This window comes from Pseudomonas putida W15Oct28 (assembly GCF_000708715.2).
Taxonomy (GTDB): Bacteria; Pseudomonadota; Gammaproteobacteria; order Pseudomonadales; family Pseudomonadaceae; genus Aquipseudomonas; species Aquipseudomonas putida_R.
In genome coordinates this window covers 1-55,683 of record NZ_JENB01000013.1, presented here as the reverse complement: position 1 = coordinate 55,683, position 55,683 = coordinate 1, and the positions used below count along the sequence as shown (strand labels likewise).

At 63.6% G+C, this 55,683-nt stretch carries 55 protein-coding genes and 2 pseudogenes; 38 read left to right on the top strand and 19 right to left on the bottom strand.

Features of this window, described 5'->3' with window-relative positions:
- The first annotated feature begins 6 nt into the window (after positions 1-6).
- The 8 genes from AK81_RS11305 to AK81_RS11270 are packed head-to-tail and all read left to right on the top strand — an operon-like array spanning position 7 to position 6,040.
- Positions 7-1,200, top strand: coding sequence for a PepSY-associated TM helix domain-containing protein (locus AK81_RS11305; RefSeq protein ID WP_043199098.1), 1,194 nt, complete (start codon positions 7-9; stop codon positions 1,198-1,200).
- Entirely contained in the window at positions 1,197-1,736 is a 540-nt protein-coding gene (locus AK81_RS11300) for a hypothetical protein (RefSeq protein ID WP_043199097.1), read from the top strand. The genes AK81_RS11305 and AK81_RS11300 overlap by 4 nt, the downstream gene beginning before the upstream one ends.
- Positions 1,733-2,053 (top strand): hypothetical protein, encoded by a 321-nt coding sequence (locus AK81_RS11295; protein WP_016499099.1) that lies wholly within the window; start codon positions 1,733-1,735, stop codon positions 2,051-2,053. The genes AK81_RS11300 and AK81_RS11295 overlap by 4 nt, the downstream gene beginning before the upstream one ends.
- Positions 2,050-2,619 (top strand): DUF6162 family protein, encoded by a 570-nt coding sequence (locus tag AK81_RS11290; protein ID WP_043199095.1) that lies wholly within the window; start codon positions 2,050-2,052, stop codon positions 2,617-2,619. The genes AK81_RS11295 and AK81_RS11290 overlap by 4 nt, the downstream gene beginning before the upstream one ends.
- Positions 2,620-2,635: 16 nt before the next feature.
- The gene (locus AK81_RS11285; protein WP_043199092.1) at positions 2,636-3,538 is read left to right on the top strand and encodes a metal ABC transporter substrate-binding protein; all 903 of its coding nucleotides are present in this window, start codon (positions 2,636-2,638) and stop codon (positions 3,536-3,538) included.
- The gene (locus AK81_RS11280) at positions 3,535-4,284 is read left to right on the top strand and encodes a metal ABC transporter ATP-binding protein (protein WP_043199091.1); all 750 of its coding nucleotides are present in this window, start codon (positions 3,535-3,537) and stop codon (positions 4,282-4,284) included. Before AK81_RS11285 ends, AK81_RS11280 begins: the two co-directional genes overlap by 4 nt.
- A complete protein-coding gene (locus tag AK81_RS11275) occupies positions 4,281-5,180 on the top strand; it encodes a metal ABC transporter permease (protein ID WP_043199089.1) in 900 nt (299 codons plus the stop codon). Before AK81_RS11280 ends, AK81_RS11275 begins: the two co-directional genes overlap by 4 nt.
- Positions 5,177-6,040 (top strand): metal ABC transporter substrate-binding protein, encoded by an 864-nt coding sequence (locus AK81_RS11270; RefSeq protein WP_043199088.1) that lies wholly within the window; start codon positions 5,177-5,179, stop codon positions 6,038-6,040. Before AK81_RS11275 ends, AK81_RS11270 begins: the two co-directional genes overlap by 4 nt.
- Positions 6,041-6,201: 161 nt before the next feature.
- On the opposite strand, the gene AK81_RS11265 is transcribed toward AK81_RS11270, so the two are convergent.
- The 5 genes from AK81_RS11265 to AK81_RS11245 form a co-directional block, all read right to left on the bottom strand.
- Positions 6,202-7,254, bottom strand: a complete 1,053-nt coding sequence (locus AK81_RS11265; protein WP_043199086.1) for a DUF1615 domain-containing protein — start codon at positions 7,252-7,254, stop codon at positions 6,202-6,204.
- 26 nt (positions 7,255-7,280) lie between these two features.
- Entirely contained in the window at positions 7,281-7,832 is a 552-nt protein-coding gene (locus AK81_RS11260; protein WP_043199084.1) for a hydrolase, read from the bottom strand.
- Between the two features lie 57 nt (positions 7,833-7,889).
- The gene (locus AK81_RS11255) at positions 7,890-8,609 is read right to left on the bottom strand and encodes a thioesterase II family protein (RefSeq protein WP_043199083.1); all 720 of its coding nucleotides are present in this window, start codon (positions 8,607-8,609) and stop codon (positions 7,890-7,892) included.
- On the bottom strand, positions 8,606-8,827 hold the full coding sequence (locus AK81_RS11250) for an MbtH family protein (protein ID WP_016499090.1): 222 nt from the start codon (positions 8,825-8,827) through the stop codon (positions 8,606-8,608). Before AK81_RS11250 ends, AK81_RS11255 begins: the two co-directional genes overlap by 4 nt.
- A 258-nt stretch (positions 8,828-9,085) precedes the next feature.
- Entirely contained in the window at positions 9,086-9,487 is a 402-nt protein-coding gene (locus AK81_RS11245; RefSeq protein WP_043199082.1) for a hypothetical protein, read from the bottom strand.
- A 266-nt stretch (positions 9,488-9,753) separates the two neighbouring features.
- Between AK81_RS11245 and purU the strand changes: the two genes are divergently transcribed.
- From purU to AK81_RS11185, 12 genes are all read left to right on the top strand, one after another.
- The gene (gene purU / locus AK81_RS11240) at positions 9,754-10,620 is read left to right on the top strand and encodes a formyltetrahydrofolate deformylase (protein WP_043199081.1); all 867 of its coding nucleotides are present in this window, start codon (positions 9,754-9,756) and stop codon (positions 10,618-10,620) included.
- Entirely contained in the window at positions 10,617-11,528 is a 912-nt protein-coding gene (gene folD / locus AK81_RS11235; RefSeq protein WP_043199080.1) for a bifunctional methylenetetrahydrofolate dehydrogenase/methenyltetrahydrofolate cyclohydrolase FolD, read from the top strand. Before purU ends, folD begins: the two co-directional genes overlap by 4 nt.
- The gene (locus tag AK81_RS11230; RefSeq protein WP_016499086.1) at positions 11,510-12,751 is read left to right on the top strand and encodes an FAD-dependent oxidoreductase; all 1,242 of its coding nucleotides are present in this window, start codon (positions 11,510-11,512) and stop codon (positions 12,749-12,751) included. Before folD ends, AK81_RS11230 begins: the two co-directional genes overlap by 19 nt.
- A gap of 12 nt (positions 12,752-12,763) precedes the next feature.
- Positions 12,764-13,069: a sarcosine oxidase subunit delta gene (locus tag AK81_RS11225; RefSeq protein ID WP_028613225.1), complete on the top strand. Its 306-nt coding sequence runs from the start codon at positions 12,764-12,766 to the stop codon at positions 13,067-13,069.
- Positions 13,066-15,969 (top strand): FAD-dependent oxidoreductase, encoded by a 2,904-nt coding sequence (locus AK81_RS11220; RefSeq protein WP_043199078.1) that lies wholly within the window; start codon positions 13,066-13,068, stop codon positions 15,967-15,969. Before AK81_RS11225 ends, AK81_RS11220 begins: the two co-directional genes overlap by 4 nt.
- 3 nt (positions 15,970-15,972) lie before the next feature.
- Complete coding sequence (locus tag AK81_RS11215; protein WP_043199077.1) at positions 15,973-16,578, top strand: sarcosine oxidase; 606 nt, start codon at positions 15,973-15,975, stop codon at positions 16,576-16,578.
- 394 nt (positions 16,579-16,972) lie between these two features.
- Entirely contained in the window at positions 16,973-17,395 is a 423-nt protein-coding gene (locus tag AK81_RS11210) for a nuclear transport factor 2 family protein (protein WP_043199075.1), read from the top strand.
- Positions 17,392-18,144 carry an SDR family NAD(P)-dependent oxidoreductase gene (locus AK81_RS11205; RefSeq protein WP_043199073.1) on the top strand — a complete coding sequence of 251 codons (753 nt, stop codon included), beginning with the start codon at positions 17,392-17,394 and terminating at the stop codon, positions 18,142-18,144. Before AK81_RS11210 ends, AK81_RS11205 begins: the two co-directional genes overlap by 4 nt.
- Before the next feature lie 3 nt (positions 18,145-18,147).
- On the top strand, positions 18,148-19,395 hold the full coding sequence (locus AK81_RS11200; RefSeq protein WP_043199071.1) for an NAD(P)/FAD-dependent oxidoreductase: 1,248 nt from the start codon (positions 18,148-18,150) through the stop codon (positions 19,393-19,395).
- The gene (locus AK81_RS11195) at positions 19,392-20,204 is read left to right on the top strand and encodes a DUF1365 domain-containing protein (RefSeq protein ID WP_043199070.1); all 813 of its coding nucleotides are present in this window, start codon (positions 19,392-19,394) and stop codon (positions 20,202-20,204) included. Before AK81_RS11200 ends, AK81_RS11195 begins: the two co-directional genes overlap by 4 nt.
- Positions 20,179-21,438 (top strand): SAM-dependent methyltransferase, encoded by a 1,260-nt coding sequence (locus tag AK81_RS11190; RefSeq protein WP_043199068.1) that lies wholly within the window; start codon positions 20,179-20,181, stop codon positions 21,436-21,438. The genes AK81_RS11195 and AK81_RS11190 overlap by 26 nt, the downstream gene beginning before the upstream one ends.
- Positions 21,439-21,440: 2 nt before the next feature.
- Entirely contained in the window at positions 21,441-21,929 is a 489-nt protein-coding gene (locus tag AK81_RS11185) for a DUF2878 domain-containing protein (protein ID WP_043199067.1), read from the top strand.
- A gap of 7 nt (positions 21,930-21,936) precedes the next feature.
- On the opposite strand, the gene AK81_RS11180 is transcribed toward AK81_RS11185, so the two are convergent.
- Positions 21,937-22,821, bottom strand: a complete 885-nt coding sequence (locus AK81_RS11180; RefSeq protein WP_043199066.1) for a LysR family transcriptional regulator — start codon at positions 22,819-22,821, stop codon at positions 21,937-21,939.
- 146 nt (positions 22,822-22,967) lie between these two features.
- On the opposite strand from AK81_RS11180, the pseudogene AK81_RS11175 reads away from it, so the two are divergent.
- Positions 22,968-23,986: pseudogene (locus AK81_RS11175) on the top strand (alpha/beta hydrolase).
- Positions 23,987-24,040: 54 nt separating this feature from the next.
- Complete coding sequence (locus tag AK81_RS11170) at positions 24,041-24,763, top strand: pirin family protein (protein ID WP_043199065.1); 723 nt, start codon at positions 24,041-24,043, stop codon at positions 24,761-24,763.
- Between the two features lie 114 nt (positions 24,764-24,877).
- Here AK81_RS11170 and AK81_RS11165 read toward each other — a convergent pair whose 3' ends face one another.
- Positions 24,878-25,171 (bottom strand): DUF1330 domain-containing protein, encoded by a 294-nt coding sequence (locus AK81_RS11165; protein ID WP_023049469.1) that lies wholly within the window; start codon positions 25,169-25,171, stop codon positions 24,878-24,880.
- Between the two features lie 78 nt (positions 25,172-25,249).
- Between AK81_RS11165 and ribBA the strand changes: the two genes are divergently transcribed.
- Entirely contained in the window at positions 25,250-26,371 is a 1,122-nt protein-coding gene (ribBA, locus tag AK81_RS11160; protein ID WP_043199060.1) for a bifunctional 3,4-dihydroxy-2-butanone-4-phosphate synthase/GTP cyclohydrolase II, read from the top strand.
- 73 nt (positions 26,372-26,444) lie between these two features.
- On the opposite strand, the gene AK81_RS28150 is transcribed toward ribBA, so the two are convergent.
- The 3 genes and pseudogenes from AK81_RS28150 to AK81_RS28145 all read right to left on the bottom strand — a co-directional run bounded on the left by AK81_RS28150 (position 26,445) and on the right by AK81_RS28145 (position 29,806).
- A complete protein-coding gene (locus AK81_RS28150; RefSeq protein WP_081042050.1) occupies positions 26,445-26,900 on the bottom strand; it encodes a DUF3304 domain-containing protein in 456 nt (151 codons plus the stop codon).
- 100 nt (positions 26,901-27,000) lie between these two features.
- A complete protein-coding gene (locus tag AK81_RS11155; RefSeq protein ID WP_043199057.1) occupies positions 27,001-29,358 on the bottom strand; it encodes a T6SS phospholipase effector Tle1-like catalytic domain-containing protein in 2,358 nt (785 codons plus the stop codon).
- A pseudogene (locus AK81_RS28145) lies at positions 29,346-29,806 on the bottom strand (DUF3304 domain-containing protein). The gene AK81_RS11155 and the pseudogene AK81_RS28145 overlap by 13 nt, the downstream one beginning before the upstream one ends.
- Before the next feature lie 536 nt (positions 29,807-30,342).
- Between AK81_RS28145 and AK81_RS11150 the strand changes: the two are divergent.
- The 6 genes from AK81_RS11150 (at position 30,343) to AK81_RS11125 (ending at position 37,128) form a co-directional block, all read left to right on the top strand.
- A complete protein-coding gene (locus AK81_RS11150) occupies positions 30,343-31,368 on the top strand; it encodes an ABC transporter substrate-binding protein (protein WP_043199056.1) in 1,026 nt (341 codons plus the stop codon).
- Positions 31,365-32,282, top strand: coding sequence for an ABC transporter permease (locus AK81_RS11145; RefSeq protein ID WP_043199053.1), 918 nt, complete (start codon positions 31,365-31,367; stop codon positions 32,280-32,282). The genes AK81_RS11150 and AK81_RS11145 overlap by 4 nt, the downstream gene beginning before the upstream one ends.
- 6 nt (positions 32,283-32,288) lie before the next feature.
- On the top strand, positions 32,289-33,098 hold the full coding sequence (locus AK81_RS11140; protein ID WP_016499074.1) for an ABC transporter permease: 810 nt from the start codon (positions 32,289-32,291) through the stop codon (positions 33,096-33,098).
- Positions 33,099-33,117: 19 nt separating this feature from the next.
- Entirely contained in the window at positions 33,118-34,266 is a 1,149-nt protein-coding gene (locus AK81_RS11135; RefSeq protein WP_043199051.1) for an ABC transporter ATP-binding protein, read from the top strand.
- Positions 34,267-34,499: 233 nt separating this feature from the next.
- Positions 34,500-35,807 carry a substrate-binding domain-containing protein gene (locus AK81_RS11130; protein ID WP_043199049.1) on the top strand — a complete coding sequence of 436 codons (1,308 nt, stop codon included), beginning with the start codon at positions 34,500-34,502 and terminating at the stop codon, positions 35,805-35,807.
- 271 nt (positions 35,808-36,078) lie between these two features.
- Positions 36,079-37,128 (top strand): TerC family protein, encoded by a 1,050-nt coding sequence (locus AK81_RS11125; protein ID WP_043199048.1) that lies wholly within the window; start codon positions 36,079-36,081, stop codon positions 37,126-37,128.
- A 7-nt stretch (positions 37,129-37,135) separates the two neighbouring features.
- Here the strand turns inward: AK81_RS11125 and AK81_RS11120 are convergent, their stop codons facing one another.
- The 3 genes from AK81_RS11120 to AK81_RS11110 form a co-directional block, all read right to left on the bottom strand.
- On the bottom strand, positions 37,136-37,525 hold the full coding sequence (locus tag AK81_RS11120; RefSeq protein ID WP_043199046.1) for a hypothetical protein: 390 nt from the start codon (positions 37,523-37,525) through the stop codon (positions 37,136-37,138).
- A complete protein-coding gene (locus tag AK81_RS11115) occupies positions 37,518-38,918 on the bottom strand; it encodes a PAAR domain-containing protein (protein ID WP_043199044.1) in 1,401 nt (466 codons plus the stop codon). The genes AK81_RS11120 and AK81_RS11115 overlap by 8 nt, the downstream gene beginning before the upstream one ends.
- Before the next feature lie 434 nt (positions 38,919-39,352).
- Positions 39,353-40,582 (bottom strand): acyl-CoA dehydrogenase, encoded by a 1,230-nt coding sequence (locus AK81_RS11110; protein ID WP_043199043.1) that lies wholly within the window; start codon positions 40,580-40,582, stop codon positions 39,353-39,355.
- A 140-nt stretch (positions 40,583-40,722) separates the two neighbouring features.
- On the opposite strand from AK81_RS11110, the gene AK81_RS11105 reads away from it, so the two are divergent.
- Both AK81_RS11105 and AK81_RS11100 read left to right on the top strand, forming a co-directional pair.
- Positions 40,723-41,649 (top strand): LysR family transcriptional regulator, encoded by a 927-nt coding sequence (locus tag AK81_RS11105; protein ID WP_043199041.1) that lies wholly within the window; start codon positions 40,723-40,725, stop codon positions 41,647-41,649.
- A 195-nt stretch (positions 41,650-41,844) separates the two neighbouring features.
- Positions 41,845-42,999: a cysteine desulfurase family protein gene (locus AK81_RS11100; RefSeq protein WP_043199039.1), complete on the top strand. Its 1,155-nt coding sequence runs from the start codon at positions 41,845-41,847 to the stop codon at positions 42,997-42,999.
- Positions 43,000-43,127: 128 nt separating this feature from the next.
- Here AK81_RS11100 and AK81_RS11095 read toward each other — a convergent pair whose 3' ends face one another.
- From AK81_RS11095 to AK81_RS11080, 4 genes are all read right to left on the bottom strand, one after another.
- Positions 43,128-43,904, bottom strand: a complete 777-nt coding sequence (locus tag AK81_RS11095) for an SDR family oxidoreductase (RefSeq protein WP_043199036.1) — start codon at positions 43,902-43,904, stop codon at positions 43,128-43,130.
- A 162-nt stretch (positions 43,905-44,066) separates the two neighbouring features.
- Entirely contained in the window at positions 44,067-44,987 is a 921-nt protein-coding gene (locus AK81_RS11090; protein WP_043199034.1) for a LysR family transcriptional regulator, read from the bottom strand.
- Positions 44,988-45,208: 221 nt separating this feature from the next.
- Positions 45,209-45,931, bottom strand: coding sequence for a hypothetical protein (locus AK81_RS11085; RefSeq protein ID WP_043199033.1), 723 nt, complete (start codon positions 45,929-45,931; stop codon positions 45,209-45,211).
- Positions 45,932-46,010: 79 nt separating this feature from the next.
- Positions 46,011-46,310: a DUF3077 domain-containing protein gene (locus AK81_RS11080; RefSeq protein WP_043199031.1), complete on the bottom strand. Its 300-nt coding sequence runs from the start codon at positions 46,308-46,310 to the stop codon at positions 46,011-46,013.
- A gap of 198 nt (positions 46,311-46,508) precedes the next feature.
- Between AK81_RS11080 and AK81_RS11075 the strand changes: the two genes are divergently transcribed.
- Together AK81_RS11075 and AK81_RS11070 are read left to right on the top strand one after the other, a co-directional pair.
- Positions 46,509-47,132: a glutathione S-transferase family protein gene (locus AK81_RS11075; RefSeq protein ID WP_043199030.1), complete on the top strand. Its 624-nt coding sequence runs from the start codon at positions 46,509-46,511 to the stop codon at positions 47,130-47,132.
- Positions 47,133-47,153: 21 nt separating this feature from the next.
- Positions 47,154-47,594, top strand: a complete 441-nt coding sequence (locus AK81_RS11070) for a GNAT family N-acetyltransferase (RefSeq protein WP_043199027.1) — start codon at positions 47,154-47,156, stop codon at positions 47,592-47,594.
- 143 nt (positions 47,595-47,737) lie between these two features.
- Here the strand turns inward: AK81_RS11070 and AK81_RS11065 are convergent, their stop codons facing one another.
- A complete protein-coding gene (locus AK81_RS11065; RefSeq protein ID WP_043199026.1) occupies positions 47,738-48,913 on the bottom strand; it encodes an MFS transporter in 1,176 nt (391 codons plus the stop codon).
- Between the two features lie 94 nt (positions 48,914-49,007).
- Between AK81_RS11065 and AK81_RS11060 the strand changes: the two genes are divergently transcribed.
- A complete protein-coding gene (locus tag AK81_RS11060; RefSeq protein WP_043199024.1) occupies positions 49,008-49,919 on the top strand; it encodes a LysR family transcriptional regulator in 912 nt (303 codons plus the stop codon).
- A 106-nt stretch (positions 49,920-50,025) separates the two neighbouring features.
- Here AK81_RS11060 and AK81_RS11055 read toward each other — a convergent pair whose 3' ends face one another.
- On the bottom strand, positions 50,026-50,664 hold the full coding sequence (locus AK81_RS11055; RefSeq protein ID WP_043199022.1) for a TetR/AcrR family transcriptional regulator: 639 nt from the start codon (positions 50,662-50,664) through the stop codon (positions 50,026-50,028).
- Between the two features lie 130 nt (positions 50,665-50,794).
- On the opposite strand from AK81_RS11055, the gene AK81_RS11050 reads away from it, so the two are divergent.
- From AK81_RS11050 to AK81_RS11035, 4 genes are all read left to right on the top strand, one after another.
- Positions 50,795-52,477 carry an amidohydrolase gene (locus AK81_RS11050; RefSeq protein WP_043199020.1) on the top strand — a complete coding sequence of 561 codons (1,683 nt, stop codon included), beginning with the start codon at positions 50,795-50,797 and terminating at the stop codon, positions 52,475-52,477.
- A 14-nt stretch (positions 52,478-52,491) separates the two neighbouring features.
- Positions 52,492-53,643 carry an MFS transporter gene (locus AK81_RS11045; RefSeq protein ID WP_043199018.1) on the top strand — a complete coding sequence of 384 codons (1,152 nt, stop codon included), beginning with the start codon at positions 52,492-52,494 and terminating at the stop codon, positions 53,641-53,643.
- Positions 53,644-53,871: 228 nt separating this feature from the next.
- Positions 53,872-54,363 carry a DUF1543 domain-containing protein gene (locus AK81_RS11040; RefSeq protein ID WP_043199015.1) on the top strand — a complete coding sequence of 164 codons (492 nt, stop codon included), beginning with the start codon at positions 53,872-53,874 and terminating at the stop codon, positions 54,361-54,363.
- A 61-nt stretch (positions 54,364-54,424) separates the two neighbouring features.
- Positions 54,425-55,402 carry a D-2-hydroxyacid dehydrogenase family protein gene (locus tag AK81_RS11035; RefSeq protein WP_043199013.1) on the top strand — a complete coding sequence of 326 codons (978 nt, stop codon included), beginning with the start codon at positions 54,425-54,427 and terminating at the stop codon, positions 55,400-55,402.
- Positions 55,403-55,683: the final 281 nt, after the last annotated feature.

The following is a 55,683-nucleotide window of genomic DNA, read 5'->3' as shown; positions in this document are numbered from 1 at the left end:
CGTCTGATGGCCAAATCACCGAAAAAATCCAAATCCAGGCTGTGGTTCCTGGTCCATAGCTGGCTCGCCTTGCCGATCTGGTTCTTTGTCCTGATCGTTTGCTTCACCGGCATGCTCGCCGTGGTCAGCCAGGAAATCGTCTGGCTCGCCGACCCGGCCGTGCGCGCCAACAAGCCCGATGCCGACGTCGAACGCCTGAGTTTCCAGCAAGTGCTGGAAGCCTTGAACAAGGCCGAGCCGGACATGGTGGTAGAGCGCCTGAGCCAGCCAGATGGCTCGCACTTCGCGGTACAAGCCGGTGTCACCCTGCCAGACGGCTCCAGCCCGACCCTGTACGTAAACCCCTACACAGGGGCTATCCAGGGCAAGACCCCGGACTTCAACTTCGAAGCGTTCACCCGCGCCCTGCACGGCTGGTGGCTGGTGCCGTTCACCAACGGTTTCAGTTGGGGCTGGTACCTGGTGTCGTTGCTTGGCCTGCCGATGCTGGCTTCGCTGGTCACAGGCCTGGTGGTGTACAAGAAGTTCTGGAGGGGCTTTTTCAAACCGGTGCGCACCGGGCATGGCTCGCGGATTTTCTGGGGCGACCTGCACCGCCTCGCTGGGGTGTGGTCGATCTGGTTCATTGCGGTCATTTCCATCACCGGCATTTGGTTCCTGATCCAGGCGATACTGGTCGACAACCACATCACCATTTCCAGCCGGCCCCTCACTCCGGTGATCGCCCGAGAGGATGTGCCGCAAACGCCGGATGGCAGCCCCGCCCCGCGCATCGACCTGGATGAAGCCGCTCGCATTGCCGGCCTGACGATTCCAGGCCTGGAAATCAACTTCATTTCGTTGCCAGCTACCGCTTACAGTCAAGTTTCCATGAGCGGGCGCAGTTGGTATCCGCTGATGTCCCAGAGCGCTGCTATCAACCCTTACACGGGTAACGTAGACAGCCAGTTCCTGCTTAGCGACCGCTCAGCGCTGGATTTCGTCACCGAGTCCATGCGCCCGCTGCACACCGGCGACTTCGGCGGCTTGCCGATCAAGCTGGTGTGGTTCTTCTTCGGCCTGATCCTCACCCTGCTGGTATTCAGTGGCCTGCTGATCTGGACCAAACGCACCGCCCAGGCCACCGCCGCCGCCCTCAAGCGCAGCGAGCGGGCACCGCGTGCGGCACGTCGTGAAACTACCGTGGAGATGAACCCATGAGCCAGGCCCAAGCCCTGCCCGCCAGCCCGCTGAAGCAGCTATGGCTGAAGTGGCGTTTTCACCTGAACATTCTGCTGATCCTGATTCCACTGGGCTTCATGCCCAAATACTTCGCCGACGCCAAGTTTTTTCGCGGCGAGGCCGGCCTTGGCGCCAATGTGATCAGCAACATCCAGGTCGGTCCTTACAGCCTCGACCTGGCCGAAATGCGTGACGAGGCGCCACGCGCCGACGGCCCGGCCGGCTATTTCAAGTCGTTCAATGCATCGCTGTGCAAGGCCTGCATCAAGGACGTCAAGGCAGCCTACCTGCGCATCGGCAAGCCACGCAGCCTGCGCGCCGCCGGCACCATTTTCTTCGGCGCGCCCTACAACATGGGCACCTCGCTGCCCATCCCGCCCCGCACCAAACCCGACGCACAGATCTGGATCACCCTGGAAGGCTGGGACGGCAGCATGCACCAGGGGTCGGTCCCCCTGGCCAAAGCATCGCCAGCCACTGTGGCCTGGCTCGAAAAACAAGGAGGCAAGAAATGAAACAGCTGATGCGAACCCTCGCCCTGCCCTTGCTGGTGCTGGCCGCCGGCCCTGCGCTGGCGCACAACCCGATGTGCGAATGCGAAGAAACGGCCGGCGGCCAGGTCACGTGCACCGGCGGTTTCTCGGACGGCAGCGGTGCCCCGGGGGTAACCCTGGATGTGATCGGCTATGACGAACAGGTGCTGGTTGGCGGCAAGCTTGGCGATGACTCGACGCTCACCTTCAAGCGCCCGGACGGCGAGTTCTACGTGCTGTTCGATGCAGGCCCCGGGCACGTGGTTGAAGTCGACTACGCCGATATCGCCCAGCCATGAGCCGCGCCCAAGTGATTCGCCCGGCCGGCGCCGGGCACGAAACCCTGTACGTGCTTTTGATCAGCCTGCTGATCGTGGTGCTCGCCGCCAGCGTGGTGCTGCTGCGTGGCGAGCGCGAAGACGAACAGACCATCGCCAGCCACCAGATCGACGCCCGTCGCGACCTCACCGCCGCCGAGCAAGGCCTTTACACCGACCTGCGGGTGGCCTTCGACGAAATCCTGCTGTTGCGTGAAGAAAACGCTGCCGTGCCTGGCGTGCAGGCCCTGGCCGATGAAGGCCTGCCGCCCTTCGTGGTCGATGCCGGCAGCCAGAGCCGTGGCGGCCACCAATGGTCGTGGCTGGAGCCCGGCGCCTACCTGGGCCGCAGCCAGGCCCCTGAAATCGCCGGCAGCCTGCTGCTGATCCTGCCGGCCGACAGCACTGGCCAGGCCGATGTCTGGCTGCGCCGCGACAGTGCCGCCATGACGCCGGACGACCTCGGCCAGGCGGCCCTGATCGCCGCGGGCTGGCAGCAGGTAGTCAGCCACTACGACGCCGGGGTTACCCGCGAACACCGTCACTGAACCCAAGGACTTCCCCATGTTCCGCTCCGCCCTCGCCCTGCTCCTGGCCATTGCCCTGCCGACAATGGCCCTGGCCGATAACGGCAAGCCGCTGCGCATCGGCATCACCCTGCACCCTTACTACAGCTACGTGACCAACATCGTCGGCGACAAGGCCGAAGTGGTACCGCTGATTCCAGCGGGCTTCAACCCCCACGCTTATGAGCCACGGGCCGAGGACATCAAGCGCATCGGCACCCTGGATGTGGTGGTGCTGAACGGCGTAGGCCACGACGACTTCGCCGACCGCATGATCGCGGCCAGCGAAAAGCCGGGCATCAACACCATCGAAGCCAACCAGAACGTTCCGTTGCTGGCCGCCACCGGCATTGCCGCCCGCGGCGCGGGCAAGGTGGTCAACCCGCACACCTTCCTGTCGATCAGCACCACCATTGCCCAGGTCAACAACATCGCCCGCGAACTGGGCAAGCTCGACCCGGACAACGCCAAGCTCTACACGCAAAACGCCCGCGCCTATGCCAAACGCCTGCGTGCCCTGCGCGCCGAAGCCCTGGCCAAGGTCACCGAGGCGCCTAGCGCCACCTTCCGGGTTGCCACCATCCATGCCGCCTACGACTACCTGGTACGCGACTTCGGCCTGGAGGTGACCGCCGTGGTCGAGCCTGCCCATGGCATCGAGCCCAGCCCGGCCCAGCTGAAAAAGACCATCGACCAGCTCAAGGCCCTGGACGTGCGGGTGATCTTCTCGGAAATGGACTTCCCGTCGGCCTACGTCGAGACCATCCAGCGCGAATCTGGCGTGCGTCTGTACCCGCTGACGCACATCTCCTATGGCGAATACACCAAGGAAAAGTACGAAGTGGAAATGAAGCGCAACCTCGACACCGTGGTTCGCGCCATCCAGGAGAACCGCGCATGACCGCCGCCGCCAACCTGGTGACGGCCTTCGGGCCGCGCATCGAGTTCGCCGGCATCGACCTGACGCTGGGCCGCACACGCATCCTTGAACAGGTCGGTTTCAGCGTGGCCGCAGGCAGCGTGCACGCCATCGTCGGCCCCAACGGCGGCGGCAAGAGCTCGCTGATCAAGACCCTGCTCGGGCAGATGCCGCATCAGGGCCAGTTGACCCTGCATTGGCCAAGCGAACGCGAAGTGATCGGCTATGTGCCGCAGGCACTGGAGTTCGACCGCGGCCTGCCCATGACCGTGGACGATTTCATGGCCGCCATGTGCCAGCGCCGCCCGGCCTTTCTCGGCCTGTCGCGGCGTGTGCAACCGGCCATCGACGCGGCCCTGGCGCGGGTCGGCATGCTCGACAAGCGCAAGCGGCGCATGGGTGCGTTGTCCGGCGGCGAGCGCCAGCGCGTGCTGCTGGCCCAGGGCCTGATCCCCGAGCCGCAGTTGCTGGTGCTGGACGAACCCATGTCGGCGCTCGATGAAGCCGGTATCCAGGTGTTCGAGCAGTTGCTCAAGGGCTGGCGCCAGGCTGGCACCACCGTGCTGTGGATCGAGCACGACCTTGAAGCCGTGCTGCGCCTCGCTGACCGGGTAACCGGCCTGAGCCGCAAGGTACTGTTCGACGCCCCACCCGCCCAGGCCCTGACCCCGGAGCGCCTGCTCGGCCTGTTCTCCGTTCACCCGCGTAGCGAGAGCCTTGCCTCATGAGTTTTGAAGCATTTCGCCAACTGGTCCAGCAATGGGCTACCGCTGGTTACCTGCCCGAGGCACTGGCCTACGGTTTCGTGGTCAACGCCCTGCTGGCCGGCATGATGATCGGCCCGGTGCTGGGCGGCCTGGGCACCCTGGTGGTGGTCAAGCGCTTTGCCTTCTTCTCCGAGGCAGTTGGCCATGCCGCGCTGACCGGGGTGGCCATCGGCATCCTGCTGGGCGAGCCCTACACCGGCCCCTACGGCAGCCTGTTCGGCTACTGCCTGCTGTTCGGCATCTTGCTCAACTTCCTGCGCAACCGCACCGGGCTGTCGCCGGACACGCTGATCGGCGTGTTCCTGTCGGTGTCGCTGGCGCTGGGTGCCAGCCTGCTGCTGATGCTGGCAGGCAAGATCAACGTGCATATCCTCGAAAACGTGCTGTTCGGCTCGGTGCTCACCGTCAGCGGCCAGGACCTGGTGGTCCTGGGCATCGTCGCGGTGCTGGTGCTGGCCTTGGCGCTGCCGCTGTACAACCGCATCATGCTGGCCAGTTTCAACCCGCAGCTGGCGGCCGTACGCGGGGTGGCGGTAAAAACCCTGGACTACCTGTTCGTGGTGCTGGTGACCCTGGTGACCGTGGCCGCCGTGAAGGTGATCGGGGCCATTTTGGTCGGTGCGCTGCTGGTCATCCCCGCTGCCGCCGCACGCCTGGTCAGCCAGTCGCTCAAGGGCTTTTTCTTCCTGTCGGTGGTGATTGCCACCATCAGCACCCTGTTCGGCATCCTGCTGCCGATCGTTTTCGACCTGCCGGTGCCATCAGGCGCCGCGATCATCCTGGTCGCTGGCATCTGCTTTGCCCTGGCCGCCCTGGCCCGCGCCCTCGTCCCCCGCCTGCAAGGAAACCCGGCATGAACTTCAAACGCCTGACTCTGGCGCTGGCCCTGGCCGGCCTGCCGTCGCTGTCTTTTGCCACACAAGTGCTGACCACCCTGCCCGTCACCCACAGCCTGGCCAGCGCCCTGCTCGACGGCACTGCGGTACAGCTAAAGCGTGCGGCGCCGGCCAACCTGCCAGCCAGCCGCCAGCCGTCGTACTTCAGCGGGCGCGGTGGCGCCAGCCTGGAGAAAGCCGCACAGCAGGCCGACGCGGTGATCGGCGTGCGGTCGATCTGGCGTGACGACCCGCTGTACCCGATGGCCCGACGCACTAACATCCGCATCGTCGAAATCGATGCTGCGCGGCCGGTGGATGGCGCGCTGCCAGGCATTGCGGTCACGGGTGACGATGCCTACGGCGCCTACCCCTGGCTCAACCCGACCAACCTCGGGCGTATGGCCGATGTGGTGGCCAATGACCTGGAACGCCTGGCCCCGGAGGACAAAGCGAAGATCCAGGGCAACCTGGCGGGCCTCAAGCGCCAGTTGCTGGAGCTTTCGGCCAGCAGCCAGACACGCCTGGCCAAGGTCGACAACCTGACCGTGGTGAGCCTGTCCGAGCGGCTGGGTTACCTGGCCAGCGGGTTGAACCTGGACGTGGTGGAGCAGCCGCTGCCGGCCGAGTGGGATGCTGCCGCGCTCAAGGCGCTGGGAGAGAACCTGAAGGCGCAGGATGTGGCGTTGGTGCTGGACCATCGCCAGCCGGACGCGGCGGTAGCCGAAGTGATCAAGGCGGCCGGGGCGAAGTTGGTGGTGGTGGAGAGTGACCCTGAGGACGCGTTTGCAGGGTTGAAGGCCAGTGTTGACCAAGTGGTTGGGGCGTTGGGCGAAAGCTGATCGAGCAGGCCGATGCAGTCAATGTGGGAGCGGCCTTGCGTCGCGAAAGGGCCGCACAGCGGCCCCAGCAATTTTTGCATCAACGCAGAAACTTTGGGGCCGCTATGCGGCCCTTTCGCGACGCAAGGCCGCTCCCACAATGGATCGCGTCGCCTGACAGGTTAACGCTTCATGCACCGCTGGTAGCGCTCTTCCACCCGCCCTGCAAACCATGCCGTGGTCAGCTTGCGGGTGATCTTCGGGCTTTTAAGTTCGATACCCGGCAGTACCGCCCGTGGCACCGGTTTGCCGGCTTTGGCATCCGCCAGGGCAAACACTCCGCTGTACAGCTTGCTGTCCTCGAACGCCAGGCTGTCGCCCTCCTCCAGCTGGCTGCGAATCTGCGGGTTACGCAGCCCCAGCTTCACCCCCAGCTTTCTCGCGGCCTGCTCGGTGGTGCCCGGCATGATCGCCCCCGGCGCAATCAGGTCGCCGTCCAGGGCAAGCGGCACGCCGGTCGCCTTGCTCAATGCCGCCTGGAACGCCGCATTGCGGCTGGCGTACCAGCCTGCGTTGAAGTCGGCAAAACGGTACAGCTGGCGTTCGTAACTGGCCGGGTAGCCCAACAGGTGGGCAATACCGAAGTACATGCCGCCGCGCCGGGTGAACACTTCCTGGCGAATCGTGCCGTCATGGCTGTAGGGGTAAGCCTGTGCATGCTTTTCGGCGAAGTCGATGCTCACCTGCATCGGCCCGCCGGTGTGCACCGGGTTCAGCCCATCCAGCAAGGTCTTGCCCAGCGGTACGCGGGCAATGACCTCGTCGTACAGCTCGCTCAGTTGCTTCTCGCTGCGCACAGCCTGCAAGCGCTGCTGGTAGCTCTGGCCGTTGCCCGAAGGGGTTTTCAGAGCGCCGTCGACCAGCAGCCTGGGAATATGCAGGCGCGCGGCACGGCGGTCGATTTCCTCTCGGGCGATACGCCCCAGGTTGGGCACCTGCGGGTCGGCAGTGAAGGTGGATTCCTGCTCGGTCACCGCCAACACGGCGCACAGGTTGCTTTTGCTCGGTGCAATACGCTGGGCTTCGAAAGCCACTTGAATGTCCCTGGCCCAGCCCTCGCGGTCCTTGGCCTGCGCAGGCAGCAATCGCAGCAGCTGGGCGCGGACCTTGGCCGGGTCTGCTTCTGGTGCTTCTTCACGGCGCCCGGCACAACCTTGCAGCAGCGCCAGGGCCATCAACCCGGCAGCCAGTAACCGGCCGTTCAGGGCTGTTCACCGACCAGGTAGGTTTTGCTGATGTGGCGGAACAGCGGGTGGCCGGCACTGCCCATCAATTCGAACAACACCATTTCGCGGGTCACCACCTGCGCACCGGCAGCACGCATGCGCGCCAGGCCCGCCGCCTTGCTGGCCGGGGTGCGGCTGTCGCAGGCATCCTCGACCACGAACACCTGCTTGCCCAAGGCCAGCAGGCCAAGCACCGTCTGCAGCACGCAGACATGGGTTTCCATGCCACAAACGATCACCTGCTCACGCGCCATCAGGCTGGCCGGCAGGCACTCGGCGGCCACGCAGGAAAAATGGCTTTTTTCCACCACTTCGGCTGCCGGGGCTGCGGCCAGCAGTTCCGCCAAGGTGTGCCCCAGGCCCTTGGGATACTGCTCGGAAATCACCGTCGGCAACTCCAGCTCGGCAGTCGCTGCCAGCAACCAGCGGGCCCGCGCCCGAGTGCCCTCGGGGTCGCTCATGGCGCCGATAAGTTTTTCCTGGATGTCGACGACCAGCAGCGTGGCCTTGTGTGGATCGATCAGCATTGTCCGCCCCTTGCCTGGGAAAAGGCCTAGCCTCCCCCAGGCAAGCGGTGACGTCAATCAGGCAGAAAGCCGAAGCGGCTCCAGCGAAGCCGTCAGCGCGCCGAGCACGCGGTCCTCCTGCTCATGGATGAAGAAGTGGCCGCCCGGGAACATCTGCAGCGAGAATTCGCCGTGGGTTTCGTGGCGCCAGGCCTGCAATTGCTCGTCACTGGCCCGGTCGTCCACGCCGCCCAGCACGTGCAGCGGGCACTGTAAGGCCGGTCGCTGGCGGTAGGCGTAGGTGCCGCAAAGCAGAAAGTCCGCGCGCAGGGTCGGCAAGGTCAGGCTCATCAGCTCGGCGTTGGCCAGCACTTCTTCGGGCGTACCCTGAAGCTCGCGCAACTCGCTGATCAGCTCGGCATCGCTCTTGGGCTCACGCCAGTTCTTGCCGTCGTAGTCCTCACGCCGCGTGGGCGCCGCCGTGCCGCAGGCGAACAGCGCCAAGGGTGGCGGGCAGCCCAACGCCTGCAGTTCATGGGCCAGCTCGAAGGCCAGCAGCGCGCCCAGGCTGTGCCCAAGCAGCGCATAGGGGGCACTGGCCGCCAGGCGCTGCTCGCTGGCCAGTTGCCGGGCCAGGGCTTGCATGTCGGTGTGCAGCGGCTCGGCCATGCGTGCGCCACGACCAGGCAGCTCCACCGGGCGTACTTGCAGCCAGGCTGGCAGCTTGCGCCGCCAGCGGCTGTAGACCATGGCGCTGGCCCCGGAATACGGCAGGCACAGCAGGTTCAGTGCAGTCACTGGGTAGCGGCTTCGGCCATTTTCTGACGCAGGCTCAGCGGGCGCATGTCGGTCCACACCTCGTCGATGTAGGCCAGGCAGTCCTTTTTCAAACCACTCTTGCCCACGGCACGCCAGCCGTTGGGGATGGCCTTGTAATCCGGCCAGATCGAGTACTGCTCTTCGTGGTTGACCACTACCTGGAACTGGATATCGTCGCGGTCGAAAACGGAAGTCATTGCCTGTCTCCTTGAATGATGAGTGCCGCTGCACGCTTGGTGCAGGGGGGCTTTCAAGTAGACGTAGCACGCGTTGAAAAAATTAGTGGCGCCTGATCCGAGCCCTTGTAGGAGCGGCCTTGTGTCGCGATCGGGCGCGCAGCGGCCGCAATTCAGGCAACCGAGATTAGCCAGGAAAATGGGGACGCAGGTTTACGGCCGCTGCGCGCCCGATCGCGACACAAGGCCGCTCCTACAGAGACCGCGTGAATCTAGCCCTCAGGCGTCACGCAGCAGGTCGTGGGTATCGAGCAGGCGGAAGGCGACCTGCGGGTTGCGCTCCAGGCCGCGGCGGATCGCCGCCGGGATCGACTGCCGGGTCTTGCGGCACAGCCCTGGCTGGTCGTCCAGTTCGATGACGATGCCGCGCATGGTGCGCACTTCGTTGAAGCCGGGGGCAATGTGCACGCGGATGCCCAGGTTTTCGTACAGGCGTTGCTGCAGGCGTTGCAGGTCTTCCAGGTCCTTGAGGTTTTCCAGGCGTTCAAGCAGGCGCTTTTCTTCCTGTCGGGTCAGCAGGAGGATGCGCTGGGCCGCCTGCGGGTGGTCGACCAAGTGCTCCCGGCCGCAGTCGCAGGCACCAGGGGGGCAAGGTTGGCGTAGAGGGGGAGTGCTGGTCATTGGGCAAGCATAGCCAGTTTTTCGTCCAGTCTGCACCGGCCCTATCGCCGGCAAGCCAGCTCCCACAAAAAGCGTGACAAGCAGCAATAAACTTTCCTGTCAGGATAAAAAATTTCATAAACCCCTAGACCGTCACCCCTCATTTCGCCTATAAATCGCCTAAAGGAAATTTATATTCCTGCCAAGAAACACCCCTTCGCCTCCTCGCGAAGCCTCTTTTGCCCTTGTGCCCGACCTGCCCCACTCCATCACGAGGCCTATCCGACATGCACCCCGCTCCCGATCACTTCATCCTGCGCGTCAGTTGCCCGGCCGTGTCCGGCATCGTCGCTGCGGTGACCACCTACCTGGCCGAGCACGGTTGCTACATCAGCGAGATGGCGCAGTTCGACGACGAGGACAATGGGCGCTTCTTCATGCGCGCGGTGTTCCGCTTCAACACCGGTGTCAGCGGCGACACGCCGCAGCTGGAGGCTGGCTTTACCGACGTGGCCCAGCGCTTCGACATGCAGTGGAGCCTGCACAGCAGCGCCCGGCCGATGCGCGTGCTGCTGATGGTGAGCAAGTTCGACCACTGCCTGTCCGACCTGCTGTACCGCCATGCCAAGGGCGAGCTGGACATGCACATCACCGCCGTGGTCTCCAACCACCTGGACCTGCGCCCGATGGCCGAGCGCCAGGGCATTCGCTTCGTCTACCTGCCGGTGAGCAAAGACACCAAGGCCGAACAGGAAGCCGCGCTGCTGCGCATCGTCGAGGACACCGGCACCGAACTGGTGGTGCTGGCGCGCTACATGCAAATCCTCTCGGATGACCTGTGCCGCCAGCTGTCGGGGCGGGCGATCAACATCCATCACTCGTTCCTGCCCGGCTTCAAGGGGGCCAAGCCCTACCATCAGGCCTATCAGCGCGGGGTCAAGCTGATCGGCGCCACCGCCCACTATGTGACCAGCGACCTGGACGAAGGCCCGATCATCGAGCAGGAAGTGCAGCGCGTGGACCACGCCTACGCACCGGGCGACCTGGTGGCCATCGGCCGCGACACCGAGACCATCGCCCTGTCCCGCGCGGTGAAATACCACCTGGAACACCGGGTATTCCTCAACCACGACCGCACGGTGATCTTCAAATGAACGCCCTTCCCAGCGTCAAGCTGATCGACGGCAAGGCCACCGCCGCGCGGGTGCTGGCCGAGGTGCGCGAGCAAGTGCAGAAGCTGCGCCAGGGCGGCGTGCAACCAGGCCTGGCCGTGGTGCTGGTGGGCGCCGATGCCGCCAGCCAGGTATACGTGCGCAACAAGGTGCTGCGCGCCGAGGAGGTGGGCATCCGCTCGCTGGAGCATCGCTTGCCGGCCGACACCACTCAGGCCCACCTGCTGACCTTGATCGACCGCCTGAACCGCGACCCCGAAGTAAACGGCATCCTCGTGCAACTGCCATTGCCCGCACACATCGACCAGCACCCTGTATTGCAGGCCATCAGCCCGCTCAAGGACGTGGACGGGTTCCACAGCGAGAACGTCGGTGGCCTGGCCCAGGGCCGCGATGTGCTCACCCCGTGCACCCCCAGCGGTTGCATGCGCCTGCTGCGCGACGCCTGTGGCGAGCTGCGCGGCAAGCATGCGGTGGTGGTCGGCCGATCGAACATTGTCGGCAAGCCCATGGCTGCCCTGCTGCTGCAGGCCGACTGCACGGTGACCGTGGTGCATTCGCGCAGCCGCGACCTGCCGGCGCTGTGCCGCCAGGCCGACATCCTGGTGGCCGCAGTGGGCAAACCTCGGTTGATCGGTGCCGACTGGCTCAAGCCCGGCGCGGTGGTGATCGACGTCGGCATCAACCGCGTCGATGACGGCGGCCACAGCCGCCTGGTCGGCGATGTCGACTTCGCCGCTGCCCTGCCCCAGGTCGCCGGCATCACCCCGGTACCCGGCGGCGTCGGCCCGATGACCATTGCCTACCTGATGAAAAACACCCTGCTCGCCCTCGACCTGCAGCAGCAGGCCGCCCACCAGGAGCGCACCGCATGCCTTTCGCCCTGCTGAAATACGGCCTGAGTGCCGACTACCCGGTGGAGGTCGACCTGCCGCCACCGTGCGAACTCAAGCCACGCTATGACGTGGTGATCATTGGCGGCGGCGGCCACGGCCTGGCCATCGCCTACTACCTGGCCAAGTACCACGGCGTAACCAATGTCGCCGTGCTGGAAAAAGCCTACCTGGGCGGTGGCAACACCGCACGCAACACTGCGGTTATCCGCTCCAACTACCTCACCAGCGAGGGTGTGCGCTTTTACGCAGAATCGGTGCGCATGTTCCAGAACCTGTCGAACGAGTTCGACTTCAACATCATGTATTCCGAGCGCGGCCAGCTCACCCTGGCGCACACCGATGCCACCGTGCGCGCCTTCCGCCAGCGTGCCGAGGTCAACAAGCACTTCGGCGGGCGCACCGAAATGATCGACCGCCAACAGATTCGCGAACTGGTGCCCAGCCTCAACCTCGACCCTGGCCACCTGCCGGTGCTAGCCGGCCTGTGGCACATCGACGGCGCCACCGCACGCCACGACGCGGTAGCCTGGGGCTACGCCAAGCAAGCAGCCAAGCGCGGCGTGGAAATCCACCAGCTGACCGAAGTGCAGGACCTGCTGATTCGCAATGGCCGCATCGAAGCGGTCAAGACCAACCGTGGCACGGTGCAATGCGGCTGCGTGGTCCAGGCCGTGGCCGGCGCCAGTTCGCTGCTGATGGCCAAGGCCGGTATCCGTGCGCCAATCCACACCTACCCGCTGCAGGCCATGGTCACCCAGCCGTTCAAGCCGTTCCTCGATCCGCTGGTCAGCTCGTCAGCGCTGCACTGTTATGTGCAACAGACCAGCCGCGGCGAAATCGTCTTTGGCGGCGGCTCCGACCCTTACCCGCTGTACAACACGCGCTCCACCCTCGACCTCAAGGAAAGCCTGCTGGCCCACGCCATTGAGATGTTCCCGTTCATGGCCAACGCCAAGCTGATGCGCCAGTGGGCGGGGATGACCGACATGACCCCGGACTACAGCCCGATCATGGGGCTGTCGCCGGTGCACAACTACTACCTGGACGCCGGCTGGGGCACCTGGGGGTTCAAGGCGACGCCCATCTGCGGCAAGACCATGGCCGAGCTGGTCGCCAGCGGCGGCAAGGTGCCCGAAATGATCGCGCCCTTCGCCCTGGAGCGCTTCAGCCGCTTCCAGCAAGTCAACGAAATGGGCGCCACTGCGGCCAGCCACTAGGAAGCAACGACGATGAAGATCCTGACCTGCCCCTTGAACGGCCCGCGCAACATCAGCGAGTTCACCTACGGCGGCGAGTTCAAGCACATGCCCGACCCGGCCAGTTGCAGCGACGCCGAGTGGGCCGACTATGTGTTCAACAGCGACAACCTGGCCGGGGTGGTGACCGAGTGGTGGCTGCACAACGCTTCCAGCTACTGGTTTCTGGCCGAGCGCCACACGGTAAGCGACCAGGTGCTGCGCACCTTCGACCCGAAAGCACTGTTCGACCGCCGCGTCGACTTCACCCCCGCCGCCACCCCGGAGATCGCCGGATGAACAGCCACACTCGCCTCCCCGCGCCCATGGGCCTGCTGATCGACCGCGAGCGGCCCCTGCGCTTCCAGTTCGACGGCCAGGCCTGCCAGGGCTTTGCCGGTGACACCATTGCCAGCGCCCTGCTCGGTAACGGTCGCTGGCTGCTGTCGCGCTCGTTCAAATACCATCGCCCACGCGGCCCGCTGAGCATGGCCGGCCAGGACGCCAACACCCTGGTGCAGTTGCCTGAAGAACCCAACGTGCTGGCCGACCTGGAAGCCGCCCGCGATGGCCAGGTGATTGAGGGGCAGAACTTCAACGGCAGCCTGGAACATGACCGCGACGCCTACCTGGGAAAGTTCTCGCGCTTCATGCCGGTGGGCTTCTACTACCGCTCGTTCTACAAGCCCAAGGGCATGTGGAAAGTGTGGGAGCCGCTGATTCGCAAAAAGGCCGGCCTTGGCGTGCTCGACCTTGGCTTCAAGCCGCAGTACTACGACAAAGCCTATCTGTTCGTTGATGTGGCAGTCATCGGCGGCGGCCCCGCCGGCCTGCGCGCGGCGCTGGACGCGGCCAATGCCGGGGCCAAGGTGCTGCTGATCGAACAACAGCCGGTGCTGGGCGGCTCACTCACCTACGCCCGCTTCGACATCGCCGGCACCCGCGCCGCCAGCCTGCGTCAGGAGCTGCTGGCCGCCATCGAAAGCCACCCGAACATCCAGGTGCTGATGGAAGCCACCTGCAACGGCTGGTTCACCGACAACTACCTGCCGGTGATCCAGCACAAACGCTTGTACAAAGTACGCGCCAGCCGTTGCCTGGTGGCGGCCGGTTCGTTCGACCAGCCGGTGGTGTTCCGCAACAACGACCTGCCGGGGGTGATGCTGACCAGCGCCGCCCAGCGGCTGATGAAGCTGTACGCGGTAAAACCGGGCCAGCGCGCGGTGATCCTTACCGGCCACGATGACGGCTACCTGGCCGCCCTCGACCTGCAGGAGCAAGGCGTGGCCGTGGCCGCCGTGGTCGATATGCGCGCCGCGCCGGCCGATGCCGCACTGGGCGCCGAACTGAAGCGGCGCGATATCCCCGTGCACCTTGGCAGCACGGTGTACGAAGCGCTGCACGAAACAGGCATGCGCCATGTCAGCGGCGTGGACATTCGCCCGATCACCGGCCAGGGCAAGGTCGGCGCGCATGGCCTGCGCCTGGCCTGCGACTTGCTGTGCATGTCGGCGGGCTACATGCCGGTGTACCAGTTGCTGTGCCAGGCCGGTGGCAAGCTGGCCTATGACGTCAACCGTGACGAGTTCACCCTCAGCAACCTGCCGGCCGGGCTGGATATCGCAGGCTCGGTAAACGGCCGTCACGCGCTGGCCAATGTGCTGGCCGATGCCACGCGCGGGGCCGCCGAAGCAGTGGCGGCGCTGGGCCTGCAAGCGCCGTCGCAGCCGTTGTTCTGCGCCGAAGCCAAGGTCAATTTCCCCTGGCCGATCTTCCCGCACCCCAAAGGCAAGGATTTCGTCGATTTCGACGAAGACCTGCAAGTGCGCGACATCGTCAACGCCACCCGCAGTGGCTACCGTGACATCCAACTGGTCAAGCGCTTCTCCACGGTCGGCATGGGCCCGTCCCAGGGCCGCCACTCGGCGCTGCCCACCGCACGCCTGGTAGCCCACGCCACCGGCCGCAGCATCAGCGAGACCGGGGTGACCACTGCGCGCCCACCGTTCCAGGCAGAAAAGCTGGCGCATGTCGCCGGTCGCGCCTTCGACCCGTACCGGCAAACACCCATGCATCGCCGCCATCTGCAAGCCGGGGCGAAAATGATGCCTGCCGGTATCTGGCAACGCCCGGCCTACTACGGTAAGCCAGAGGAACGTGAGCGCTGCATGCAGGAAGAAGCCCGCCATGTGCGTGAAAAAGTTGGCCTGATCGACGTTTCTACCCTGGGCGGCCTGGACGTACGCGGCCCCGACGCCGCAGAACTGCTGGAGCGCGTGTACACCTTTGGCTTTGCCAAGCTGCCTGTCGGCCGCACCCGCTATGCGCTGATGACCAACGAACACGGCGTGGTGATCGACGACGGCGTCTGCGCACGCCTGGGCGAGCAACACTTCTATGTCAGCGCCACCACCAGCGGCGTCGACCGCATCTACCAACAGATGCTGAAGTGGAACGCGCAGTGGCGCCTGGACGTGGACATCAACAACGTCACCGCTGCCCTGGCCGCCGTCAACCTGGCCGGGCCACTGTCACGCCAGGTGCTGGCCAAGGTGTGCGATGACGTGGACCTGTCGGCAGAAGCGTTCCCTTACCTCGCCGTGCGCCAGGGCAAGGTGGCCGGCATCCCGGCACGCATCCTGCGGGTGGGTTTCGTCGGTGAACTGGGCTATGAAGTGCATGTGCCGGCGCGCCATGCCGAACGCCTGTGGGACGCCTTGATGCAAGCCGGTGCGGGCCTGGGTATTCGCCCGTTCGGTGTAGAGACCCAGCGCCTGCTGCGCCTGGAAAAAGGCCACGTGATCATCAGCCAGGACACCGACGGCATGACCCACCCGGCAGAGATCGACATGCAGTGGGCCATCGGCCGCAAGAAGCCGTTCTTCGTCGGCAAGCGTTCCATCGAAATCCTTGAGGCGCAGCCGCTAAAGCGCAAGCTGGTCGGTTTCACCCTGCCCAAGGGCAGCCCGCAACCCCTGGAAGGGCACCTGGTACTGGACGGCCCGGACATCAGCGGCAATGTCACCTCCTGCGAACACTCGCAAACCTTGGGGCAGATCATTGGCCTGGCCTATGCCGGCGCCCACCAGGCCACCCCCGGCATGCACATTCCGATCCGCGTGGAGGGCGGCGCGATGGTGCACGCCAAGGTGGTGCAACTGCCCTTCCACGATCCCGACAACCTGCGCCAGGAGCTCTGAGCCATGACCAGTTTGCAAGCCGAAGCGTTTATCCCTCGCAGCCCATGGGCCGAGTTGTTGTACACCTGTGCGTTGACCGACCTGACCGATGTGGCGCGGGTCGGGTTTCGCGGGGGCGACAGTGCCTCCTACCTGCAGCAGCGTGGCTACCGTTTGCCTCAGCAGCCGGACCAGGCCGTGCTTCAAGACGACGGCGGCTGGGTAGCGCGGTTGTCACAGACCGAGTACCTGTTGCTGGGCAGCCTGGCCGACGAGGGCGCACGTGTGGCTGCCGCGGAGGCCGAGTGGGTGCAGGATGCCCAGCGTAACTACCTGCTGCCGCGCCAGGACAGCCATGCCTGGTTGCAGCTGTCGGGGGTGCATGGCAGTGCGGTGATGGCCAAGTTGTGCGGGGTGGACTTGCGTGCCGAGGCGTTTCCGGTCGGGGCGGTGGCGCAGACTTCGGCGGCACGGATCAATGTGATTGTGGTGAATGTGGGCAGTGAAGAGCGGCCGGCGTTGCAGTTGCTGTTTGATCGGGCATCGCTGGCTTACTTGCGCGAAGCGATGCTGGATGCCATGGATGAGTTTGATGGCGGGTTGATTGGGCTGGGTGAGTTGATCGGTTGATAAGCAGTGCGGGCTGCGGGGGTTCGCCGCATGATTTTCAGCGCCTGGGGGATCGAGCGCCGCCCGCGCGGCGCTTCGCGGGGCAAGCCCGCTCCCACATTTGTTTCGGGCCAATTATTCCTGAGGCATTGGCGCGCGGCCCCTTGGCGCCTGTCTCAATATCGAGTCGGACAAACAAGGCGGACAGAGATGAACTCAAAGGAGTGACTGGCCCGAAACAAATGTGGGAGCGGGCTTGCCCCGCGAAGCGCCGCGCGGGCGGCGCTCGATCTCCCAGGCGCCAAAAATGCCCGGCCGAACGAACAAACTGTACAAAAAATTTCTTCTGTATAGATTTCCAGCGTGACCTGCACTATACCTTGTACAACAGATTCGTTTTGTACAGGTATTGTGCATGTCCAGCTACCTGCAATCCTTCGCCGAACGCTTTGCCACGCTCGATACGCACAACCTCGACCTGCTGACCGACCTGTACAGCGAGGACGTCGCATTTCGCGACCCTCTGCACCAGCTCACCGGCCTTCCCGCGCTGCGGGCTTATTTCGCCCAGTTGTACGCTAGGGTGCCCGAGTGCCATTACCGCTTCGAAGGCACCGACGAGCTGGAACCGGGCCACGGCTACATTCGCTGGACGTTGCACTATCGCCACCCCCAACTGGCCCGTGGGCAACTGATCAGCCTGCAGGGTTGCAGCCACCTGCGCTGGCATGAGCGGGTGTACTTTCACCAGGATTACTTCGACGCCGGCGCCCTGCTGTACGAGCATGTGCCGGTGATGGGCAGCGCCATTCGCTGGCTCAAAGGCAGGCTGGCATGAGCCGTTGCTGGCTGACCGGTGCCAGCAGCGGCATCGGTGCGGCGCTGGCGTTGCACTTGCTGGAGCAAGGCCACCAGGTGGCGTTGGGGGCACGCCGCGCAGACAAGCTGACGGCACTGGCCGAGCAGTTCCCGGGCCAGGTACTGCTGACCCTGGGCGATGTCGACCAGCCTGAGCAGGTGACGCAGATGGCCGGGCAGATCGAGCACGCCTGGGGCGCACTGGACCAGGTGATCCTCAATGCGGGCACCTGCGAGTACCTGGAACCGGGGCACTTCGACCCGGCCTTGGTCGAACGGGTGATGCGCACCAATCTGACCGGCACCAGCCTTTGCCTTGCGGCCGCACTGCCCTTGCTACGCCGTGGCCGGCAGCCACACCTGGTGGTCATGGGCAGTTCGGTTAGCTGGTTGGCGCTGCCGCGCGCCGGGGCCTATGGCGCGTCCAAGGCGGCATTGCGGTACCTGGTCGAATCCCTGCGCATCGACTTGGCTGGCGAAGGTATCGACGTCACCCTGGTCAGCCCCGGCTTCGTCGACACACCCCTCACCCGCCGCAACGACTTCCCGATGCCGCAACTGTGGAGCGCCGAACGCGCCGCCGCCCATATCATCGCGCGCCTGCCTCGCCGCCCGCTGGAAATCGCCTTCCCCGCCACCTTCACCCTGGTGCTGCGCCTGCTAGGCGCATTGCCGGCGCGCTGGCGCCTGAAGCTGGGCCGCCATCTGGCCCGCGAACAAAAGGGCTGACCCATGCGCATCGCTATCATCGGTACCGGTATCGCCGGCCTCACCTGTGCCCACCTGCTGTCACGTCGTCATGAAGTCACCGTGTTCGAGGCCGCGGACCGGGTTGGCGGGCATACCCATACCGTCGATGTGCAATGGCAGGGCCGGCACTACGCGGTTGATACCGGCTTCATCGTGTTCAACGACTGGACCTACCCGCATTTCATCCGCCTGCTCAAACACCTGGGCGTCGCCTGGCGGCCGACGCAGATGAGCTTTTCGGTGCACGACCCGCGTACGGGCTTCGAGTACAACGGTCACAACCTGGCCACCCTGTTCGCCCAACGACGCAACCTGTTGTCCCCTGGCTTCTGGGGGATGCTACGCGACGTACTGCGCTTCAACCGCCAGGCCCCGGCCGACCTGCAACAGCAGCGCATCGATGGCGCCACTACCCTTGGCCAGTACCTTAAGGCCCAAGGCTATGGGCGGCGCTTCATCGACCATTACATCGTGCCGATGGGCTCGGCGATCTGGTCGATGTCGCCAGCCGACATGCTGGGCTTCCCGTTGCAGTTCTTCGTGCGCTTCTGCCACAACCACGGCCTGCTGTCGGTCAACCATCGGCCGCAATGGCAAGTGATCGAGGGCGGTTCGCGCGCTTACCTCGCGCCATTGTGCCAACCCTTTGCCGAGCGCATCCGGCTGGGCTGTGCGGTGCAGCAGGTCAAGCGTGATGATCACGGCGTGGCGGTGGCCTGGGCAGGCGGCAGCGAGCGCTTCGACAAGGTGGTGTTTGCCTGCCACAGCGACCAGGCCCTGGCCCTGCTGGCAACGCCCAGCGAGCAGGAGCGCGCCATACTCGGTGCCATCCGCTACGCCAGCAACGATGTGGTGCTGCACACCGACACGCGCCTGCTGCCGCAGCGGCGCAAGGCCTGGGCCGCCTGGAACTACCGCCTGGGCGACGACCCGCAAGCGCCCGCCGCGCTCACCTACAACATGAACATCCTTCAGGGCCTCGAAGCGCCGACCACGTTTTGCGTAAGCCTCAACCAGGCAGGCCAGATTGACCCGGCATGCATACTCGCCCGCATCGACTACGCACACCCGCAGTACAGCCTTGCCGCCCTGGCGGCACAAGCCCGCCAGGGCGAATTGCAGGGGCCGTTGCACAGCTATTACTGCGGCGCCTATTGGGCCAACGGCTTTCATGAAGACGGCGTGCTCAGCGCACTGAACGTCGCCCGGCACTTTGGAGAACAGTTGTGAACAGCAGCCTGTGCCAGGGCTGGGTGAGCCACCGGCGCCTGAGCCCACGCCACCACGCGTTTCGCTACCGGGTTGGCATGTTCTACCTGGACCTGAACGAGCAACACCAACTGCTTGGCCTGTGCCGCTGGCTGGGGCCATCGCGGCTGGCGCCCTTGTGCTGGCGCGAAACCGACTACCTGCCGGCACTGACCCGTGAAGGCAAACCACTGGCCGAGGCCGCTCGGCTGTTGGTCGGCCAGGCGACGGGGCAGGTGCCCGAAGGCGCCGTGCACCTGCTTACCCAACCGCGCTGCTGGGGGCTGTCCTTCAACCCGGTAAGTGCCTACTTCTGCCATGACCGACAGGGCCAGCTCGCGGCCGTACTGCTGGAAGTGCGCAATACCCCATGGCGTGAACGCTTCCATTACGTGCTACCCGTGAACGGCGACCTGACCCGGTCATTTTCAGTGGCCAAGGCCTTCCATGTGTCGCCGTTCATGCCGCTGGACATGGAATACCGCCTGCGCTTCGCCCTCGATGCACAGCGGGTGCGCCTGCACATGGAGAACTGGCGCGCCGGGCACAAGGTGTTCGAAGCCGACCTGGCGCTGCAACGCCAGCCGCTGGACCGCGCTGCATTGCGGCGGCACATCCTGGCTTTTCCCTGGATGAGCCTGCGTACCCTCACCAGCATCTACTGGCAGGCCCTGCGCCTGCTGCTCAAGCGCACACCTGTGCACGACCATATCGCCAGCCAGCACGACCTGGCACTCGGCCAACCCGCCCGCGAGGAGCCCGACCATGCCCGAACCGACCCTGAGCGTTAGCAAATCGGCAAGCATTGCCCCGTTGCTCGGCGGCCTGGCCAGGCGCGCCGTACTCGCGCAGTTACGCCAGCTGCGCCATGGCAGCCTGCGCCTGATCAGCCATGGCGAGCAGTGGACCTTCGGCGACGTTGCCAGCCGGCTGTATGCGGAAGTGGAAATCGTTGACGACGCGGCCTGGGGCCTGGTCGCCGGCAATGGCTCGATTGGTGCCGGTGAAGGCTATATTCACGGTTACTGGCGCAGCCCGGACCTGGCTGCGGTCACCCGGCTGTTCGTGGCCAACCTGGATGTACTCGATGCCATGGAGGGCGGCCTGGCTCGCCTGGCGCGCCCTGCCCTGCGCCTGCTGCACCGCCTCAATCGCAACAGCCGGCGCGGTGCGCGGCGCAATATCCTGGCGCACTACGACTTGGGCAACGACCTGTTCGAGCGCCTGCTCGACCCCACCATGATGTACTCCGCCGCGCAGTTCGACAGCCCCGGGCAAACCCTGGAACAGGCCCAGACCAACAAGCTGCAACGCATCTGCCAAAAGCTCGAACTCACGCCCCATGACCACCTGCTGGAGATTGGCAGCGGCTGGGGCGGCCTGGCCATCCACGCCGCGCAGCAGCACGGCTGCCGGGTCACCACCACCACCCTTTCGGCGGCGCAGTACGCCCATACCCTGCAACGGGTCAAGGCCTTGGGCCTGGAACAGCGCATCACGGTGCTGCACCAGGACTATCGCGACCTGCACGGGCGCTTCGACAAGCTGGTGTCGATCGAAATGATCGAAGCCGTCGGCCACCGTTACCTGCCGACGTACTTCCGCCAGTGCGCGTCGCTGCTCAAGGACGACGGCCTGATGCTGGTGCAAGCCATTACCATCCGTGACCAGCGCTACGCCCAGGCCAGACGTTCGGTGGATTTCATCCAGCGGTATATTTTCCCCGGCGGCGCCTTGCCGTCGCTAAGCGTGCTGCTGGACACCGCCAGCCGCCAGACTGCGCTGAACCTGGTACACCTGGAAGATTTCGGCCAGGACTACGCACGCACGCTGCGCCATTGGCGCGACAACCTGCGCCTGGCGCGCGCGGAGCTGATGGGCCTGGGGTATGACGATACCTTTCAGCGCTTGTGGGAGTTCTACCTGTGCTACTGCCAGGGCGGTTTCGAAGAACGAACCATCGGCGTGGCGCAACTGCTGTGGGCCGGGCCGCAGGCGCGTCGGGCACCGCTGCTGGCCCCTTGAACATGGCGCGCAGCTGGCTGATCGGCAACGCACTGTGGCTGCAAGCTGGCTGGTGGGCCTGTGTGCTGGGCGCACACCTGCCCTGGCTGCTGCTGACTGCGACGGCTGGCCTGCTGGTACACCTGCGCCTCTGTCCACAACCCGTCAGCGAAATGCGCGTCCTGCTCTGCGTGACGATTGCCGGTTGTATGCTCGACAGCCTGTTGGGCATGCTGGGCGTGTTCCGCTTCGAACAATGGCCCCTGCCGCTCTGGCTAGCGTTGCTGTGGCTGGTACTGGCCAGTGGGCTGCGCCACAGCTTGGCGTGGGCCGGGCGACCGTTGTGGCGCGCCGCAGTGCTGGGCATGCTGGGCGGGCCGTTGGCCTATCTGGCCGGGGCCCGTGTGGCGGGCATCGATTTGCCATTGGGGGAGCTTTACACCGGGTTGATCCTGGCGCCGATCTGGGCGCTCGTCCTGCCGCTGGCATTGCGCTTCGCGGCAAGGTACTGAGGCCGGCCTACAACTGCACCAAGCGCTCGCGCAGAAAGTTCACAAACCCCTGCACCGGCCGCGCCACCTGTCGGTGCTGCGGATACACGGCTGATAACTGCAATGCAGGCGGCGTCCACTCTTCAAGCACATTCACCAGCCGCCCATCCGCCAACGCCTGCCCAACGATGAAGGTCGGCAGGTAGGTCACCCCCATACCGGCTATAGCCGCATCCCTGAGCAACTCGCCGTTGTTCGCACGCATGCGCCCCGTCACCTGTATCGCCTGCGCCTTGCCGCCCTGACGGAACTGCCACTGCACCTGTCGCGAATGGCCATAGGGCAGGCAGTCATGCCCTGCCAACTCCTCCGGTTTTAGTGGTACACCCCGCGCCTGCAGGTACGCCGGGCTCGCGCAATACACCCGCTCGACACTGGTAATACGCCGCGCGATCAGGCTGGAGTCCTCCAGCGCGCCAATCCGCAGAGCCAGGTCGTAGCCCTCGCCGATCAGGTCCACGGCGCGGTCACTGAGGTCCACCTCGACATCGACTTGCGGGTGCAATTGCAAAAACTCGGTCAGCAGGCAGCCCAGGTGCGACATGGCGAACGACAGCGGTGCGCTCAGCCGCAAGGTGCCGCGCAATGCCTGGGCCTGGCCGCTGATGTCGTGCTCCACCTGCTGCACTTCACCCAGCAGGCGCAGCGCCGACTGGTAGTAGTGCTGGCCCAGCGGCGTGGCGTCCAGGCGCCGGGTGGAGCGGTTGAGCAGGCGTACGCCCAGGCGCTCTTCGAGCTGCATCAGGCGCCGGCTGACCGATTGCTTGGACATGCCCAGGCGGTCGGCGGCGGCGGTGAAACTGCCGGCCTCCATGACCTGGGCAAAGATACGCATGTCTTCGTAGGGGTTCATTGTCTCGCTCATGGTGACAGTAAAACGCTTTATAGCGGCTTTTTCCCGCCAGTGCATCTGCCTAAGCTACGCACAAGTCGCAGCGATGGCCCAGCAGGCCAGGCAAGACGCCCACTACCAACACTTGCATGGAAAAGGATTTGCTCATGAACATTGTCCACAAACCCTTACCGCCTCCCTTCTGGCCCTGTCTGTTTCCAGCGCCTTCGCCGCAGGTAGCCCGGGTGTCGAGCAACACACCCAGGCGTTTCTCGAAGCCCTGGAACAAGGCGGCGGCAAGCCACTGGAACAACTCAGCCCGAAAGACGCCCGGGCAGTGCTGACGGGGGCCCAGGCTTCGGTCAAGGTCGACCTCTCGGGCATCGAGGTAAAGGAACGCACCATCCAGGCCAACGGCGAGTCGATCACGCTGCAAGTGGTACGCCCGGCCAACGTGAAGGGTGACCTGCCGGTGTTCATGTTCTTCCACGGCGGCGGCTGGGTGCTGGGCGACTTCCCGACCCACCAGCGGCTGATTCGCGACCTGGTGGTCGGCTCGGGTGCGGTGGCGGTCTATGTGGACTACACCCCGTCGCCGGAAGCGCACTACCCCACAGCGATCAACCAGGCCTACGCTGCGACCCGCTGGGTGGCCGAGCATGGCAAGGAGATCGGCGTGGACGGCAAGCGCCTGGCGGTGGCCGGCAACAGTGTCGGCGGCAACATGGCGGCAGTCGTGGCGCTGAAAGCCAAAGAGGCCGGCACCCCTGCCCTGCGCTTCCAGCTGCTGTTGTGGCCGGTGACCGATGCCAGCTTCGAGACGGCGTCGTACAAGCAGTTTGCCGAAGGGCACTTCCTGACCACCGGCATGATGAAGTGGTTCTGGGACAGCTACACCACCGATGCCAACGCCCGTGCGCAGATCTACGCCTCGCCGCTGCGGGCCAGCAGTGAGCAGCTCAAGGGCTTGCCGCCAGCACTGGTGCAAACGGCTGAGTTCGATGTGTTGCGTGATGAAGGTGAGGCTTATGCCCGCAAGCTGAATGCTGCTGGCGTGACCGTTACCTCGGTGCGCTACAACGGGATGATTCATGACTATGGGCTGCTCAACCCGCTGAGCCAGGTGCCGGCGGTGAAGGCGGCGATGCGCCAGGCAGCTGGTGAACTGAAAGTACACCTTCAATAACCTCATCCACCCATGCGGCAGGGCCAGGCGCCCTGCCGGTTCAGGAGAACCGTGATGCTTACCGTACGCAATGCCCAAGACCGCGGCCTGGCCTTCCATGGCTGGCTGAAATCCTTCCACACCTTTTCCTTCGGCCATTACCGGAACCCGGACGAGCAAGGTTTTTCTGACCTGCTGGTGATCAACGACGACCGCGTCATTGCTGGCAAGGGTTTCGGCGAACACCCGCACCGGGACATGGAGATTTTCTCCTACGTGCTCGAAGGCGCGCTGGCGCACAAGGACACGCTGGGCACCGGCTCGGTGATCCGCCCGGGCGATGTGCAGCTGATGAGCGCCGGGCACGGCGTGGCCCACAGCGAGTTCAACCACAGCCAGGCGCAGCCGGTGCACTTCTTGCAAATCTGGATCGTGCCGAACGTGCAAGGCGCCACGCCGCGTTACCAGCAACAGCATTTCAGTGCCGAGGAAAAGCGCGGCAAGCTGCGCCTGATCATCTCGCCGGATGGCGCCGAAGGGTCATTGCAGGTGCGCCAGAACGCGCGGGTGTATGCGGGCCTGTTCGACGGTGACGAGCGCGCCAGCCTGACCTTGCCGGAAAACCGCCATGCCTATGTGCACGTGGCCCGGGGCAGCATCGAGCTCAATGGGCAGGTGCTGAATGAAGGGGACGGGGTGCGGGTAAGGCAGGAACAGATGCTGGAGCTGGGTAATGGGGTGGATGCCGAGGTGCTGGTGTTTGACCTGCGGCCGCATGAGCTGCCAGGTATGCCATAAACAGGACCGGCCCTTTCGCGGGTAAACCCGCTCCCACAGGTACACCACAGCATTCGAAATCTGTGGCGTACCTGTGGGAGCGGGTTTACCCGCGAAAGGGCCATCAGCCCAAACTCAGGGTTCAAACCCTTCGACAATGATCACCTCGGCTTTGGCCACCCCCTGGCGATGGCTGCACGCCTCCTGGTACAGCGCGGACCGGTAACACGCCACCGCCTGCTCGTACGAATCGAACTCGATCACCACGCTACGCTGAGGGGTAGGCCGCCCTTCCATCGCCTCGCTGCGCCCGCCACGGGCCAGAAAGCGGCCGCCGAATGCCTTGAAGGCTGCCGGAGCGCGTTGGGTGTACTGCTGGTACTGCTCGGGGTCGGTCACGTCCACATGGGCGATCCAGTAAGCCTTCATGCGCTGCTCTCCAGTTACGGCGATATTTGTGTATGATGGTATACCATAATAATCACCCCACCACAGTGAGCGTGCAACATGGCTTTCAACACCATCGAGGAACTTCTCGAGGACTACCGGCAAGGCAAGATGGTCCTGCTGGTGGATGACGAGGACCGGGAAAACGAAGGCGACCTGCTGATCGCCGCGGAGCGTTGCGACGCCCAGGCCATCAACTTCATGGCCCGCGAAGCGCGTGGCCTGATCTGCCTGACCTTGACCGACGAGCACTGCCAGCGCCTGGGCCTGGAGCAGATGGTGCCGGCCAACGGCAGCGTGTTCAGTACCGCCTTCACCGTGTCGATCGAGGCGGCCACCGGCGTCACCACCGGTATTTCCGCCGCCGACCGGGCGCGCACCGTGGCAGCTGCCATGGCCGCCAACGCCCGCCCAGAAGACCTGGTGCAACCCGGCCACATCTTCCCCTTGCGCGCCCGCGAAGGCGGCGTGCTGACCCGCGCCGGCCACACCGAAGCCGGCTGCGACCTGGCGCGCCTGGCCGGCTTCAGCCCGGCCTCGGTCATCGTTGAAGTGCTCAACGACGACGGCACCATGGCCCGCCGCCCGGACCTTGAAGTGTTCGCCGCCCGGCATGGCATCAAGATCGGCACCATCGCCGACCTGATCCACTACCGCCTGAGCACCGAACAGACCATCAAGCGCATCGGCGAGCGCGAGATGCCGACCGTGCACGGCACCTTCCGTCTGGTCACCTATGAGGACCGCATCGAAGGCGGTGTGCATATGGCCATGGTCATGGGCGACATCCGCCGCGAGCAGCCGACCCTGGTGCGGGTGCATGTGATCGACCCGCTGCGCGATCTGGTCGGTGCCGAATACGCAGGCCCCGCCAACTGGACGCTGTGGGCGGCGCTGCAGAAGGTGGCCGAGGAAGGCGCTGGCGTGGTGGTGATCCTGGCCAACCATGAATCCTCCCAAGCGTTGCTTGAGCGCATACCACAGCTGACACAGCCGGTAAGGCCGTACCAGCGTGGGCAGTCGAAGGTGTACTCCGAAGTAGGCACCGGGGCGCAGATTCTGCAGGACTTGGGCGTAGGCAAGCTGCGTCACCTGGGGCCACCGCTGAAGTACGCGGGGCTTGCGGGGTATGAGCTGGAGGTGGTGCAAAGCATCCCGTTCGAGCCGGGAATGGTGAGTTGATGGTGGGTGTGTAGGTCCTAATTGACCGGAGCCAGGTCACTTTGACCGGCTCCGGTCATTTATGCCCATTACGTCAACCTGGACATGACTCAGGTTCCGGCAGGTGGAGCGGAAGCTTGATTGGGTATTCTGGGCTGCCAAAGGCGTAGCAGGAAGTGGTGACCTGGACATCGTCGCAGGGTAGGAAGTGGACGGTGATGCCACAGACTTTTTGGCCGGTGTAGTCCGGAACGGAAACCACCTGACTATGTTGTCGATTGTGCGCTCGTGCGGCATCTCTCCAAGCCAAATATTTCTCTCTATCGGCGTAACCAGGGAATCCCGCAGAAGTCCCTACGCCAGTCTCCCAATCAACACGTACCTGCATCCCTGAAACCCACTTATCTGAAGCGATATAGCAACACCCCCCTCCGCCACCTTGGTATGGCCCAATAATGTCTATTCCCGAGCGCCCATCTACACTGAAGCGGTTGATCGCCCAATGCGTATGATTGACAGCTTCGATGGTGCTCGCCTGAGCAATCGACATAGAGCCGCTGATAACAAATCCAAAACATACAACAGCCAAGCCAACTGAGCGTGCCAGAAAACTCAGCGGTTTGGGGTTATGCAACACATGGCCGAATCGCTTATGCCTGCCCATCGCGACCTCCTTCCAATGTTGCGTAGTAGTCGTCCCATACACTCTGGATTTTTTGTCGAAATTGAGCCCGTCGTTGGGCCTCCAGTATTCGAGACTGTGCAGGGTCGACTTCAGCAAGTGCAACGGAAGTACCAGAGTCGGTCGCCCCATCGGGGGTTAGAATGAATGCCACATCCCTGCGATTGGCCTCGCCAAAGAACACCATGCGTTCGGTGAAGTAACTGCCCCATGGCTCTCGCCCTGCCGCAACCGCAGTGCCTTTGTACTTGCTATTGAGCAAGGCATGAAGGAACCAGGCGCGGGAGTCATGCACATGGTCGTCGAACAGCGCCCTCAGCAAGCCTTCGGGTTGTTCACGGTTCCGGTTTTCGTCGACGTTGCCTCGGTGGGTTTCCGAGGTGTGGTTCTTCTGGCCTCGTGGCGGCGGAAACAGTTGGCTGACCTTGGCTTGGCCACAGGCCTTCATTCGCTCGTGCTCGGCGATTTTGTCCGCGCTGTTCCAGTAGGTAATGAATGCTGGGACGTTTACCCAGCGGGCGCGGCGGAAGAACGTCAGATAGGGGTCGCTGTCAAGATCGCGATATATTTTGCGGAACTCATCGGCGGCATCGCGTAGCTGGGTCTTGGATTTGTCCGGGTCGAAATCCTTGATGCCAGGTTCCAGCGGCATTGCCGGGGCACCACGGCGCTCAAGGTGTAGCTGCAACGCTCGACGCTTAACAACCTGAGACTGCTTATGGTCGCGTTCGGCCTCGGCCTTGGTCCGGGCCTCGGGAGTTGCATGTTCGTCAGTGGCGACACGATAGAAACCAGTGCTTTCTAGGCTCCCAAAAGCGTAACGATCAATTCGCCATGCAGTGAGCCAATCCATCTGACTACGAAGTGCGCTTTCTAGGTCGGCACTTGCAACATGAGGTCTATAACATACGATTTCAGCTGACGGTAACGGTTCGAGAGCTCGTGCCAACTGTAAAGTCACCTGACGCCAAGCGTTGAAACGACTAATCAGCAGAGATGAAACATCAAACTCATCTGTTGCTACTCGTCCCATCGCCCGCCAAGCTTCTTCCCGCAAATCGGCAGGCAAAACGTCTAGTGGTGTTTTAAGTGGAGCACCATTTTCGTACGCATCGGAGTACAGGTCATGGAGCGCTATTTGCGAAAGCAGCAAACCGTCGCCCTGCACATTGTTACTGCTCCAAGCCTTCCCCTGATCGCCTGGTGGATACCCTCCTCCCTGATCGCTATGCACCCCCGGATAAATCACCTCAACGCTGTTTTCCGGATACGTCCCATCTTCCCGCCGAATCGACTCCAGCGGAAAACTCAAGCGCTGCTCGTGGCTGGCGACGATATGCAGACACCGCTTTACGAGAGGGCCTTTGGGCAACTCCTGACTACCATCGCCCCAGCCCATGTGCCCGTTCGCACCCGGTGCAATATCAGCCAGCCCCACCGACACCACTGTATCCAGCAGCCCCAGGTACTCGATGCTGACCGGCAACTTCAAGCTGCTGATCTGTAGCGTCGGGCTGGGCTCCTTCGGCGCCAGCAACTGGTTGAACCAGTTGACGAATGCCCGCGCCGCAGCCGCACCTCGGGAAAAGCCGTACACATACAACTTCATGCCCACCAGCGTCGGCTGGCCGGGCGGTAGTGCGCTCAACGCTCTGCGCAACGGTTCTTCCAGCGCTTTGAGCTCGCGACGAAACACGCTGCCGCGGTTGGCACGGCCCATGATCCACTCGGTGCCACGCCAGGTACCCATGGCCTCGACGGCTGCCTTGAGCGTGGCATCGTCCAGCCGTGGCAGCCCCAGAATGCGGCGCAGGGCGTCGATGACCATCAGCAAGCCCCAGTTGATCCGCTCTTCACCGCGCCGGGCGAAGGCCAGGCCATCGCTGGTGTAATCCAGGTCACCCACCTCCGGGAAGGGTGTACCCACACCCGGCATGTAGTACTTGAAATATTGGTTGCCGCCGGTACCCGCCGCATCAGTCAGCCAGCGTGCCTTGCCACTGTGCATCGTGCCACCGGCGTGGCCATCGCCAATGCTCGCGCGGAACAGCCGGGCAATATTGGTAGGGTGCGGAACAGCCGACTCGTACAAGTCATTGCTCAGGTTGTTGCCTGTGCCGTCGAAGAACAAGCTGATATGCAGGGTTTGGCAGCACGGCAACATCACGCGGCGACCGGAGGCCACGCAAAGTGCGTCATGGTAGTCGCGCTCCATGCTGCACTGACGCCCGAGGTTCTGGTAGACCTCATGGGCCTGCTGAGGCAAACGACCCTGCAACGGAAACTCGGGGGGCAACCAGACAGGGGATTTGTTCACTTTGGACATGACTGCGGCTCCGGCAGGTGCAGAGGGGTTTTGATGGGGTATTCCGGGCTGCCATAGGCGTAGCAGGAGCTGGTGACCTGTACATCGTCGCAGGGCAGGAAGTGGACAGTAATGCCGCAGACTTTTTGGCCGGTGTAGTCAGGTACGGGGACGATCTTTCTATGACGGCGTTTCTGCGCGTCGGCATCAGCAAGCCATTTCAAATACTTTTGTCGATCTGCAAACCCTGGGAACCCTTTTGACCCCGACACACCTGTTTCCCAGTCCACTTTCACCGTCATGCCCGAATACCACTGCTCAGGCAGCACAAAGCAACACCCCCCCCGCCTCCTTGGTAAGCACCAATAATGTCTATCCCCGAACGCCCATCCACACTGAAGCGATTGATCGCCCAATGCGTATGGTTAACTGCTTCAATGGTGCTGCCCTGTGCATCATTCGCTGGCATCAGCGTGGTCGTGGCCAAAGCCGCGATTCCGAGCACTCGCCAATGCCATCCAACGGCATAAAAGTAACCACAGCACCGCCGCGAAGGCCTGCGTTGCAGGGCTGCGCCAATATGTGAGAGATCCATGCCAAGCTCCTTGCCGATTCATGGCCCCGGGTGCGTGGCCAAGCCGCAGCCCGGGAAGAATGCCAACGGCAATGAACGTGGCCCATCAGCCATGCACCATCAAGCGAAAGCCGGCAAAGCAGCGCATTTTCAGAAATGCCCTACAAATTCGCGCTATCTCGGCTGATTCAGCACCTGCCAAAGGCCACCGCAGCGCTTCTTAAAGGACGGAGTGATGGCCGGTCGCCTCATGCCTCTTGCCAAATGTTTGGAATACCATAATATGATATCCCGTAGACCTTGAATCTGCAGGCCGGCACCTACAATCACAAACGGCCACCAGGACACTTTGTTTTAGCTGCTCCCCGAACACTGTTGGCGGGCGCATCAAAAGCCCCGCCTCGAATAACAAAAGCAACGAGGGCGTAACCATGCTGTTGAGCAAACGTGTAACCGCAGTGCTGTCCGCCAGCCTGCTGACCCTGGCATGTCAGGCCGCCCAGGCCGCTGACAGCCTCAACTTCGTCAGCTGGGGCGGTACCACCCAGGACGCCCAGAAAGAAGCGTGGGCCGTACCCTTCACCAAAGCCACCGACATCAAGGTCGTGCAGGACGGCCCCACCGACTACGGCAAGCTCAAGGCCATGGTCGAAAGCGGCAACGTGCAATGGGACGTGGTCGATGTCGAAGCCGACTTTGCCCTGCGCGCCGCCAGCGAAGGCCTGCTGGAACCCCTCGATTTCAACCAGATCAAACGCGACAAGATCGACCCGCGCTTTGTCTCCGACCATGGCGTCGGCTCGTTCTTCTTCTCCTTCGTGCTGGGCTACAACGAAGGCAAGCTCGGTGCCAACAAGCCGGTGGACTGGACTGCACTGTTCGACACCAAGACCTACCCCGGCAAACGCGCCCTGTACAAATGGCCCAGCCCCGGCGTGCTGGAGCTGGCCCTGCTGGCCGACGGCGTAGCGCCAGACAAGCTGTACCCGCTGGACCTGGACCGCGCCTTCAAGAAACTCGACACCATCAAGAAAGATATCGTCTGGTGGGGCGGTGGCGCCCAGTCGCAGCAGCTGCTGGCCTCGGGTGAAGCCTCGCTCGGCCAGTTCTGGAACGGCCGTGTCTATGCCCTGCAGCAAGACGGTGCACCGGTGGGTGTGAGCTGGAAACAGAACCTGGTCATGGCCGACTTCCTGGTCATCCCCAAAGGCGCCAAGAACAAGGACGCGGCCATGAAGTTCCTGGCCAACGCCAGCAGCGCCGAAGGCCAGGCCGAGTTTGCCAACAAGACCGCCTACGCCCCGGTCAACGTCGACAGCGTGGCCAAGCTGGACAAAGACCTTGCGCCCAACCTGCCAACGGCCTACGCCCAGGACCAGGTCACCCTCGACTTCGCCTACTGGGCCAAGAACGGTCAGGCCATCGCGGCCCGCTGGAATGAGTGGTTGGTCAAATGAAAGTCGCCATCAACGCCCTGCATAACGCGCAAGGTGCCCCCACGGGCACCGGCGCCCCCGGGACGGTCCCTCGCCGCGCCAGCCTGAGCCAGCGCTGGAAGGGCAGCCGCAACCTGCTGCCGGCCCTGCTGTTCCTTGGCCTGTTCTTCTTCGCCCCGCTGGTCGGCCTGTTGCTGCGCGGGGTGCTGGAGCCAACACCGGGACTGGGCAATTACGAGCAGCTGTTCGCCAACTCGGCTTACGCACGGGTGCTGTTCAACACCTTCTCGGTGGCCGGCGTGGTCACCCTGATCAGCGTACTGCTGGGCTTCCCGCTGGCCTGGGCGATCACCCTGGTGCCCAAGGGCTGGGGCCGCTGGCTGCTGAACATCGTGCTGCTGTCGATGTGGACCAGCCTGCTGGCGCGCACCTACTCATGGCTGGTGTTGCTGCAAAGCTCGGGTGTGATCAACAAGGCGTTGATGGCCATGGGTATCATCGATACCCCGCTGGAAATGGTCCACAACCTCACCGGCGTGGTAATCGGCATGAGCTACATCATGATCCCGTTCATCGTGCTGCCGCTGCAGGCCACCATGCACGCCATCGACCCGATGGTGCTGCAGGCCGGCTCCATCTGCGGCGCCAGCCCGTGGACCAACTTCTGGAAGGTGTTTCTGCCACTGTGCCGTTCGGGGCTGTTCTCCGGCGCGCTGATGGTGTTCGTGATGTCGCTCGGTTACTACGTCACCCCGGCGCTGCTGGGCGGTGCACAGAACATGATGCTGCCCGAATTCATCATCCAGCAGGTGCAGTCGTTCCTCAACTGGGGCCTGGCCAGCGCCGCCGCCGCACTGCTGGTGGCGATCACCCTGGTGCTCTTCTACCTGTACCTGAAGCTGCAGCCGGAATCCCCGGTTGGCAACGCGAGGTAAACCGCCATGCTCCTGTCTCCCAATGCCATGGGCCGCCCGCTGCGTACGGGCCTGTACCTGACCACCGGGGTCATTGCGGCCTTCCTGCTGCTGCCGGTGGTATTCATCGTGTTGCTGTCGTTCGGCTCGTCCCAGTGGCTGGTGTTTCCGCCACCGGGCTGGACCTTCAAGTGGTACGGCCAGTTCTTCTCCAACCCGGAGTGGATGGACGCCGCACTGGCCAGCCTGAAGGTGGCCGTGCTGACCACCGTCGCCGCCGTGCTGCTGGGCCTGCCCAGCGCATTTGCCCTGGTGCGTGGCCGCTTCCCGGGCCGCGAGCTGCTGTACGGGCTGTTCACCATGCCGATGATCGTGCCGCTGGTGATCATCGCCGTGGCGGTGTACGCGCTGTTCCTCAAGCTCGGCTACACCGGCACGCTGTTCGCCTTCGTGGTCAGCCACGTGATCGTCGCCCTGCCCTTCACCATCATCTCGATCATCAACTCGCTGAAGCTGTTCGACCAGTCGATCGAGGATGCCGCGGTGATTTGCGGTGCCTCGCGGCTGCAAGCAATCTTCAAGGTGACCTTCCCGGCCATTCGCCCGGGCATGATCGCCGGTGGCCTGTTCGCCTTCCTGGTGTCGTGGGACGAAGTGGTGCTGAGCGTGATGATGGCCAGCCCCGACCTGCAGACCCTGCCGGTGAAGATGTGGACCACCCTGCGCCAGGACCTGAGCCCGGTCATCGCCGTGGCCTCGACCCTGCTGATCGGCCTGTCGCTGCTTGTCATGTTCATTGCCGCCGCCTTGCGCCGGCGCACCGAAACAAACGCCTGAGCGCGCGGAGAAAACAACAATGAGTGCAGTGATCAAAGACAACGCGCCAGGCAAGACCCTGGTCAGCCTGCGCGGCCTGAACAAGCACTACGGCGACTTTACCGCCGTGGACAACCTCGACCTGGAAATCCAGGACGGCGAGTTCCTGACCTTCCTCGGTTCCAGCGGCTCGGGCAAATCCACCACCCTGTCGATGCTGGCCGGCTTCGAAACACCCAGCAGCGGCGAAATCCTGGTCGATGGCCAGTCGCTGGTGAATGTACCGCCGCACAAGCGTGACATCGGCATGGTGTTCCAACGTTACTCGCTGTTCCCGCACCTGAACGTGCGCGACAACATCGCCTTCCCACTGGCCATCCGCAAGCTGAGCAGCAGCGAGACCAACAAGCGGGTCGAGGCCATGCTCAAGCTGGTGCAGCTGGAGCAGTTCGCCCACCGCAAGCCGTCGCAGATGTCCGGCGGGCAACAGCAGCGTGTGGCGATTGCCCGGGCGCTGGTGTACGAGCCACGCATCCTGCTGATGGACGAGCCGCTCGGCGCACTGGACAAGAAGCTGCGCGAAGACCTGCAGGACGAACTGCGCCAACTGCATCGCCGGCTGGGTATCACCATCGTCTACGTCACCCACGACCAGGAAGAAGCCATGCGCCTGTCCCAGCGCATCGCCATCTTCAGCCACGGCAAGATCGTCGGCCTGGGCACCGGTTACGACCTGTACCAGAACCCGCCGAATGCCTTTGTCGCCTCGTTCCTAGGTAACTCCAACTTCCTGCGGATCAAGGCCAGCAGCAACGGCGCAGGCAGCTTCGAGGGCCAGTCGGTGGCCATTCGCCTGACCCCGGGCCTGGCCGCTGCGCAGGAAGCGCTGATCATGGTGCGCCCGGAAAAAGCCCTGGCCCTGACCGCCGAGCAGGCCGCGCGTGAACCGCTGCCGGCGGGCTGGAACGAGGTCGGTGCCAAGGTTGGCGAAGTGCTGTTCCTGGGTGAAAGCCAGACCTGCCATGTGGTGACTGCAGGGGGTACCGAGCTGACGGTGAAGGCACTGTCGGCCGCGGGCATGCCGATGCAGCCGGGCGACAACGTGAAGGTGCGCTGGGCGGTGGCGGATGCGTGCATCTACACCGAATGGGCCGAGAGTGATTTGAGCAAGTCTGCCGGGGCGCATTGAGATCGCCGGGGCCGCTTTGCGGCCCATCGCAGGCAAGCCAGCTCCCACAGGTAGCGTGCTGCCTTCAGGAAGGGCACTGTACCTGTGGGAGCTGGCTTGCCTGCGATGGGCTGCGAAGCAGCCCCAATAACGCTGACTGCCAGATATCAGATACAGCACCTACTACCTGTCACATTATCATCACGCCACTGTCGTAATCTGCCGGCCAACTCTATGCCACAGGGCCACCCGGCATGCCCCGCCTGCTTGTATTGCTGCTCACCCTGATCCCGCTTGCGACCTTGGCCGAGCCCATGCACCTGCGTGCGCAAGGCTCCAACACCGTCGGCGCGGCCTTGCTGCCAGCGCTGGTGCAGGGGCAATTGCGCGGGCAGCAAGCCACTGCCATCGAGCAGCAACCCGGCAAGCGGGCCAACGAGACCGTGATCACCGCACGCGATGCGCAGGGCCAACCCGTGCGCATCGACATCGCTGCCCACGGGTCTAGCACCGGCTTCGTCGCCCTGGGCCGTGGCGAGGCCGACCTGGCCGCCGCCTCGCGACCGATCAACGACAACGAAGTACGCCAGCTGCGGGCCTTGGGCGACCTGCGCGCTGCCAGTGCCGAACAAGTGATCGGCCTGGATGGCGTTGCGGTTATCGTCCACCCCGACAACCCGCTGCCTCGTTTGAATACCGAGCAACTGGCGCACATTTTTTCCGGGAAAATCCAGCGCTGGGAGCAATTGGGCATTCCTGGCGGAGCCATTCACCTGTACGCCCGCGACGACCGTTCCGGCACCTTCGAGACGTTCAAGGCACTGGTGCTGGAGCCACAGCGCGACGAACTGTCAGCCAAGGCCAGGCGCTTCGAGTCCAGTGACGAACTGGCTTCGCAGGTGGCCACCGACCGCCAGGCCATCGGCTTCAGCAGCCTGGCGGCGGTACACGGGGCCAAGGTACTGGCGATAGCCGAAGGCGACGCACCGGCCATGCTGCCGGAGCGCGCGCTGGTGGCCAGCGAAGACTACCCGCTGTCACGGCGCCTGTACTTCTACCTGCCGGCCAACCCCAAGCCACAGGCCAGGGCGCTGGCCGACTTTGCCCAGAGCCCGGCCGGCCAGGCGATCGTCGCCCAGCAGGGCTTTGTTTCGCAGCAGATCAAGGCCCAACCCGTAGCGCCCCAGGCCGACATGCCACCGCGCTACCGCACCCTGGCCCAGCAGGCGCAGCGGCTGAGCGTGAACTTCCGCTTCCAGGAAGGCAGTGCCAGCCTCGACAACAAGGCCCTGCGCGATGTGCAGCGCGTGGCCGAGTACCTGCGCCAGGCCGGCAAGCTGCAGAGCAAGGCGGTGCTGGTCGGGTTTGGCGACCCCAAGGAAACGCCCGGGCGCGCAGCCCTGCTCTCGCGCCTGCGGGCCCAGGCAGTGCGCCGTGAGTTGGCGCGCGATGGCGTGGAGTTGCTGGAGGTGACCGGCATGGGCGATGAACTGCCCGTGGCCGGCAATGAGCTGGAGCAAGGGCGGCTGCGTAATCGCCGGGTCGAGGTGTGGGTCTACTGACCCGAAAGCTGCACACATCGCTGTAGGAGCAGCCTTGCGCTGCGAAGAGGCCGGTAAACCTTGCACAGATGTGTTGCCCATACCGGCCTCTTCGCAGCACAAGGCTGCTCCTACAGGGGCCTTGGCAAAGAAATGTAACAGCTCCCCATTCGGTATCTCCTGCAAACGGGTCTAGGCTCAAAATCATGTGATACCGGGCCCCTCTGACGGCTGCCAAGCCGCCATGTCGGATCACTGTTGCCATGCAACGTCGACATTCAAGGAGGGGCTCATGACAGCTCTGCAAGCATTCCTCACCACCCCTGTTCTCGGTACCAGCGCCTGGTTGTGGCTGGTGTTCATGGCCATCGTCATCGGTTTGCTGGTGCTCGACCTGGGCGTGCTGCACCGCCACGACCGCGAAATCGAAATGCGCGAAAGCCTGCTGCTGTACTCAGGCTACTTCAGCGTCGGGGTTCTGTTCGGCGTCGGGGTCTGGTACCAGCTGGGCGCTCAGTCGGCGCTGGAGTTCTACACCGGTTTCCTGGTGGAGCAATCGCTGTCGATGGACAACGTGTTCGTCATGGCGATGATCTTCAGCTACTTCGCCATCCCCCGCCGCTACCAGCACCGCGTGCTGTTCTGGGGCATCCTCGGGGTGGTGTTCCTGCGGGCGATCATGATTGGTGTGGGCGCGGCGCTGGTGCAGAACTTTGCCTGGGTGCTGTATATCTTCGGTGCCTTCCTGCTGTTTACCGGGGTGAAGATGGCGCTGTCGAAAGAAGACAGCCACCCGGACCTGGCCAACAACCCGATCCTCAAGTTCGTGCGCCGGCACATGCGGGTCACCGATCAGATCCACGGCTCGCACTTCTTCGTGCGCCAGACCCCGCCCGGGCAGAGCAAGGCATTGCGTTATGCCACCCCGTTGTTCCTGGCACTGGTGCTGATCGAACTGGCCGACCTGGTGTTTGCAGTCGATAGCGTGCCGGCGATTTTCGCCATTACCCAGGACCCGTTCATTGTCTACACCTCGAACATCTTTGCCATTCTTGGGCTGCGCTCGCTGTACTTCGCACTGTCGGCGTTGATGCACCGGTTTGTGTACCTCAAGTACGCGTTGGCGCTGGTGTTGATTTTTATTGGCTGCAAGATTTTCTATCACGGCATGGTCGGCAAGGTGCCGGCGCTGCTGTCGTTGGGGGTGACGTTCGGGCTGTTACTGGGTGGGGTGGTGGTTTCGTTGGTCAAGACAAGGGGGCAGAAGGCGGCTGTAGAGTCTACCCAGCAAGGAAATGTTTCGAATGGGCAGAAGGATGAAGACCCGCAATTGCGGGTCTGACCCAGTATTAATTTTTAACTATAAAGTAACCCATCAGCGACCAAAGCAACGCGATGAAAATGAGCCATAGCGCGATAGCCATTTTTCGCTTCAAGTACGGCGGGAAATGCTTAAGTTCCTCTTCATCCAACCAACCCATATGCAGATGTAGCCTAGGAAACGTGACCAAAGCGCTCACCGCACTCATCAGCAGACAGCGAGACCTCAGGCTTCCTCCACCCCATACGGGTTTCATCTGCTCCAGATAGGGGTTGCTTGTAATAGCTGACAAGGCGAGTTGAAAATCACGGGACGTTGCAATTCGCACATTTATAGCAAGACCTGAAAATCCAGTGAGAAAAGGGACAATCAGAAAGGCTAGTTTAAGCAGCGGCGACCAACTATCGAAGTTAATCATCTATCACCTCATAAAGTACCTCTCCAGTCTTTTCTCCGAATGCGCCAAGGCCAATAGAGCCTGCCGCAGAGCTGGCGCCAACGATGACAATCCCGCATACCGGAACGCCAAGCCCACCAGTACCGACCGCGAAAACACCGCAAAGAGCGGTTGCAGCAGCACCACCTCCCCAAGCTCCAAGCATACCGCCCCCCAGACCACCTGCGAAGCTACCCGTTTCGGTAAAACGAACCTTCTTGCAAGCTCCAGATTCACCGGCCCGACACACCTCCTGCACGTTCAAGTAAGACGAAGCGCCGCCCACCCCTACTGCAGCATGTCCGCCATATTTGAGGTAATTGCTAAGCTTCGCCACCTTAGCCAGATGCGTTGCATACCCCGGAATCTGCCCCGGCCCGCCCGCTTTCGACCAATGATGCACCAGGCTCTTGGTCGAAATATTCAAGCTCTTCCTCAAGCGTTCATAGTTCCCAAGGTTCAACTGCTTGTTCAGAAATGCCGTTTTCAACTGTCCATCCAGCTGCTGCAGAAGCCGCCGCCGTTCAGCGAAAAAGCCCGGGCTGTTCAGGTGGCCGTGGCGCATGAACTCCCGGTGGTGCAATTGCTCGATACGGGTCAACGTCTGACTGACCTGTTTCAAACCTTGATCCAGCATGTCCTTGCCCACGCCCATGGACAAACTTGCGTCGCTGAGCAAGCCAGCGATTTCGGCCTGGTGCTCCATCATGAAATCCGCTTCGGCGAAGTCCAGCACCTCCAGCGCGCGGCGTGCATGCTGGGCAGCCCCCATCAGTTCTCCCTCTTCGCGTGTACAGGCATTTGCGTTGTCCGGGTCACCGATTACGAATATTTCCCCGGCCTTGAAGCCTTTCTCAAACGTCGGGTTGAGCCGCTGCAAACGGGAAATCGGCAACGTGGCATCGTGCTCGGCCAATTGCACCAGCACCTGAGGGAACGACATGCGTCGAGGCACAACGTAGAAGCCAGGCTCCAGCGTACTGGGCAATGCGCCTATTACGGGCTGGGAAAAACGCTCGGGGTAGACGGAGGGTGATGGCTCGGCAAAGTGGGTATTGGTACGCCCTGCAATGGAATACAGGGACGGCGGGGCTTCATACAACGGCGCGACTACCCGGTTGCTGCCTGGGGAACAGCCACAGACAACCAACGCCCCGTCCATGGCCACCCGCTGGCCATCGGATATAAAGTGATCCACACCTTCGGCGACAGTCCCCACCTGCCCACAAAGAGGGCATGGCGTGGTCTGGTCGCCTTCACGGAGCACCATTCGGCCTTCGTCGAGATAGCCTGCGCCCGTTGCAATGCAGATAGCACCCGTTGTGGTCAGATCGCCATCTACAGCCTGACCTAATCCCTCTAGACTGACGCGCATAAACAAACTCCCTGTGTATGGTTCAGGTTGGAAAACCTAACACCAGCAAGAGAGGTTCAAGTGGCCTCCGTCGAAATTCAGAAACTTCCTACAAGTTGCGAGAGTTTTCCTTAAACGCATGCACCGTTGCCCCGCCACCGTATTCGCGGGCAAGCCCGCTCCTACATCGGTCGGTGGCGCTATGGAGGTCAAGGTGGGAGCAACTGTCTTGTTCAAAATCTAAGCGTTTGCGCGATCACTGTGGGAGCGGGCGTGCCGAGGCGTCGAACCGCCGCGAACACCGGCGAAGCCGGTGCCATCCACCGCGCTGGATTCTTCGCGGGCATGCCCGCTCCCACAGGGACCGCCCAGGCTTCGGGCTTATGCAGTACTTGTGGGAGCGGCGGTGCGGCGAAGCAATTTACCCGCGAAGAGGCCAGCTCAGCCTGACGAGTTCAGCGCCCGCCGCGCAACAACTCCACCGGCACATACTTGCCAATCTCATATTTGCCAATCGCCGCCCGGTGCACCTCATCCGGCCCGTCGGCCAGGCGCAGGGTGCGCTGCATGGCGTACATGTAGGCCAGCGGGAAATCGCCGCTCACCCCTGCCCCACCATGCATCTGAATTGCCCGGTCGATCACCTTCAACGCCACGTTCGGCGCCACTACCTTGATCTGCGCGATCTCGCTGCGGGCCACCTTGTTGCCGACGGTGTCCATCATGTACGCCGCTTTCAATGTCAGCAGCCGGGCCATGTCGATCTCCATGCGTGAGTCGGCGATCTTGTCGATGTTGCCACCCAGCCGCGCCAGTGGCCGACCAAACGCCGTACGCTCCACCGAGCGCTTGCACATCAGCTCCAGCGCACGCTCGGCCATGCCGATCGAGCGCATGCAGTGGTGGATACGCCCCGGGCCAAGGCGCCCCTGGGCAATCTCGAAGCCTCGGCCCTCGCCGAGCAGCACGTTTTCATAAGGCACCCGAACGTTCTCGAAGAGCACTTCGGCGTGGCCATGTGGGGCATCGTCATAGCCGAACACCGGCAACGGGCGGACGATCTTCACGCCCGGCGCATCGGTGGGCACCAGCACCATCGAATGCTGCTGGTGGCGTGGCCCTTCAGGGTCGGACAGGCCCATGAAGATCATCACCTTGCAGCGCGGGTCACAGGCGCCGGAGGTCCACCATTTGCGGCCATTGATGACCCATTCGTCGCCGTCACGCACGGCAGTCGCGGCCATGTTGGTAGCGTCCGAGGAGGCCACGTCCGGCTCGGTCATGGCAAACGCCGAGCGGATCTCGCCGCGCAACAAAGGCTCCAGCCACTGGCGTTTCTGCGCTTCGCTGCCATAGCGCACCAGCACTTCCATGTTGCCGGTGTCCGGCGCCGAGCAGTTGAACGGCTCTGGCCCGAGCAGCGAGCGGCCCATGATTTCCGCCAGCGGGGCGTATTCCAGGTTGCTCAGGCCGGCGCCGTACTCCGATTCGGGCAAGAACAGGTTCCACAGCCCTTCGGCGCGGGCCTTGGCCTTGAGTTCTTCCATGATTGCAGTGGGCTGCCAGCGGTCGCCCTCGGCAACCTGGCGCTCGAACACGGCTTCGGCGGGGTAGACATAGGCGTCCATGAACGCAGTAACGCGCTCGCGCAGTGCCTGGACCTTGGGCGAATAGGCGAAATCCATCGGGGCTACCTTCACGGTTCGGAGTACATGTGCCAGAGCCTAGAGCAGCATGCCTCCATCCACCTAGTCTATTTTCCGCGTGTATAAACATTCATAACCGATATATGATCGGCGAATAATTCCAACAAAGAGCGGCGCCCATGAACCTCAGCAAGGTCGACCTGAACCTGTTCATCGTGTTCGATGCGATCTACACCGAAGCCAACCTGACCCGCGCCGGGCAGATTGTCGGCATTACCCAGCCGGCGGTGTCCAACGCCCTGTCGCGGCTGCGCGAAACCTTCAACGACCCGCTGTTCGTGCGCACCGCACAAGGCATGGTGCCCACGCCCATGGCGCAGAACATCATCGGCCCGGTGCGCAACGCCCTGGCACTGTTGCGTACGTCGGTGCAGGAAAGCCGTATCTTCAACCCGCAGCAGGCCAACAAAACCTTCCGCATCAGCATGACCGACCTGACCGAGGCGGTCATCCTGCCGCCGCTGTTCCAGCGCCTGCGCCGCCTGGCGCCCGCGGTGCTGATCGAAAGCTTTCTGTGCAAGCGCCGCGAGACCACCAAGGAACTCGCCGCCGGCCGCCTGGACTTCGCCATCGACGCGCCCCTGAACACCGACCCGCAGGTGCGCCACGTCAAGCTGATGCAAGACCGCTATGTCTGCGCCCTGCGCCAGGGCCACCCACTGGCTGACAGCAAGCTGACCCTCGACAGCTATCTGGGCATGACCCATATCCATATTTCCAGCCGCCGCAACGGCCTGGGTTACGTCGACCTGGCGCTGGGCAAGATGGGCGTGCAGCGCAAGGTCGCCTTGCGCTCGCAGCATTACCTCATGGCTTCGCAGGTGTTGCAGCAAACCGACATGGCGATGACCGTTCCCGAGCGCTTCGCCCGCCGCCATCAATTGCGTTACCAGCCACTGCCGGTGGAAGTGCCCGCCGTGGAAACGCACCTGTACTGGCATGAAAGCACCGACCAGGACCCGGCCAACCGCTGGATGCGCGAGCAGATCACCGAATTGTGCGAACGCGTTGTAGCCGAGGAAGAGAAGGCCCTGGAGCCCGCCTGAAGACGTTTGCGAGGGGCTGTTCATTGGCCCCTTCCTGCCCGTAGAAAAAAATCCTACAAACAGTCCAACAGAGAGAAAGTTTTCTCCGGCCAATTGAGAAAACAGCTGCGGGAAGCGAAAAACATCTCGCGCACGGCGGATACGCTTACTCCAATAATCGCCGACTCCACGGCGACAGACATGGACCTGCCCTGAATGCCAAGCGCCCCGCTCTATTTCGATTACGCCGCCACTACCCCCGTCGACGATCGGGTCATCGAAACCATGCTTGCCTGCCTGGGTAGCCAGGCCAACTTCGGCAACCCGGCGTCCAGTGGCCACGCCTACGGCCAGGCTGCCCGACAGACAGTGGAGCAAGCCCGCCAGCAGGTGGCCGAGTGCGTCGGCGCGCAAGCCGACAACCTGGTGTGGACCTCGGGCGCAACCGAGTCCAACAACCTGGCACTCAAAGGCATTGCTCAAGGCATCGGCATGCCCGGGCACCTGATCACCAGCCAGCTGGAGCACAAAGCCGTACTCGACACGGTGGCCGAGCTGGAGCGCCAAGGCTGGGCCGTTACCCGCCTGGCACCGGATGCTGCCGGCCTGATTCAGCCCGCAAGCGTGCAGGCAGCGTTGCGCGCCGATACCCGTCTGGTATCGCTGATGGCGGTGAACAACGAACTGGGCACGGTCACCGACTTTGCAGCGATTGGCGAGCGGGTGCGTGCCCATGGTGCCCTGCTGCACGTGGATGCTGCGCAGGCTGTGGGCAAGCTGGCGATCGACCTGAACGCGATGGCCGTTGACCTGATGTCGTTCTCGGCGCACAAAGTTTACGGGCCAAAAGGCATCGGCGCGTTGTATGTCGGGCCGCGCGCCCACGCGCTGATGCGTGCGCAGATGCACGGCGGCGGCCATGAGCAGGGCCTGCGTTCCGGCACCTTGGCAACCCATCAGATCGCGGGCATGGGCAGCGCCTTTGCCTTGGCCGGCCAACCAGGCGACAGCGAGCACCAGCGCCTTGAGCAACTGGCCACACGCCTGCGCGACGGCCTGCTGGCGTTACCTGGCGTATCCCTCAACGGCAGCGCCAACCAACGCATTCCCCATACCCTGAACCTGTGCATCGACAGCAAGGGTTTCACTAGCGCGGCACTGGCCAGCGAGCTGGCCTTGTCGACCACCTCGGCCTGCAACTCGGCGAGTAACGCCGCTTCGCATGTGCTGCTGGCACTGGGGCTGGATGAGCGTCAGGCACGCAACAGTGTGCGCATGAGCATCGGCCGCTTCAGCACCGAGGCAGAAGTGGACAAGGCACTCGCCGTGTTTGGTCGGGTGCTGACGACGGCGTCGGCTGCACTGTGGTGAATACCCGCTAGAACAAGCGGCTGTCCGGGGTAAAATCCTCGACCTGGATTTTCGCGCGCTGCGCCTGTGCGTGCTGCGGGTTTAACAGACTCTAAGTGTGGGGGGGGGCGCTCTGCCCCCCCACATTTCTAGAAGGTCCCCGGATACGCTCCGCCATCGATCAGCAGGTTCTGCCCGGTGATGTACCCGGCATGCGCACTGCACAGGAAAGCACAGTACGCGCCGAACTCCCCGGCATCGCCAAAGCGCGCTGCTGGGATGGCCTTGCGCCTGGCCTGAGCGGTGGCTTGCACATCGCCACCCGCCGCCTGCAACGTCTTTTGCAAACGCGCCGTGTCGAACGCCCCAGGCAGCAGGTTGTTCAGAGTCACATTGCTGCCCGCCAGGCGCTGCTGCCGGGCCAACCCGGCAATGAAACCGGTCAGGCCACTGCGGGCGCCGTTGGACAAACCGAGAATGTCGATCGGCGCCTTCACCGCGCCAGAGGTAATATTCACCACCCGGCCGAAACCGCGCTCGGCCATGCCGTCGACCACTGCCTTGATCAGCTCGATGGGGGTGAGCATGTTGGCGTCCAACGCCTTCAGCCAGTCGTCACGCCCCCAGTCACGGAAGTCCCCCGGTGGCGGGCCACCGGCGTTGTTGACCAGAATGTCGACCTGCGGGCAGGCCGCCAACAGCGCCTGGCGCACCTGGGCATCGGCAACATCACCGGCCACGGTACGCACCTCGATGCCCGGGCAGGCCGCGCGCAACTCGCTGGCGGTTTGTTCCAGAGTGGCTTGGGTGCGGGCATTGATGACCAGGTTCACGCCTTCTTTGCCCAGCGCCTCGGCGCAGCCTTTGCCCAGGCCTTGGCTGGCCGCGCAGACGATGGCCCAGCGGCCGGTAATGCCTAGATCCATTGGTTTGCTCCTTGATGCAATAGGGTTACAGGGGTACTGGCAGGCCGTGCCGGGGGCAATCTAGAGCACAACGCAGGGCCGCCGATAATGAAAAGAGCTGATCCACCAATAACCCTCGCTTATCCCCATCAGCGACGGGCTGGATGCGGACACCGTCAAACTTCACGTGGCCGTCAATTCCTCCACCAACAACCGCGCCGCTGGCGATAGCGGCGCCGCCACACGGTGCACGATGCCGAACGGCTCGCTCAGCGCCCGTAGCTGCACCGCCAGCGACACCAGCAACCCGCGCTGCTCGGCAAAGGCCGCCACGGCACTGGGAATGACCGCCACCAGTGTCGGGTCATCTTCCAGCAGCATGAATGTCGCGAAGGTGGAGAAGGTTTCCAGCGGGTAGCGGGGCACCTCCACCCCTGCCTCGCTCAACTCGCGTTCCAGCGCCTGGCGCATGGGCATATTGACCGGGTAGACCACCCAGCGGTAATGGCTCAGGTCGCTGATTTCCAGTGCCGCTGCCCCGGCAAGCGGGTGCTGCGGGTGGGCAACCACCACCAACGGCTCCTGGGCCAGTTTGACAAAGGCATAGTCCGCCGCGTTGCGGCCCAGCCCTGGCCGGCAGATGGCCAGGTCCAGGCGCCCCTCGTCCAGCTGGGCGAGCAGGTTGGCGCTGGTATTCTCGGCAATTTCCACCGCCAGTTGCGGCTGCTTGCGGCGCAAGCGCCCCAGGGCGCTGACCAGAGTCGGCATGGCCCCCATGATGCTGCCCACCGCCAGCCGCCCACCCTGGCCCTGGACGATACCTAGCACTTCTTCGCGCAAATGCCCCAGGTCGCTGTGGATCAGCCGCGCATAGCGCACCACGCAACGGCCCACGTCATTCGCTACCAGACCGCTGGGCAGGCGCTGGAACAACGGTACGCCCAGCACCTCCTCCACCTCGCGCAACGCCTTGGTGGCCCCGGGCTGGGAAATGGCCATGGCTTCGGCCGCCTTGTGCAGCGAACCACAGCGGTCCAGCTCGATCAGCAGGCGCAACTGGCGTAGGCGCAGGCGAGAAAAAATGGAGTCCAGGGAAGGGATCATCAGGCAGGCTCGGCATGGGTCTTGTAATGCCGAGCACTATAGAGGGTCGTCAACGGGGGGAGTATTGAGTTTTGAGCAAATGACCCTTGAGCGCAGAACACGCATCCCGCATTTCTCTGTAGGAGCAGCCTTGTGCTGCGAAGAGGCCGGTACGGGCGACACTAATGCAGCGCCTGAACCGGCCTCTTCGCAGCACAAGGCTGCTTCTACAGGAGAGGCGTTTACCGCGCTCGGCGCCGTGCAAGGCAGGCATAAACCAAGCCCAGCACGCTGACCGCCAGTACGCCCAGCAGCACCATCAACTCGCGGCTGTAGCGGGCCACCATGGCCGGAAAACCGATGACCTCGTGGTACACCTGCACCTTGGCCACTCCGTCGGCGTGGCTGATGCTGACCCCGCCCTGGCGGATCTGCAAATAGTCTGCATCGAAATACACCCACACCTTGCACGTGCCACCCGGCTCGATGGCCGGGATGTCCACCTGCGCGGTGGCGGTCTCCAGCAGTGTGTCGTTGCCGGCAGCATCACGCACCTGCACCAGGCCCTTAGCTGGCAGACGGATCTTCACCTCCCGTACAGGCGCGTCACCACTGTTGAGTAGTTCGATAAGCAAGCCGGTACGGTGATCGACCAGCCCGGCCTCGAAAGGCTTGGCGAACAGCTGGGCATAGGGTGCCTGGGCCATTTCAATCAGGCGCTCGACCTGGTCGTGGCTCAGCGCGCCCTGGCCGATGCTGTTGATGCGCCCCTGCAACTGCTCATACTTGAGCTGCTCGCTGGCCTTGCTTATGCGCTCGCTGAACTGGGTGGGATAGGTGAGGTAGGCATAGGTCAGTGACGCCTCCAGGCGCGGGTTGCCCCTGAGCAACACGTAGGCGGCCAAAAGCACCATCAGGCCAACAAGCACGGCTACGAGGAGTTTCCCCACCTTGTCCCAGCTCAATGCAAACTTCCTTCTGTCGTGATACAGATGATTCAAACCGCCCAAGGGTGCCAAGTTCAGGCCCCCCAGGCAAGCCTGACTAGGGTTCTCGCTCGCCTTCGCGCGCCTGACGCACCTGCAGCAGCTGGCCATCGATCAGCGCCTTGGCCATGCCGGCCAGATAAAACGTGGCCTGCATCATCACCTTGCGGTCGCCTGGCCTGTCGATGGCCTTGCGGGTAATTTCGGTGATGCAGCCCATGATGCTCGATGCCTCTGTCAGAGCGGTCCTCATTGGCAGCTGCGGTTTCATCTGCACCAGTTCGGCATCGGCGTTGCCAAACCGGCTCGCTGCACGCACGACATTGAGCTTGCTGCTTTTCGGGGTGTCGTTGTCCATGTTGATTCCTCCGGGTTACGAGCATGCCGAGCCTAGGGCGCGGTCTGGCCCATCACAATGATCAGGAGGGTGGAAAGGGTCACTTTCGGAAATGGACTACAAAAACCCCTAGAAGTGGACGCTCTGCCACCGATCAGCCCCTTGACCGGCACCTGGCAGTGTCGGACGATCAACCTCCCCCACACCAGGACGAACACCATGCTACGGATACTGGGCAGAGCCTCTTCCATCAATGTGCGAAAAGTCCTGTGGGCCTGCGCCGAGTTCGAGGTCGCATTCGAGCGCGAAGACTGGGGCTCTGGCTTCAAGGCCACTGACAGCGCCGAGTTTCTGGCATTGAACCCCAACGCCATGATCCCGGTGATCCAGGATGGCGACTTCACCTTGTGGGAATCCAACAGCATCATCCGCTACCTGGCCAACCGCTATGGTGCCACCGCGTTCTACCCCGACGATGCCCAGGCGCGGGCCAGGATCGACCAGTGGATCGACTGGCAGGCCTCGGACCTGAACCGCTCGTGGAGCTACGCCTTCATGTCACTGGTCAGGCACTCCCCCGCCCATCAGGACCCGCAAGCCCTTGCCGCCGGTTGCGCGGACTGGTCACGCTACATGCACATCCTCGACCGCCAGCTGGCCAGCACCGGTGCCTACGTGGCCGGCAGCCAGTTCACCCTGGCCGACATCCCTATCGGCCTGTCGGTCAACCGCTGGTTCGAAACGCCGTTCGAGCACCCGCACCTGCCAGCGGTGCGCGATTATTACGAGCGCCTGAGCGAGCGCCCGGCCTATCACCTGCACGGCCGTAACGGTACGCCGTAACATCGGCAAGAGGATTGATTGATGGTTGCAGTTCTGCGACAGGCCACACCAGATGACATCGAGTTGCTGTTCGACATCCGCACCAGTGTGAGCCAGAACCACCTTTCGCGTGAGCAGATGCATGATCTCGGCATTACCGCTGATACGCTTGCCGATGCTATCGGCAATGGCCCCTGCGCATGGATTGCCGAGTGGCGGGACGAAGCCGTCGGGTTTGCCATGGTCGATCAGGAAGAGGGTGAGCTGTTTGCCCTGTTCGTGCGGCCTGGGCATGAAGGCAAGGGGCTAGGACGGATGTTGCTGCAGCGGGCGGAAGAGTCGTTGTTCGAACAACATGACGTGATTCACCTGACCACTGACGGCGATGAGACTATCCGTGCGAATGGTTTTTATCGGCAGTCGGGGTGGGTGTGTACAGGGGCGGTTGACGAGCGCGATGTACGCTTCGAGAAGCGTCGCTAGCAGTCTGGCTCCACCTGCAGGATTATGGGGCTGCTTAGCAGCCCATCGCGACACAAGGCCGCTCCTACAAGAGATCGCATTCCCCTGTAGGAGCGGCCTTGTGTCGCGAAAGGGGCGCAAAGCGCCCCCGGGGTCTCGGCCAGTTACACCGCAACCTGGCCCCCCGCTGCCACCACCCGACCACGCCAGGCAAACAGCAGCACCATCACCAACCCCAACGCCGCCATCGCCGCGCCCGCCAGGGAAATCGCCGGGTAGCCCAGCCCTGCGTTGATCACTGCGCCACCCAGCGCCGCGCCAATCGCATTGCCCAGGTTGAACGCACCAATGTTCACCGCCGAAGCCAGGTTCGGTGCATCCTTGGCTGCTTCCATCACCCGCATCTGCAATGGCGGCACCAGTGCAAAGCTGGCAGCGCCCCAGACCAGGATCGCAAGGGCCGTCGGCAACGGCCAGTCCAGCACCAGCGGGAACACCAGCAGCACGGCAATCAACAGCGCCAACGACAGGATCAGCGTGCGGTCGATCGAGCGGTCTGCCGCTTTGCCACCCCATACGTTGCCCAAGGTCAGGCCGACACCGAACAACACCAGCATGGCTGTCACGAAGGTGGTGGACGCCGCCGCCTCGCTCTGCAGGATCGGCGCAATGTAGGTGAACACCGTGAACATCGCACTGGAACCCACCACCGTCAGCAGCAACGCCGCCAGCACCGGGCCGCGGCCCAGCACACGGATTTCGGCCATGGCCCCGTCACCTTTGGGTGACGGCACATTGGGCAGCGCGTACCAGAGCGAGGTCATCGCCACCAGGCCAAGCCCGGCAATACCCCAGAATGCCGTGCGCCAACCCAGCATTTCACCAAACCAGGCCGCCAGCGGCACGCCGCCGATGGTGGCCAGGGTCAAGCCCATGAACATCGCCGCCACCGCCCCGGCGCGCTTCTCGGGCGGTACCACGCTGGCCGCGACAATCGAGCCGATACCAAAGAAGGCGCCGTGGTTGAGCGAGGTGACCACGCGGGCCACCAGCAGGCTGGCGTAGTCGCTGGCCAGGGCCGACATCAGGTTGCCCAGGGTGAAAATGGCCATCAGCCCGATCAGCAAGTAACGCCGCGGAATCTTCACCGTGGCCAGGGTCATCAGCGGTGCGCCGATCAGCACGCCAATGGCATAGGCACTGACCAGCAGCCCGGCAGCAGGAATTGAAACGCCAAGGTCAGTGGCGATGCTGGGCAACATGCCCATGGGGGCGAACTCGGTGACACCGATGCCAAAGGCACCGATGGCGAGTGCGACAAGAGGTGGATTGATACGCATGGCAAGCTCCTTATCTATGCCGCAAATGCTACGATCCATTTCAAAAGCGCACTAGACTGCTTTTTTGCGAACCACCTTTGCGCATGAGGCACAAATGGACTTCAGTGGAAGATCCGGAGAGATGGAGATTTTTGCCAGGGTGGCGCAAGAGGGCAGCCTGTCGGCCGCCGCGCGGGCACTGAACCTGACGCCTTCTGCGGTCAGCCGCATCATCGCCCGCACCGAACAGCGCCTGGGCACCCGCCTGCTGCTGCGCACCACCCGGGCGATCACCCTCACCCCCGAGGGTGAGGCATACCTGCGCGGTGCACGGCGGGTGCTGGCCGACATGCTCGAAGTGGAAGAAGCCATCACCGACCAGGGCGTGCCGCGCGGGCGCTTGCGGGTAAGCGCTGCGCTGGGCCATGCCCGGCTGACCGTGGTACCCCTGCTGGCGGCCTTCAGCGCACGCTACCCGCAAGTGCTGGTTGACCTTACCCTCAGTGACGAAGTGGCTGACATTCTCGGCGGCCAGGCTGACGTGGCACTGCGCTTCGGGCACCTGCCGGACAGCTCGTTGAGCGCCCGCGCCATAGGTGAAACCGGCCAGGTGGTGGTGGCCTCGCCCGAGTACCTGCAACGCTGCGGCACCCCGCTTGAGCCTGAAGACCTGGCCCGGCACAACTGCCTGCGCTTCAACTTCCGCCGCGCCGCGCCCGACTGGCCGTTTCGCCGCGACGGGCAGGTGTTCTCGTTGAAGGTGGCGGGGAACATCGAATGCAGCAGCGGCGAAGCCCTGGCGCAACTGGCCAGGATCGGTGCCGGCGTGGCTCGCATCGGTACCTTCACGGTGGTCGACGACCTGGCCAGCGGGCGGCTGGTGCCCTTGTTGGAGGCGTACAACCCTGACGACCGCGAGCCGATCCATGCGGTGTTCGTCGGTGGCCAGGCGATGCCGGCGCGGGTGCGGCTGTTCGTGGATTTTCTGGTAGAGCACCTGTCTGGCGGCCCACGCAATCCCTTGTAGGAGCGGCCTTGTGTCGCGATGGGGTGCGTTAGCAGCCCCGGCAATTCATGCGTCAACGCTGGCGTCTGGGGGCCGCTTTGGGGCCCATCGCGACGCAAGGCCGCTCCTACAAGGGGGCGAGTGCAGGCCCTTGCATCCCGGCCAGGATAAAGCCCATGAACATCCGCACATCTTCCCGGTGTGCGGCGATGTCCAGCGGCTCGCGGCTGCACAGGCGCAGCAACTGCAAGTGCCCGTAGTCGTTGATCAAAAACGCCGCGTACCCCACGTCCAGCCCTGCACGCAGCCTGCCGCTGTCACACAGGTCCTGCAGCAGGCACTTCAACTCGTTGACCAGCGCATCGTTGACCCGCTTGTAGGCCTGCGGCACGTCCTGCTGGCCACTGCCCAGCAACGGCAGTAGCGGCGGCAGTATTTCGCGCCAGAGCGGCGCAGGCAGCACCTCGAAGGCGTAATCGGTCAGGTGCGATTCGTAGCAGCACAGCGCCTCCAGCGCATCGGAAAACTCTGGCAGGCGCCGCCTGGCCTCAGCCACCGCACGGTGGTCGGCCTCGCGCAGCTTCTCCAGCAGGATTTCCTGCTTGCTGCCGAAGTAGGCAAACACCGTGGGCACCGACACCGCCGCCAGGCGCGCGATCTGCTCCATGGTGGTGGTCTGGTAACCCTGCGCCTCGAACAGGCCCAGCGCCGTGCGGCTGATGGTTTCACGGCGCATCGCCTTCTGCTGCTCGCGCAATCCGCTCACATTCACACCTTTTCCAAACCGTACAAGTCGGCCTCAAGCATAACGCAAAGCTGACTGGTAAAAATATTTTATTGACTAAAAGTTTTAAGCAACTCAAAACTAATGCGACATTCTGACCCAGGGAGTTGCCATGTCCATCGCCGCAGACCTCATCCTCCACAATGCCCGTATCTACACCGTCGACCCGCACAGGCCCTGGGCCCAGGCTGTGGCCATCAGCGGCGAACGCATCGTCTGCGTGGGCGACCTCGCCAGCGTCATGGCGTACGCCGGCCCTGCCACCCGGCTGCTGGATGCCGGCGGTAAACTGGTGCTGCCAGGCTTCGTCGAGTCGCACTGGCACTTCTCCTCTACCGCTTTCGCCTTCCAGGCGCTGGTCAACCACACAGACCCGCAGCAGGTGCTGGCCTTGCTCAAGGCCTACGTCGAGGCCAACCCTACGGAAAAAGCCATTACCGGCATGGGCTGGATCCAGCCGCTGATGCCAGAGCACATGCTGCGCCGCGAAGTCCTCGATGCCATCTGCCCGGACAAGCCGGTGTGCCTGCTGTCCACCGACTATCACACCATGTGGGTCAACAGCTTCGCCCTGAACGCCGCCGGCATCGACCGTGACACCCCGGCGGTGGAAGAAGGCGCCAGCTGGTTCGAAAAAGACCCGCTCACCGGCGAGCCCACTGGCGTGATCATCGACTGCGCCGCCTATTCGCTGCTGATGCAACGCCTGAGCGAAGCGGGCTACCTGCCAACAGGCATCGACCTGTACCTGCGCTCGATCCCTTTCTGGCAAGAAAAACTGGTGGCTGCCGGCATTACCACGGTGTTCGATGCCGGCTTCCTCGACCCCGCCGGCGACCAGTCGCTGCTGTATGAAACCCTGCAGCAACTGGAGCGCGAAGAGCGCCTGAAGCTGCGTGTGGTCGGCAGCTACATCAACATGGGCACCGAGGACGACCCGGTCACCCAGCTGCAAGCCCTGCGCGAGCGCTACGACTCGCCACTGGTCAGGGCGCAAACCCTCAAGCTGATGCTGGACGGTACCGAGCTGAACCACACCGCGTTCTTGCTTGAACCCTATTGCGACAAGCCACACAGCTGCGGTTCGACGACCATGCCCGAGGCGGTGTTCGAAGGCCACGTGCGCAAGGCCGACGCCCTTGGCATCGACGTGATGGTGCATGCCGTGGGCGATGGCGCCGTGCGCATGGCGCTGGACGTGTTCGAGCGCACCTTCGCCAGCAACCCGCCCCGTGACCGCCGCCACGTGATCACCCACGCCTTCCTCACCCACCCCGACGACATCCCGCGCTTTCGCCGCATCGGCGTCATGGCCAACACCCAGTTGCAGTGGGGCGTGGTCGACGCCTACGCCGAGGCCATCCAGCAGACCTACGGTTACCCACGCTGGGCCTCGATGTACAAGTTCCGCAGCTTCATCGACCAGGGGGTGACCGTGTCCATCGGCATGGACGGCCTGGTGTGCCAGTGCCGATGCCAGCACAAACCGGTGGAGCACATCGAATCGGGCCACACCCGCCAGCTCAGCGGCGAACCCGACGCCCCGGTGATGCCCGATGCCGACGAGCGCCTGAGCATCCCGCAACTGATCGCCGCCTACACCCTCAATGGCGCCTACCAGTTGGGCCTGGAGCAGGAAATCGGCTCGATCACTGTCGGCAAGCGCGCCGACATCATCGTGCTGGAGCAGGACCTGTTCGAACTGGACCGCTACCAGATCGGCAATACCGAAGTGGCGCTGACCGTGATGAACGGCCGCATCACCCATGACGCAGGTACCCTGCCCCGCGCCTGACCCCGGACCCGACCATGCATAACAATAACAACACCCTGCTTCTGCGTGCCGCCCTGATCTACATCGCCGCCACGGCGCTGATCATCATTGGCGTACAACCTATCTTCATCGGCCTGTTGGCCGAACGGCTGCAGCTGGACCTGAGCCAGCAAGGCTGGGTGCTGTCCAGTGAAATGAGCGGGACATTGCTTGGCTCCCTGCTGCTGCCGGTGCTGGGGCGCCGCCTGAGGGGTCGCGGGCTTTACCTGGCTGCAGCCTTCGCAGCGCTGATGCTGAACGTGCTCAGCGCGGCACTGGACACTTTGACGACGCTCATCCTGTGCCGTTTTGCCTGTGGCATTGCTGCGGGTGTGCTGTATGCCGGGGCGATCAGCGGGCTTGGCCGGCTGCCGGGCCAGGATCGGTCGTACGGCTTGTCGCTGCTGATTCAAACGGCTGTTTTCGCCACGTACGCGACGTGCATGCCACAACTGGCCGAGCAGTTCGGTAACCGCGCGGCGATTGCATCGCTGGGTTTCTGGTTCGTGCTGATCGGCGTGGCTGCGCTGTTCATTCCGGACCAACGGCTGCGTGCAACGCCGGTGCGCCTGCCACAGCCAGGTGGCGGCTCGGCGCTGATCGGACGCTATGCCTTGCTCGGGATGCTGTGCCTGCAACTGGCCATCTATTCGCTGTGGGGGTTTGTCGACCAGTTGGCGCGCGAACGTGGCATCGACGCGGTGGATGTGGGCTGGGCCTTCGGGCTGGGGATACTGGGTGGCTTGCCTGGTGGTGCCCTGCCCAGCCTGCTGGGCGCACGGGTGAGCCGTGGGCCGATGATCGGCCTGGGCTCGCTGGTGGTATTGGTGTCGATCGCCATGCTCGCGCGCTACACGCATGACGCCGACCAGCTGTGCATGGCGCTGTTCCTGATGAACTTCGGCTGGGTGCTGGCGCTGACCTACTACATGGGGGCGATTGCCACCAATGACCCACGGGGCACATTGACGCCCTGGGTCAGTGCGCTGCAGCTGGGGGCCGCGGCAGTAGCGCCGGCGTTCGTGGCGTTGCAGCAGCAGAGTGCCGGGCGGGAGATGATTTTTGCCAGTGCGGGGGCAGCGGTGGTGCTCGGGTTTGTGCTCAAGTGCTCAGCAGGCTTGGCCCAGCGGCAAGAGAAAGCGGCTTGATGCCAGGCTCGGTCACTGTGGGAGCGGGCGTGCCCGCGAAGAACCCAGCGCGTTGGATGGCACCGGCTTCGCCGGTGTTCGCGGGCATGCCCGCTCCCACAGTGATGGAGCAAACTCTTAGATTTTGAACAAGACAGTTGGTCCCACAATGCTCAGGCATCGCTTCATGCAACTGGCTGTGCCTGGGTACAATGCGCACTTTCACTCAGGCCACGCAAAGGACCGCCCATGCTTTACGTCGTCATGCTCGGAGGCCGCCACCCCGGCGCCAAGATCGAAGTCCACGACGTGGTATTCGCCCAGGCCGACACCTTCGAACAGGCCTACCCGCAGTTGCGCCAGGCCTGGTTCGGTAGCGCGAAAGGCTTGCACATCGACTCGTGGCTGGAAGTGCACGGTGTGGACGGCCAGCGCATCGAACTGCGCCCGGACGCCCCCGCGCGTGGCGCCCTGCACCTGTACTTCATCAACCTCGGCGGTTACGAACGCGATGTGTTCGGCGAGGCGCACCGCTACCTGCTGGTTACCGCCCACAACAAGACCGAAGCCAAGGCCCTGGGCAAGCAGCGCCTGCAGGCACACTGGCTGAAGCCGCACACCGACGCCTTGCTTGATGTCGACGACTGCCTGGCAATCGACCAGGTGGGCGGGCAGTTCGTGCACCTGGTCGAAGGGGCGCACGAGCCGGTGGTGGTGCGCAGCGACTACATCCTGATCTGACGTTGATGCCACCGGTTGGGTTATCTTCGACGCTTCACTGTACCGCCAGGGCCAGACCACCATGCGCATTGTCATTCCCGACGACTACCAGGATGTGATCCGCACGCTCGACTGCTTCGGCAAGCTGAGCGGGCACGCTGTCAGCGTACTTCATGAGCGCCAGCCGGCCACGCTGGAGCAACTGGCAGCACGCTTTGCCGATGCCGACGCACTGGTACTCACCCGCGAACGTACCCGCATCGACGCCGCCTTGCTCGACCGCCTGCCCAAGCTCAAGCTGATCAGCCAGACCGGCAAGGTGTCCGGCCACCTGGACCTGGCTGCCTGTACCGCACGCGGCATTGCCGTCACCGAAGGGCGCGGCTCGCCGGTGGCGCCTGCAGAACTTGCCTGGGCGCTGATCCTCAATGCCCGCCGGCAACTGTTGCCGGCCATCGACGCCTTCCGCCAAGGCCAATGGCAGGTCAACCTGGGCCAGGCGCTGGCCGGCCAGCTGCTGGGCATCTGGGGCTACGGCAAGATCGGCCAGCGCCTGGCGCGTTACGCGCAGGCGTTCGACATGCCCGTGCTGGTATGGGGCAGCGACAGCAGCCGCGCCGCAGCCGAGGCCGATGGCCACCGTGCTGCTGCCTCGCGTGAGGCATTTTTTGCCGAAGCAGATATTGTCAGCCTGAACCTGCGCCTGTCCGACCAGACACGCCACGGGGTGACCTTCGACGACTTGTCCCGCATGAAACCCGACGCCCTGCTGGTGAACGTCAGCCGCGCAGAACTGATTGCCCCAGGGGCATTGCTGCAGGCACTGGATGCCGGGCGGCCGGGTTACGCGGCGGTGGATGTGTACGAGGAGGAGCCGCTGCTCGACACCACCCATCCGCTGCTGCGCCACCCACGTGTACTCAGTACGCCGCACCTGGGGTACGTGGAGAAGAACGGCTACGAGCTGTACTTTGGCGATGCGTTCGACAATGTGCTGGCGTTTTTCGAAGGAAAGCCGAAGAACATTGCCAACCCTGAGGCCCTGGCGGCCCGACGCTGAGCCATTTGGGAGCAACCGTCTTGTTCACAATCTAAGCGTTTGCGCGATCACTGTGGGAGCGGGCGAGTCGAGGCGTCGAACCGCCGCGAACACCGGCCAAGCCGGTGCCATGCACCGCAGTGGCTTCTTCGCGGGTAAACCCGCTTGTGTCTTGGAGAGGGAATAGAATCTGAAGTGAGAGCGGTGAATGGCAAGCTGATAACCCGAGGTGCCCAGAGCACGTGTGGGAGCAAAAGCTGCCATTCACCGTTCCACTTTGGCGAGAGCCCGAACAGTTGGAT

Excerpts from the sequence above, each read along its gene's own strand:
- AK81_RS11305 (WP_043199098.1), top strand. The coding sequence starts at position 7 with ATGGCCAAATCACCGAAAAAATCCAAATCCAGGCTGTGGTTCCTGGTC.
- AK81_RS11300 (WP_043199097.1), top strand. The coding sequence starts at position 1,197 with ATGAGCCAGGCCCAAGCCCTGCCCGCCAGCCCGCTGAAGCAGCTATGG.
- AK81_RS11295 (WP_016499099.1), top strand. The coding sequence starts at position 1,733 with ATGAAACAGCTGATGCGAACCCTCGCCCTGCCCTTGCTGGTGCTGGCC.
- AK81_RS11290 (WP_043199095.1), top strand. The coding sequence starts at position 2,050 with ATGAGCCGCGCCCAAGTGATTCGCCCGGCCGGCGCCGGGCACGAAACC.
- AK81_RS11285 (WP_043199092.1), top strand. The coding sequence starts at position 2,636 with ATGTTCCGCTCCGCCCTCGCCCTGCTCCTGGCCATTGCCCTGCCGACA.
- AK81_RS11280 (WP_043199091.1), top strand. The coding sequence starts at position 3,535 with ATGACCGCCGCCGCCAACCTGGTGACGGCCTTCGGGCCGCGCATCGAG.
- AK81_RS11275 (WP_043199089.1), top strand. The coding sequence starts at position 4,281 with ATGAGTTTTGAAGCATTTCGCCAACTGGTCCAGCAATGGGCTACCGCT.
- AK81_RS11270 (WP_043199088.1), top strand. The coding sequence starts at position 5,177 with ATGAACTTCAAACGCCTGACTCTGGCGCTGGCCCTGGCCGGCCTGCCG.
- AK81_RS11265 (WP_043199086.1), bottom strand. The coding sequence starts at position 7,254 with ATGGCCCTGGCGCTGCTGCAAGGTTGTGCCGGGCGCCGTGAAGAAGCA.
- AK81_RS11260 (WP_043199084.1), bottom strand. The coding sequence starts at position 7,832 with ATGCTGATCGATCCACACAAGGCCACGCTGCTGGTCGTCGACATCCAG.
- AK81_RS11250 (WP_016499090.1), bottom strand. The coding sequence starts at position 8,827 with ATGACTTCCGTTTTCGACCGCGACGATATCCAGTTCCAGGTAGTGGTC.
- AK81_RS11245 (WP_043199082.1), bottom strand. The coding sequence starts at position 9,487 with ATGACCAGCACTCCCCCTCTACGCCAACCTTGCCCCCCTGGTGCCTGC.
- purU (WP_043199081.1), top strand. The coding sequence starts at position 9,754 with ATGCACCCCGCTCCCGATCACTTCATCCTGCGCGTCAGTTGCCCGGCC.
- folD (WP_043199080.1), top strand. The coding sequence starts at position 10,617 with ATGAACGCCCTTCCCAGCGTCAAGCTGATCGACGGCAAGGCCACCGCC.
- AK81_RS11230 (WP_016499086.1), top strand. The coding sequence starts at position 11,510 with ATGCCTTTCGCCCTGCTGAAATACGGCCTGAGTGCCGACTACCCGGTG.
- AK81_RS11225 (WP_028613225.1), top strand. The coding sequence starts at position 12,764 with ATGAAGATCCTGACCTGCCCCTTGAACGGCCCGCGCAACATCAGCGAG.
- AK81_RS11220 (WP_043199078.1), top strand. The coding sequence starts at position 13,066 with ATGAACAGCCACACTCGCCTCCCCGCGCCCATGGGCCTGCTGATCGAC.
- AK81_RS11215 (WP_043199077.1), top strand. The coding sequence starts at position 15,973 with ATGACCAGTTTGCAAGCCGAAGCGTTTATCCCTCGCAGCCCATGGGCC.
- AK81_RS11210 (WP_043199075.1), top strand. The coding sequence starts at position 16,973 with ATGTCCAGCTACCTGCAATCCTTCGCCGAACGCTTTGCCACGCTCGAT.
- AK81_RS11205 (WP_043199073.1), top strand. The coding sequence starts at position 17,392 with ATGAGCCGTTGCTGGCTGACCGGTGCCAGCAGCGGCATCGGTGCGGCG.
- AK81_RS11200 (WP_043199071.1), top strand. The coding sequence starts at position 18,148 with ATGCGCATCGCTATCATCGGTACCGGTATCGCCGGCCTCACCTGTGCC.
- AK81_RS11190 (WP_043199068.1), top strand. The coding sequence starts at position 20,179 with ATGCCCGAACCGACCCTGAGCGTTAGCAAATCGGCAAGCATTGCCCCG.
- AK81_RS11185 (WP_043199067.1), top strand. The coding sequence starts at position 21,441 with ATGGCGCGCAGCTGGCTGATCGGCAACGCACTGTGGCTGCAAGCTGGC.
- AK81_RS11180 (WP_043199066.1), bottom strand. The coding sequence starts at position 22,821 with ATGAACCCCTACGAAGACATGCGTATCTTTGCCCAGGTCATGGAGGCC.
- AK81_RS11170 (WP_043199065.1), top strand. The coding sequence starts at position 24,041 with ATGCTTACCGTACGCAATGCCCAAGACCGCGGCCTGGCCTTCCATGGC.
- AK81_RS11165 (WP_023049469.1), bottom strand. The coding sequence starts at position 25,171 with ATGAAGGCTTACTGGATCGCCCATGTGGACGTGACCGACCCCGAGCAG.
- ribBA (WP_043199060.1), top strand. The coding sequence starts at position 25,250 with ATGGCTTTCAACACCATCGAGGAACTTCTCGAGGACTACCGGCAAGGC.
- AK81_RS28150 (WP_081042050.1), bottom strand. The coding sequence starts at position 26,900 with ATGTCGATTGCTCAGGCGAGCACCATCGAAGCTGTCAATCATACGCAT.
- AK81_RS11155 (WP_043199057.1), bottom strand. The coding sequence starts at position 29,358 with ATGTCCAAAGTGAACAAATCCCCTGTCTGGTTGCCCCCCGAGTTTCCG.
- AK81_RS11150 (WP_043199056.1), top strand. The coding sequence starts at position 30,343 with ATGCTGTTGAGCAAACGTGTAACCGCAGTGCTGTCCGCCAGCCTGCTG.
- AK81_RS11145 (WP_043199053.1), top strand. The coding sequence starts at position 31,365 with ATGAAAGTCGCCATCAACGCCCTGCATAACGCGCAAGGTGCCCCCACG.
- AK81_RS11140 (WP_016499074.1), top strand. The coding sequence starts at position 32,289 with ATGCTCCTGTCTCCCAATGCCATGGGCCGCCCGCTGCGTACGGGCCTG.
- AK81_RS11135 (WP_043199051.1), top strand. The coding sequence starts at position 33,118 with ATGAGTGCAGTGATCAAAGACAACGCGCCAGGCAAGACCCTGGTCAGC.
- AK81_RS11130 (WP_043199049.1), top strand. The coding sequence starts at position 34,500 with ATGCCCCGCCTGCTTGTATTGCTGCTCACCCTGATCCCGCTTGCGACC.
- AK81_RS11125 (WP_043199048.1), top strand. The coding sequence starts at position 36,079 with ATGACAGCTCTGCAAGCATTCCTCACCACCCCTGTTCTCGGTACCAGC.
- AK81_RS11120 (WP_043199046.1), bottom strand. The coding sequence starts at position 37,525 with ATGATTAACTTCGATAGTTGGTCGCCGCTGCTTAAACTAGCCTTTCTG.
- AK81_RS11115 (WP_043199044.1), bottom strand. The coding sequence starts at position 38,918 with ATGCGCGTCAGTCTAGAGGGATTAGGTCAGGCTGTAGATGGCGATCTG.
- AK81_RS11110 (WP_043199043.1), bottom strand. The coding sequence starts at position 40,582 with ATGGATTTCGCCTATTCGCCCAAGGTCCAGGCACTGCGCGAGCGCGTT.
- AK81_RS11105 (WP_043199041.1), top strand. The coding sequence starts at position 40,723 with ATGAACCTCAGCAAGGTCGACCTGAACCTGTTCATCGTGTTCGATGCG.
- AK81_RS11100 (WP_043199039.1), top strand. The coding sequence starts at position 41,845 with ATGCCAAGCGCCCCGCTCTATTTCGATTACGCCGCCACTACCCCCGTC.
- AK81_RS11095 (WP_043199036.1), bottom strand. The coding sequence starts at position 43,904 with ATGGATCTAGGCATTACCGGCCGCTGGGCCATCGTCTGCGCGGCCAGC.
- AK81_RS11090 (WP_043199034.1), bottom strand. The coding sequence starts at position 44,987 with ATGATCCCTTCCCTGGACTCCATTTTTTCTCGCCTGCGCCTACGCCAG.
- AK81_RS11080 (WP_043199031.1), bottom strand. The coding sequence starts at position 46,310 with ATGGACAACGACACCCCGAAAAGCAGCAAGCTCAATGTCGTGCGTGCA.
- AK81_RS11075 (WP_043199030.1), top strand. The coding sequence starts at position 46,509 with ATGCTACGGATACTGGGCAGAGCCTCTTCCATCAATGTGCGAAAAGTC.
- AK81_RS11070 (WP_043199027.1), top strand. The coding sequence starts at position 47,154 with ATGGTTGCAGTTCTGCGACAGGCCACACCAGATGACATCGAGTTGCTG.
- AK81_RS11065 (WP_043199026.1), bottom strand. The coding sequence starts at position 48,913 with ATGCGTATCAATCCACCTCTTGTCGCACTCGCCATCGGTGCCTTTGGC.
- AK81_RS11060 (WP_043199024.1), top strand. The coding sequence starts at position 49,008 with ATGGACTTCAGTGGAAGATCCGGAGAGATGGAGATTTTTGCCAGGGTG.
- AK81_RS11050 (WP_043199020.1), top strand. The coding sequence starts at position 50,795 with ATGTCCATCGCCGCAGACCTCATCCTCCACAATGCCCGTATCTACACC.
- AK81_RS11045 (WP_043199018.1), top strand. The coding sequence starts at position 52,492 with ATGCATAACAATAACAACACCCTGCTTCTGCGTGCCGCCCTGATCTAC.
- AK81_RS11040 (WP_043199015.1), top strand. The coding sequence starts at position 53,872 with ATGCTTTACGTCGTCATGCTCGGAGGCCGCCACCCCGGCGCCAAGATC.
- AK81_RS11035 (WP_043199013.1), top strand. The coding sequence starts at position 54,425 with ATGCGCATTGTCATTCCCGACGACTACCAGGATGTGATCCGCACGCTC.